Source organism: Acidaminobacter sp. QWL-03 (assembly GCF_058683855.1).
On the sequence record NZ_CM178752.1, the window covers coordinates 1672474 to 1730144 of the forward strand.

The following is a 57671-nucleotide window of genomic DNA, read 5'->3' on the forward strand; positions in this document are numbered from 1 at the left end:
GGCATTCAGTGCCAGAATGTTGGTTTGGAAGGCAATGTCATCAATGACTTTGATCACCTTTGAAATTCTCTTGGACGACTCGTTGATGTCTTCCATGGAGACCAGCATGTCACTCATACGCTGATTGCCCAGAAGGGCATCTTTCATGGCTTGATTGGTGATGCTGCTGGCACTCACCGCATTATTGGCATTATGTGTGGTCTGAGCTGAGAGCTGCTCCAGTGAGGCTGTAATTTGCTCCACGGCACTGGCTTGTTCTGTTGCCCCTTGAGAAAGCAGCTGGCTTGAATCCGCCATTTGATGGGCACCCGCAGACACTTGCTCAGCAGCCATATTAATATCGCTCAGAACGCGGTTTACCTTGTCTGCCATATGAGAAAACGCACTGGCGAGCTGACCTATTTCATCTTTGGTGGTGGACTGGATGTGGACGTTGAGGTCGCCATCGGCAATCTTCTCTGAAGCCTGAAGCAAAGTTTGGAGCGGCTGTTTAATAGCTCTGCTGATGATCAGGCCCAGGAAAATCGACACCGCCACGCCCGCCAGAGTAAAGAGCAGCATCCAAAGCACCGACTTAGCTACACCTGCGGAAACCGCCTTTTGATTAACTTCGACCATGGCATCTATCAATTCAATGGCCTTATCAAAATTGACATTGTTGACTTCCAGTGCCTGTTTCAACATTTCTTCCTGCACGGAGAACGCGGTGCCCACGGAGCGTTCCATTCTCACCAAAACATCAAGTGTGATCTTCATATTTGGAATCGCGACGTCATTATATATTTTCCAAGCTTCAGCCTCCCAACCGGGGCCGCGCTCCAGCATCAATTGATTAATATGCGCCCCCGCCTCATGGACCTTCGAGTGGGGCTCATCAATGCTGATCATTAACTGGCGCAGCTGAGGACTGCGAGTCTCATAGTGGTCCAGCCATCCACCAAGCGCACAGAGATTGGGATCCAGCTGCCCCACAAAGGTCTGCCCTTTGGTGAGACTGTCAGACAGCGACCAGATCCAGCTGTAGTGGTCCTTTTGACGCAGCGCGATCTCGTATTGGATCTTGGCGGGATCATCGACGCCAATATTGTCGAGTTCTATGGACTTGGCAATAAACTTGTCATGGCCAGTCCACCAAGCGTTGATAAATGGCTCTGCTTCAGTCCAAAGCTTTCTGACCTCACCGGACATGGGGAGCTTGACAAAACGCGCCCATTCCCTGGAGAGAGTTTCAGTATGCCCCTGAATATCTTTATAGATTGCCTGCCGCTGCTCAAAATCCAGTTTTGGCGACATCAAGAGATTATCAAGTCCTGAGATCATAGCCATTTCAACATTAATTTGAAGCAGCGACTCAACACTCGGCATTTTGTTCCTGCTGATATCGTTTATGCCTAAAAATCCGGCGAAGCCCACCAAACCCGCAATCAGTGCCACTGCTACAAATCCCGCAATCAGTTTGGTTCCAATTTTCAACTTTCTCAAAAAAGCCACAGGCACACCTCCGTTTCATTTCCAACTCAATTTCTGTTTCAGCTTCCATTTCAACCTCTTTGACTGCCATTCCAACACAAATATTGCTTTCAGCGCCCGCCGCGTACAGCATTGCGCTTCAAGCCTGCCTTCAAACGACAATTCGCTGATACTGAATCGTCATGGAATCCGCCGCGATGTCCATGATCACCGTCCGGCTGACCGTACCCCTGATTTCATCGCAGTTAAACTTCAATCCATGTGCTCTGAGGATCTCCTGAACCTTGACAATATTTCTTTCCCCAATTTTGAACGTATCGCGTCCGTGAACCGAAAGGGCGCCGCCAATCATATGGATGTTCATGGTCTCCGGCCTGCAGCCGTATCGCTGTCTCAGGATTTTTATAAGCATGGGCAGCCCCGTCGTCGCGTAATAGCCCGGTTTTGGAAGCACCACCAAGTCTTCGGGGTGCTCCGGCAGGGCAATATGAATCATTGCCGCTACTTTGGGCGCTTCGCTGAAAAAGGTCACCGCCACGCAGGATGCCAGCGCGTGCGTAATCAGCCGGTCGCCGGGCTGGTCAATGATATCAAACTCGCCTATGCCAATAATTTTGTCCAAAGCCCTTCACCCTTTCGTCGACGTCTTGAACTGATCTCCATCCACCACCGAAACGCCATTATCTTAACAGCCTGCACACCGCTGAAGGCATTTGCGACAGCGGCAGCTGCCGCTCGACGGCCCCTACTTCAAACGCCGCTTTGGGCATCCCATAGACCACGCTGGAGGCTTCGTCCTGGCCGATGGTTCTGGCACCCCTCCGCCTCATGCCAAGGAGCCCCTTTGCGCCATCATACCCCATCCCCGTGAGGATGATCCCCAGTGCCTGATCCCCACAGCTTTTCGCCACGGAATCAAATAGGACATCCACGGAAGGACAATGACCGTTGACCTTATCTCCTTGATAAACTTCTACTTTGAAGCGATCCCCAAACCGCTTGACGATCATATGGTGGTCCCCCGGCGCAATAATTACTTTCCCCGGCTCCACCAGATCGCCAGACCTGCCCTCCGCCACTTTGAAGGGCGTTTGAGCATCCAGCCTTTCCGCAAAGAGTTTGGAAAAATTGGGCGGGATGTGCTGGACTATAACAATACCAGGCATTTGGGTTGGCAGCATCTTCAGCAACTGGTAGATCGACTCGGTCCCGCCTGTGGAAGCGCCTATGGCGACCAGTTGCATTTGACTCGAAAAGGCCTCCGCTGAAGCGGCCATCCCCGCAGTTGCAGAGTGCGGCTTCATTTCCAAGGTCGCTTTGACAATATTGGCACCGGAAACCGTCTTGACCTTTTGGATGAGCGCCTGCAAAAAAACGTCCATCCCCTGTCCCGCAGTCAGACTGGGCTTAGTCAGAAAATCCACCGCCCCGGCACTCATGGCGTCAAAAACAGCACGTCCCACCGAGCTGACCACAATGATGGGCACCGGATGCTGAGGCAGCAGCTGCCTGATGAACTCTATGCCATCCATTTTTGGCATTTCAACATCACACGTGATCACGTCCGGCTGGAAAGCCTCAATTTTATCAATCGCATCAAAGGGATTTTCCGCCCGTGCAACGACTTGAAGCTCCGGATCCGCGGAAAGACCCCTGGTCAAGACTTCCCTGAATACCGCGCTGTCATCAATCACCAGGACTTTAATTTTTCTATTCATGATGTCTTCTCCCGCTCTATGGCAATTTGCGGTAAACTGCCGGCTTTATATATTTGAACCTCGTCGCATCCCGGTTCAAGGATTCCGAATGTCCTATAAACAGATAACCACCGTCTTCTAGAAGATCATAAAGTTTCTCCACGAGGCGGTCTTTGGTCTTCTGATCAAAGTAAATCATAACGTTGCGGCAGAAAATCACGTGCATTTTCTGCCGGAATGGAAACACCTCTTCCATGAGATTAAATCTTCGAAAGATGACTTCACTCTTGAGCAGCTCGTTTGCCACCGAGGATTGAGCGTCCACTCTGTTAAAATATTTGAGTGCCCAGGACGTTGGCAGCGGCGCGATCCGTTCCTGACTGTACAGCCCCGCCTTCGCAATATCCAGCGCCGCTTGCGAGATGTCCGTCGCCAGCACCTTGGTATCCCAAGGCGGCTGCTCTCCGCCAAAATAGTCTCTCAGAATCATGGCCAGGGTATAAGGCTCTTCCCCGGTCGAGCTGGCCGCGCACCAGACGCGAAGATCTCTGCTCTTCACTGTTACTCTGAAAAAAGGAAGCACCGATTCCCTGAAGTAATCGAAATGATCCGCTTCACGCATAAAAAACGTATGATTAGTCGATATTTTATCTATAAGTACCGCCACAGCCTTGCCGGTTGTATCCTTCATCAGATAGTCATAATACTCGGAAAAAGACTGCAGACCGAGATCACTCAGCAATTTATGAAGACGTCCCGTCAGCAGCGTGTGCTTTTCCTTCTTAAGCTGGATGCCATAATTTTGGTGTATGAAACCCGCCAATTTGTTGAACTCTTGCTCCGTAATGTTTATCACAAGTGATCACCCTTACTTGCAAAAAGAGGAGGAGAGTTTACTCCCCCTCCGCTTGCCTACTTAGATCAAAAAGCATTTATTAGCCGATGGTCTGCGTCCCATATTTTCTCGACAGCCCCATCTCTTCGCCGCCAGTCACAATTAAGAATATTTTCCAAATTCCTTTTCGCTTAATACAATTTTCTTAGCGGTCGGAACCTCTGACGCCTGATGCTCTCTGGACTGAATCGCCTGTCTGTTCTGCACCTTCATAGATTCAATCATTTTGATCATCTCCGGGCTCATTACTTCTTTTTCTGAAACTGGTCTGACATGAGCACGATTTCTGAGTTTGAATTTCGAGACTTGCTCTTTCAGCATCTCTGCCTGGCTGGAAAGCTCTTCGCTGGCAGCAGCCGTCTCCTCAGAGGTTGCCGATGTCGTCTGAACCACACTGGCGATTTGGGAAACACCCTGATTGACTTGCTCCACACCCGTCGCCTGCTCATTGGAAGCAACTGCAATGTTGCCTACGAGATCTGAAACTTTTTCAATGCTTTCAACAATCTGAGCCAGAGCGGAAGCAGTTTCATTGGCAATTTTTGTGCCGCCGGCTACCTTATGGATGGAGCCTTCGATCAGTGTCGTCGTTTCTTTCGCTGCATTGGCAGAGCGCGCCGCCAGGTTTCTCACCTCTTCAGCGACAACTGCAAAGCCTTTGCCGTGCTGACCCGCTCTTGCCGCTTCCACGGCCGCGTTCAGGGCAAGGATGTTGGTTTGGAAAGCAATTTCATCAATGACTTTGATAATCTTGGAAATATTATTGGAAGCTTCATTGATTTCGTCCATGGACTTCAGCATGGACTTCATCTGATCGTTGCCTTGGATGGCGCTGACTTTTGTCAGATCAGCGAGTTCATTCGCCTGATTCGCGTTTTGCGCGTTGAGTCTCGTTTGAGCCGCAATTTCTTCGATGGACGCCGTCAGCTGCTCAATGGAGCTGGCTTGCTCAGTAGCGCCTTGAGACAGGGACATGCTGGATTCAGAGACCTGTCTGGAACCGGAAGCCACCTGTTCTGAGGCCTCCTGAATATTGGACATGATTTCGTTCAGGTTGTCGGAGACCTCGTTGAAGGAAGAAGCCAGCTGTCCAATACTGTCTTTGGTGTAGACAGTCAAAGAGAAGTCGAGGTCACCGTCTGCCAGTTTCTTTGCGGTTTTTGCCATAGTATTGATGGATCTCTGGATGGTGACAAAGATATACGCGCCAACCGCAGCCGCGGCAAGAACACCCGAGGCAAGGATGATGATCATGGTCACTGTCGTCGCTTTCGCAGAAGCAGAATTAGCCGCTGCAGTTTCATTGGCAATATCGACTTTCATAGTTGTCAGTTTTTGGACGTTCGCTTCGAGTTCTTTTCTGATGTTGTCGCCTTCGCCGCGGTTCAGGCTTAGAGCTTCACTGGTATTTCCGGCTTTTGCCAAGGCAATAATGCGTTTGGTAACTTCATCATAATTCGTTTTTTCTTTACGGATCTCATCAACTATTTTATGTCCTTCCTCCGTCATCAGCGTTTCTTCCACCAAGGCTAAGTTGGTATTAAATTCCTGATTACGTTGATCAATTATAAGCTCATACTGGGAAATTTCTGCTGCCGAACTCGAGAGCAAAATGTCTTTAACGTTGCCCCTCATGCGCTGGAACGCGTCGACAAACTCCACCAGCTGACCCAGTGGTACAGTTGCTTTAATGTGCATTTCTGAATTTTGACCATTTATTTTGTATATATTGAAAATACCCACACCGCCAATAGCTACAGCAACAAGAACTATCAATAGATAACCGACTATCAGTCTGGTTCCGAGCTTCCGTCTGGAAAACCAACTCATAAAAAACATCCTCCATTTATCCTATAGTTGAGATTAATTCTGATTCGTGATGACTGAGCAGCGCGTCGCAGTCCAACAGCATCTTGACCTCGCCGCCGACTTTGCCAATACTCTTGATGTAGCGATTCGACGTGCCTGAGCTGAGCATTGGCTGATCGACAATGTCTTCATCGGCAATATTAGTGACCTCTGAGACTCTGTCCACAATCAAGCCCACTGAATTCTCGCCAATTTCGACGACAATGATGCAGGTGCGCTCGTCATAGTCCACAAATTCTTTTCTGAACCGCAGTCTCATATCCATGACGGGAATGATCCGGCCGCGCAGATTCATAATGCCCTTGATGTAGACCGGCAGCTCCGGAACCACAGTGATAGGCAGCATTCCAATGATCTCAATAACGTACTCAATGCCTATGCCATAGGATTCGCTTCCTAGATTAAAGGTCAGATACTTTCCCTTTTGGGTATCTTCCTCAAGTTCCATTTCAGTGATTGCTTTTGCCATGTGAGCGACCCTCCTGTTTTACTATCTGACTCTTAGACCGGCTAATCCGCTGACGTCGAGAATCAGGCTGATGCTGCCGTCGCCCAGCAGTGTACAGCCCGCCAGCCCCAAGATTTTCTTCATGGATTTGATATAGTGCGGCAGCGCCTTGACGACGACCTGCTGCTGACCCAGTAATTCATCTGCGAACAGACATATTTCCTTGTCCTCATCCTCGACCATGATTAAGATCCCATCGGCAAGCACAGTCTCTGTCTTCTGAATGTTGAAATGCTGATGCATGCGCAGGATGGGGTAACTCTTACCCCTGACCATGACCATTTCGTTGAGGTCTGGGTCCTTGTGGCAATCCTTCGCAGCGGGCTTAAAGGATTCCTTGATGCTTGTAATAGGAATGGTGAACCGCGAGCTGCCCACCCGGATGTTCATGCCTTCTATGATGGCAAGGGTCAGCGGAATTTTCAGGGTCATGGTCGTGCCTTGACCGTAGGCGCTTTCGATATGAACCGCGCCGCCAACCTCTTCCAGGTTTTTGGCGACCACATCCATACCCACACCACGGCCCGAGAACTCCGTGACCTGCTCCTTCGTTGAGAAACCAGGGAGCAAAATGAGGTTGTAAATTTCGCGGTCTGACATTTCGTGCTCAGGCTTGATTAAGAGCCCGTTAGCTCGTGCTTTTGCCAGTATTTTTTCCTTGCTGAGGCCGCGGCCGTCATCCCTGAGGATGATCAGGACATCACTGCCGGCGTTCTTTGCCTCCAGACTGATGCGTCCGATCTTATCCTTGCCCTTTTCCAGGCGCTCCGCCTCGTCTTCTATGCCATGATCTATGGCATTTCTGATCAGGTGCATCAATGGGTCAGAGATCCGCTCAATGATATTTTTATCCACTTCGGTCTCTTCTCCGGCCATGTCCAGGACGACTTGCTTATTCAGTTTTTTGGACATGTCCCGGACAATGCGGTGCATTTTGATAAACGTCGTGGACAGCGGCACCATGCGTATGGACATAACCATGTCCTGCAGATCCGTCGTGATTTTATGAAGCTGCCTTGAAGCCTTTTGAAACTGATCCGACTCCAGTGCCAGAACCTCCGGATTCTGAGTCACCATAGCCTCTGCTATGACGAGCTCGCCCACGAGGTTCATCAGACCGTCGAGTTTTTCAACATTGACACTGATCATGGACTGGCCGCCCGGGACCTGATCTTTGACAGCAGGTTGTAACTGGGTGTCTGACACCGAGTTTCCCGGCACCGCGTTTTCCCGCGCCTCCGATTCCGTCACAGCCGTGACCCAGTGAATATCATCCTGGTGCATGCAGTGGGGCTCAAACTCCGGCTGATCCGCATGTCCCAAAATCAATTGCTCCAGAAAAACCGTTTTCTCAATGCGCGCCTGCAGCTCTTCCATGGTGGCTGTCGTTCTAATGAACAGCTCAAAGCCCTGATTTCGGATCGTCTCTGCTGTGCCATCCTCTTCCAGGATATTCTGAGGACAGTAAAACATCTCCTCCGCAAGCTCGGTCAAATCATGGACGACCCCATAAGCCCTGAGATGCTCCATTTCACAGCCATCCTGGAAATAGAGTTTGGCTTTATAGGACTGGACAGATTTTTTCTTCTTTGAGTCTTTTCGGGGCTTCAGAGGTGGTTTCGGAGCGCCTTCGCCACCGCTCTCAAGGACAGTGGCCGATGGTTGAACCTCCAGCCCCTCACGCTCACAAACCGAGTCCTTCACTGACACGATTTCTGGCTTACGTGCTTTATCTTCGTCAGTGTTCACGGTTGTCAGTATCTCGTCCAGATAAGACTTGAGGCGCAACACGAGGTCTTCTGGATTACCATCGGGCGCATCGTGATTCTTTATTTTATTGACTTCGACCTTCATGAAATCCACCCCGTCCAGAACCAGGTCTGACAGGATTGAATAATCCATAATACGAGGCTTTTTTTCTCTCAAAAAGAAAAAGATGTCCTCCATGGTATGGGCTATAGTCGTAATATTGTGGAACATCATCATAGCTGAAGAGCCCTTGATCGTATGCATGAACCTAAAGATTTCGTTCACTGCCTCTTCCCCAAAGGTTCCCTCCCGCTCACTTTTCATGATGATCTGCTCCATTTGATCCAGTGACTGTGAGGCTTCAAAAATATAAATTTCGAGCATAGATTCATTTTCGTAAGTAACGGGCAACAAGTTCACCTCATTTTTCGGTGTTTGGAACTGATCTTACTTCCGCTTAAGCATCAGCCCTTGATTTACAGGCCTAGCACCTTGTTCAGAGTCTGAAGGACGTGATCCTCTTTGAAAGGTTTGACAATAAACGACTTTGCGCCATTGATGATGGAGTCCTTCACCATGCTTTCCTGCCCCATGGCGGACACCATGACAACGTTGGCATTACTGTCGAGTTTCCTGATTTGCTTCAGTGCATCCAGACCCGTCATTTCCGGCATGGTTATATCCATGGTCACCAGATCCGGCTGAAGCTCCAAATATTTTTTAACGCCGACGAGACCATTCTCCGCCTCGCCTACCACCTCAAAATTATTTTTTTGAAGGATATTTTTGATGGCCATTCTCATGAAGGCAGCGTCATCTACGATCAGTACTCTTTTCATGTCTTCGGTTTCTCCTTTCCAAAATACCTTTACTGCACTGCTAATTCACTTCTTCAGCCGCCACATTTATGGAGAATATCCCTAGTCCTTCCATTTCAAGAGGTACGACAATAGTTGAAATCTTGTTGGACAACTCAATCTTTTCTCCCGTCAACAAGGAAGGCGGTGTGATGTCAATGTTGACAGATTGATTCGCAAACAACGTGCTTGTATTGCCCATGATCATGTTGCCCATCTCAGAAACCGCACTCCTGCTGATCTCGTCAAATTCTTCCACCGGCATGCCGCCCATCATGACAGAGGCAATGTTCTTGGCCGTGTCCACAGACAGCTCAAACCAAACCTGTCCTTTAATTTTGCCAATAACGCCAATCATGATAATGACCTGATTGACCGCATAAGGTGAATTTCTAAGGTGCACTTTTCCCAGTTTCGCTTCCACCCCGCACACCATACTCATGACGGACTGGGCGGCTTCAATAAACGTATTGATATATTCGGCTTTCATTGCTGACCTCCCCATAATGACGCTTCTTTAAAAAAACTGGTCTCATCATCCTCCCTGGTGTTTTTGCAGGACGCATAGTTCAGGCCATTAGATAGGGATGAAGCATATAAAAGGCCTCCTGAATTTCAGGCGGCCAAAGAACGCTGTCTTCATGACCTTCAAGTGGCAGCCCAACCATCATCGCAAGTAAACTTGCCTTAGACTTGTGGCTTTGCGTCTCCACCTTTCGGTGGGTTTGCCTTTTTCATTTTTCAGGTATTTCATAATCTTGCTTTTCACAATTCACGACTTACATCTGATGCATTCTCTATAGGTATCGTCTAACTTAATGAAGTGTTAATACTTTAAATGAAAAAAAATGGGTGAAATCCGGAGAATCGACGCCAATCGTCGACACCCGCTTTCACCCAGCGGTTGAATTGAAAAAGACAGGGACCTCGTCGAGCCCTGCCTTTAGTCAATGTCGTTTCAGTTAACTGATTTCAACTATTTCAACCCTTCTACGCGCTGTTCCCTGCTTAAAATCTGAGTGATCCGGATGCCAAAGTTCTCACCTATAACCACGACCTCGCCATGTGCGACCAGTTTTCCATTAACATGGATCTCAAGGGGCTCATCCGCAAGCTTATTCAGCTCAACCACCGAGCCGGTCCCAAGCGACAGGATATCTTTGATGGTCCGTTTCGTCTTGCCCAGCACAACACTGAGTTCCAGCGGCACATCCATAATCAGGTCCAGGTTTTTCTGATGGCTTGATTTACTGGTGTCCTTAATTGGTGCAAACATAGGTTTCTGAACCTCCACTTCCGGCAGTAGCGCTGCGGGAGGCGCCTTCGGAACAGGCTTTGTCTCCGGCTCAGGCGCCGCTGTATGGTCCTTACTGGTTTGAGCAGTCACTACGCTCGAACCAGGTACAACGCCACGGTCAGCAGTCTCATAGTCCGTCTCCATAGCTTCAGGATTGTATTTTTTATGGAGTCCCGCCACAATATCCTCAGCGTGTTCACCCGCGTAAATATGCCATAATTCGCCTGTCACAAGATCGCCTATACTTATGTTCGACTCAAGACAACACACCGGCCGATCCGTGAAATGCTTCGAAAGCTGCTTCCGTGCATCGCCTTCCCAAAGCGCAGTCTCGGCCGTAAAGGGCTCCACTTCGAGGTCCGTCATCTCCGAAAGCGCTTGATATAAATAGCCTGCGACGAAATTAATGCCTTCAGACAACGCCTTCTTTTCGTCGACAGACAGAACCATTTTCGTCTCAGGTACCGGTACGCCTGAGATCAAACCGGCAATCACAGCGCCAACACCGGGTTCGACGGCAAGCAGTGTGTCGCCAATCATATCCCCTCTAATTTTAACTGCTGCGACGGCCATAGGCTCAGAAAAACGTGCCACGGCCTTCTCAGAGGAGAGCGCCGCCACCCTGGGTGCTGAAATGGTGACCTTTTGCTTTAGATACTTTGTTAGAGCGTCAGAGGCAGCGGACATTGTCACATTGCCAACTTCAGAAAGGATATCCAGATCTTCAGATGACATGTTGGGCTCGTCTGCCCCATTCAAATCGCCATTTTTTCGCAGGAGTGAATCCAGTTCAGCTTGAGAAATAAAATTGTCCATCATCATTCAACGTCCTCTTCCACATAGTCTAAAATCTGTACGCCCAGTTTGCCATCCAGATCTCCAGGCTGAACCAAATAATGGAGTCGATCCTCCACGAACATTTTCAGCGGTGCATTGGTTTTAGCACCCAGAAGCACAACGTCTCCCGTATCAAGATGAATAAAATCATCCACTGTAATCATAGTTCTGCCAAGTTCCACGGTCATGTCCACCCCCGCTGTCATAAGACGGTCGGAGATTTGAGCTTTGAACAAAGTATTGTCAATGCCTTTATCAACCTCAAACCAGCTGCGTATGCTGAGTTTGTCCGTAATCTGTTCAAATGAGGTGTATGGGATGCACAAATTGATCTGGCTCTTGACAGAGAACATCTCCACGCTGAAGCTGACGAGTACTACGGGTTCATTCGGCGTGATGGACTGTACCATTTGGGGATTGGTCTCGAGGGATTCCAGTTCTGTTTCAATCTCAACAATATCATCCCAAGCTGTTTGAAAGGGTCTGAGCAGGTTAAGCACCAGATCCTCCAGAATACCCAGCTCAATATCCGTAAATTTGTCTTTCCTCGTTATACTTTTGCCCTTCGTGGTCGCCCCGCCGCAAACGCGTTCGATCACTTGCGTGGCAAACTGCGGGTTGATTTCGAGAATCTGCGTCCCGTTGAGAGGTCTTGAGCGATAAACGCCAATCAACGTGGGATTAGGGATAGAATTTATAAATTCCTCATAACTGATTTGTTCGATCATCTCCACTGTCATCAGAACCGTGGTGTTGACCAGCGAGCTCAGCTGGTTCGACGCGAGCTTCGCGAAGTTCTCGAAAACCATATAGAGTGTATTGATATATTCTTTCGAAAGTTTGATAGGACGTCGAAAGTCATAGGCCTTGACTTTACTCCGCTCATCATCCTCGCCAGCCATGCTGGCATCAATTTCGCCTGTTTTCAGCGCATCCAGCAGCGCATCGATTTCCTCCTGCGACAATATCTCTTTCAATCTATCCCCTCAAATCCTTGAAAATCTAACTTCATATAGAGCAAAAAACTCGCGGGACCTTATTCTACATAGACTTCTGTCGCGCTGACCTGTACCGGGTAACTTTCTCTGATGGCCGGCAAAATCACCACTTTGACTTTGGTCCCTGGCGTCAACGCTTCAAACGACAGAGAATTGCCTTGTCGGTCCAGTATTTTGGCGCCTGGCATAAAATCCACCCAAGCTATGTCGAAAAGATCATAATCTATGGTTTCAATCAAGAGTCGGTTCCCTTCAACGGATTCAATAATGCCGTCAAACTCAAGGGTCATGTCAGATTCCAGAACAGTAAGCAACGCCTCTCTCACGAGCTGCTGCTGGGCTTCTTCAGAAATCTCCGCCGTCAGGTCATCTTTCTGAGGACCATAGCTTCCAAACTGGGCATGGTTTCCGCCCGTTACCATAACCACTTTCGCTTGCGCTGGCAACAGTGCCTGCCACTTTGAAATTTCATTGCTGTTGACCAGACCGTCTCTGGTGGCGAAGAAGGCGAGCACCTCGCCACTAAAATCATTTAATGGTTTGCTGTCTTGAGGATAAGCCGCCATCAAAATCAGCACAGAAATCAGATCCGGATGTTCATAGACAAAATCTGCCGCCATGGCGCCTCCGAGAGAATGCCCCCCAAGCCACCACGTAGTGATTTCGGGATGCGCGTTGATAATATCAAGCGCGGCATCCGGGTTAAAGACCGCCAGATTGAACGGCATGTCGGGCAGAAACAGGCTGATGCCATGATCCAGCAGGGGCAGAATTAAAGGTCCGTAAGCCTCCGCCTGTACCTTGCCGCCCTGGTAGAAGATCAGGCCAACACCGGTTGGAGAGGCGGGCTGCCAGTAGGAGTAACCATCGGCAGACTGCTTTTGATTGTCGTAAACCGCGTTGATCCCCAGAGCTTCGGGTGTTGGCCTAGAGCTACCAGAAAGGTACAGGCCAGCCGCAGCCACCGCGACCACGAGAAGCGCCGCCAGGACCAATAGTAAACGTCTTCCGGTTCGAGCACGTCCCATAGGATCCTTCCTTTCAGATTACATCATTCGGATGGCAAAATGCGGGCAGGCTGAGATGCAGTAACCGCACTGGATGCATTTTTCGGGATCAATCCACGCCTTGCCGTCCTCTTCGAAGGAAATTGCGTCGCTGTGGCAGGCGTCAATGCAGGTGCCGCAGGCCTTACACACAAGTCCGAAGACAAAGATTTTTTTCTCCTGGAGTTCCAGCGGTACGTCTTTGTAGGCGGGATCATTTTTGAAAAATTTGAGATTGTAATTGACCTCGTCCATCCGGATCATGCCCAGAGCGACCGGATAGTCTCCAAGACTGCGGGCGTAGGCCATGCTTTTTTCATAGTCTTTGGACAGGGTGCCGCCGCCGAGGACTTTCATCAGGTACACGCCTTTTCCGTGGCTGTTGCAAAGCGCGATTGCCGCTTCCATTTCCGGAAGCGTGCCGTTGTGAATGCCGCGGCCTGCAGCGTTGATCAGGGCGAAGACCACGTCAATGTCGTCTCTTAGTGCCGCTTCGGCGACCACCTTAGGATTATGGGTGGAGATGCCGGCCGCGCGGATCACACCCTTTTTCTTATAGTCTTTCAGGCACTCCAGAGCACCGCTTCTGAGCTCAAAGACGTCCGTCTCAACCTTTGCGGCATGAATATGAAAGATGTCGATTTTGTCGACGCCCATGGCTTCCAGGGCTTCGAGGATAGCCGTTTCCATAGCTTCATAAGTGGCAGCCGCTGATTTTGAAGCGATCACCGGCAGGGTGTCCACTTTTTCCAGGGCTCGTTTAATGTGAGGATAGGTGCCGTACATCTGGGCTGTATCAATGAAGTCCACCCCTTGTCTGAGAGCTTCCGCAATGATCTCGGACGCCTCTTCCACGGGTACGTTTTTCTGCAGTGGTCCAATAGGCAGAATACCGAGGCACAGCTCACCGACTTCGATGCCGCTGTCGCCTAGGGCCATCCGTTTGATCTGCATAGGTTAAACGCCTCCTCAACTAGTCTATCGTCTAAAAATGTCAATTGTTTAGTTTTTATTTTTTGCTGATTTGTTTGTTAGCCACGACATTTTTTGAGCTCTTGTGTGCACTTCGCCGCGAACAAAGCGCTGTCGAGGGAAATGGCCACATATTTGAAGCCCTGCTCAATGCGCTGTCTTGCAATATCACCGTTGCTGGCGATAGTCCCGCACAATTTGCCATGTCGCTTCGTAATTTCAAGCGCCTTCTGAACCGCTGCTTCAACGCGCTCGTGGTTTACCTGTCCGGTGAGACCCAGGGATTGAGACATGTCGTAAGGTCCCACAAAGATAACGTCAATGTCCGGGTTCTGGCAAATCTCGTCCAGATTATCGAGGCATTCAATATTCTCACAGTGGGTGACAATGAGGGTTTCCTCGTTTGCTCTGGCGAAATATTGGTCCGGCTCTGTCATCCCGTAGTTGGAAGACCTCATAAACGCCACACCGCGCCGCCCCACCGGGAAGTACTTGGCGTTCCTGACAACGGTCGCGGCTGTCTCCGCAGTGTTGACCTGCGGTACCTGGATGCCATGTGCGCCTATGTCCAGGAAATGAATGATGGTGCTTTCCATAGTGTTGGGCACCCTGACAATAGGCGTCAGGCCCCTGCGCTCAGCTGCCCGGATCAGGGTCAGGGCGCTTTCCGGCCCCATGGGACCATGTTCACAGTCTATGATGGCAAAATCAAAACCCGCCAGTCCTAATATTTCAATGACATCCGGCGAATTCATGACGGCGAAGATCCCGACCGCCGCTTCTCCTGCCTTGAGTCGTGCCTTGAGTGTGTTGTGGAACATGTCTTGACATCCTCCTCTGACGCATGCTTTAAGGGACGCGTCCGGGCTAATTGTCCGGCAGCGATGATGTAGGGCATTGGATGACTGCTGCTTCAAGTTCAGTAATATGTTTTTGGTTTTAGGTATTAGGTTTCAGATCTAGGCCTCAGCCATGCCGAGACCAATCTCCTCAGCCACGGTTTTCATGCCTTCCAGCGTGTGCAGGATCACATCGTCCAGCGTCCAGTTCATCATGACAGCGCCTTTTTCGATGACGTCTCTGGAGACGCCTGCCGCAAAGCTTGGCGTCTTATATTTCTTCTTGATGGATTTGACCTCCATGTCCAGGACGCTCTTGGACGGGCGCATGAGGGCCGTGGCGTGGATCAAGCCTGTAAGCTCATCAATAGTGAACAGTACTTTTTCCATAGGATGCTCCGGTGCTATGTCGACACACTGGCCGTAACCATGGCTGGCAGTGGCGCGAATCAGCCGCTCGTCGAAGCCGCGCTCTCTCATGATCTCCTGAGATTTGACACAGTGGGCTTCAGGATATTTTTCAAAATCCAGGTCGTGCAGCAGTCCTACAACGCCCCAAAATTCAATGTCTTCTTCATTCAAGTGCTTCGCAAAATAACGCATAACCCCCTCCACTGCCATAGCATGTTTCTGGAGATAGGTGTCCTGATTATATTCTGTAAGTAGTGCCCAGGCTTCTTCCCGGGTTGGCATATGAGACATTTTGGTTTCCTCCTGTGGATCAACTTTTTAATTATTAGTGTGGCGTCTTAACATCATAGCATTACATTCTCAAAAAAATCCGACTCATGAGAAATCTCAAACCGGATCTTTGAGTTTTCCTGAATCGCGTCCGTAAACACGGAAATTAATTGAACCCCGTAGGCCTCAAGACTTTGGTACAGCGCCTCACTGTGGATCAGGCGAATGTTGAGCGGACCACTCCAAGTACTGAGCAGGTCCCAAAGCGCATCCAGATTATTGCCGTAATAGTCAGGAAAGTCGAATTGATGCTTGAGATGCGCATGCGCCGCTTCTCTCGACGTCATCTGCGCACCATCCAAAACCACATATTGAACCTCATTTTCAGCATACATCCGGCAAACACCGCTCCTCTCAATAGAACTGAGTGAAAGTCTCGTAATGGTCATCCGTGTAAAAAATCAAGCCGTCGCTTGAAAATACAAGTCGCTCAGCGCCGCGATAGCCGCCTTCGTAGTTGACATCGCACTCGTACCAGCGGCGGCCATCTTTGTCAGGCAAGCGCCCCTCGCGGTTGCCAAAGTTATCCCCGCCTATACTCATCTCATCCGTGACGTCCCAAAGATTGCCCTTGTTGCTTTCCCAGCCAAGGTCAGTCGCTTTGCGCTTGGTGATGAAGTTTTCCGGCAGCTCATTAAAAAGGTGCAGATAGGCTGCGACTTCCTCCGGCGCGGTATATCTGCCGCCTTTCTCGACGTAGCTTTCTGCTTCTGCCAGGAGTGCCTCAAGTTCCGTCAGAGGTACCGATGCTTCTTCGACTGCTTCACTTTCGCCTTCAACCTCAGATTCCACCGGCTGTTCTACTGCTTCAGGCGCTTCAGTCTCAGGTTCGGCAGCCGCCGGTGCCCCGCCACAGCCCGAAAGGGCCAGCATAAATATGAGCAGCCAAATGGCCAGCCAAGTCCGTTTCTTGCCGCGACGCTTGTTCAATTGTTCACTCAGAATAGTCACCTCATTTCAAGACTTTAGAACCACTGATCCGCCGCAAGCCTAGAACCCAAGCTCTTCTCCAACAATCAGCACCGTCATGTCTGTCAGCGACGGCCTCTTATTCAGAATGGTTGTCACGTTGCAGATCCTGGTCGGGCTGCTGCAATCGGTACATACTCCCGTCTTAACGCACGGATTCGGACGGTTCAGCCTTTTGTTGTTCAGCGGTGCCGCAATGGTCTTGATTCTGACTTCAGCCGCGTCGAGGTTCTCCACCAGCTTGTTCACCCCAGCCACAATAATGACCTGCTTTGGACCAAAGATCATTGCGGCAACGCGATTGCCCACCCCATCACGGTTGACAATTTCGCCCTTCATGGTAACGGCATTGGCACTGGTCAGAAACACATCACAAGACAGCTGGCCATGTCTGTAAGCCGCGCTTTGCTCCGGTGTCAAGCCCGGCTCATTGTGCCACAACACTGTATTGCCCCTGTCTTTCAACAGTTCTGAAAGTCCAAGGGATTCAATGGTTTTAGAACCGCCAATGCCCACCACCGCATCCTCCGGGATCATGCTTAGAATCTGGCGTACTGCTTCATGGCCGCCCGGTACATAAGCCGCTTCAAAGCGATTGGATTTCAGCGCTTCAACCGCCGCCTCACCCATTTCCTCTGGTGTTTTCGCAATCATTTCAATCATGTCATTCGCCTCCTCACGGTTCTGATGACTATATGAAGTCTTTCACATTGCACCTGTCCCGGATCACGCCGCGGATCAATGGTTTTTTGCTGGTCATCAGAATCATTATACCCGGCCCATGTCCCATTTTAACACAGTCGCTGTGAACGACGACCCCAATGCTGACAGCGCCCTTTAAATAAGCCCGGCCAAAGGTATTGTCACAGTCCTGCAGCATCACAAAGTCTCCAAACCGGAGGGTGTCAATGCCAAGTGTCCGGATGACCTCTTCATCCTGGGTCATGATGTCATAATCCCCGGTAAAGGCGTGAGCAGAGCCTATGCCGGAGCCCATCAGGTGTGCCGGCACAATAGCCGCCACCGGAAACTCAATGAGGCCGCCCTCGGTTTTGAGATCCATGCGCTCGAGGAGCTCCGGATCCATGTTCATGACGGTGACTTCAGGAAAGTCCAGCAGCTTAAGTCCCTGACCGCAGCCTTTGATCTGAATTTTATCATCAATAGTCAGCTTCTCCATGGTCTCTTCTGAAAACTCCACAATGACGTGTTCAATGCCGCCGTGGGCTCCCAGGACATAACCCGTCTCGCCTTTCGCGTCCCCGGTCACGACCTTGGCCTGATTCCCCAGGCAAGACAGCACCATGAGGGCATCGTTTTCCGCGGTGATCTCATTGCGAATGGAAACGCTGGGCTCAATGTGATCCCCCGCCAGCCCAAAGGCCGGGTCCCCCACATGAATGCCATAAGTAATAGACCCGGTCGATGGCAAAATCATAGCCTCACCATTTTGAGTCACTCTAAAGGTCTTCGTGTTGATGGGATGATGGATCTTCCCCATTACGGCCTGTGCGACAACACTTTTTTTATTGGTTTTAAGCATGCAGATCCTCCCTGATTCGTCAGTTTGCCTGTGTCGGTATTGGATTCTGATTCCATTTTAAACAAAATTATCGTGAAAAAGAATAGGGCGTGGTGAAATAGTTTCAAACTAAGAGGCATTAATCAGGCAGTTAGTCAAATTGGGAAGAAAGTAAACCTGCACACGCAGAGGTCAGCGAAGAATCACAGCTGTTGTCATCAGGTTGTCAATGGACTGCCGGGGTATAAATGAAATAGGCATGTTGCTTCACTCGATCATTGGCTACTTCATTTCAGGAGTGTGAATGTCATGACAAAAGTTTTTGCTGTCAACGGAAGTCCAACCATGGAAAAAGGCGATACAGCTCTGCTGCTGAATGCGTTCCTCCAGGGAATGACAGACGCGGGAGCGGAGGTTGAGCTCTATTATACCAGCCGTTTAGAGCTTAAGCCATGTTCCTGTGGGCAAATGTACTGTTGGTATCAAAGTCCCGGCGAATGCTGCGTCCGGGACGAGATGCATCAGCTGTATCCCAGCATTAAAGCCGCAGATATTTTGGTGCTTGCGACGCCCGTCTACATACCGCTTCCCGGGCGGATGCAGGATTTTATGAACAGGCTTTGCCCTCTGATCAAACCACAGCTTGATTTTAGAGACGGCCGGACCCGGGCTGAACGGCATCCTTCCTTCAGCACCGAAAAAATTGTCTTACTTGCAGTGGGCGGCTGGTGGGAGCTCGAGAACTTTGACACCGTGGTCCGGATTGTCCGAGACTTTTCGGAGACGGCCGGGGTAGAGTTTTCCGGGCCCGTTTTGCGGCCGCACTCCTTTTTAATGTATGACAAAGAGGGCATGACGGATGCAGGTACAGCTGTTCTCGAGAATGCGAGAAATGCCGGGAGACAGTTGGTTGAGGCGGGCCGGATAGCACCCGAAACCTTGGTTGCGATCAGCAAGCCCCTCGTCCCGGAAGCCGAGCTCAGAGAGCGGTATAATAAGATGATTGAACGTTTTCAGGTGTGAAGTGACGAAAATGACCATCGGCAGAGCAAAGGCTCTTAAAAAGCCTTCAAATCTTTGCCGATGGTCACTGATCCATCCGAAAATCCTAACCGAGTATCATTTCACTTTCATCTGATCTCCGGCTGTGAGGGATTGAATTTCCTTCTTGGAAAATCTCCATTCCCTCCCAATCTTCTGCGCTTTTAATCTGCCATCTCTGATCATGTTATAGATGGTTTGATTGCTGACTCTGAGCATCTCTGCAACCTCTGACAAATTCAATTGGTCTGGCTTCTCTGACATATCACTTTCTGAAAAGCTTTTGCTCAGTCTTTGAAGCATCTGAGCATCTTTGCCTTCGATTGTGATCTCCCCACAAATCGGGCACACATAGGTTTGAACGCCTTCTACCGTAAGCTTGTATTCACCCCAGCCTGTATTAATCGTCGTTTTTCTTTTTTCCATTTCCACGTCGCAAATATGGCACTTTTTAGTCATCGACGATGCGCCTCTCTTCTTTTTAGAATGTCATCGATCCAAACCCACACTTCTTCTTTTGTTTTACACACAGTAATAATTAAAGGTGTGTCCAATGCAGCAACTACTGTATAGATTCCAGCCTTCCCATCGCTACTCTCTTGAAAAAGCACCTTCAAGTCCTGAGTCTTTCGATCTTTTTGAAATTCGATAACCTTTCCATCCAAGATACATTCCAGCACTCTTTCAATTTCGATTTCACGTTCAGTCATTCTTTCCAGGGCATGCTTCGTAAAATCGAAATTGCCCTCTCGGACTTTTTTTCGGATTATCATTTCAACAAAGACTTCAATCATGAAGATCCCTCTTTTTCTTATTATAATACTATTTTGATATTTTATATCTTTTGTTATAAATTATTATAAATTAATTACAACTTCTTGAATTTGATTTATATATTATTATGTAATATTTGTTATTTATTGTAAATATATATTGAATATTAGGGGTAAAATTCCTTTGAACTACACGAATTATATATTTTCTATCGCAACATACATTCTGCCGTTTGATACAAATGACTATCGGCTTCTGAGCTTTTAGCATTGCCACTGATGACTGATCACTTCAATGTGCCAAAAATAAAACAGGGATCAGCCCTCGTGTTGGTGAGGATTGATCCCTATTTTTGCATCCTGAATTGTAAATCAATTTCACAACTTCTCTATCCCGTACCTGCGGCTGGCGCCTATCGCCCCCATCTGTGAAGATGTTGAAGTTGTTTTTTACGCAATCAAAGTATTTGCAGACTTTTCAAATTTATTTGACGTCACCATCCCGAAAGACGTTCCAGGTACAGAGGCGACTTTATCACGGAACATCTTTTGCCGGCACATACAGCTCATTTGCCAGCTCATGGAGCATGTCCCCGGTCGCGCCGTTCTCCACAGCAATTGAGTACATCAGACCCGGCACCGTGTCATACCACAGGCAGATGCCCTGCTCGCCTTCGATAAATCGCACCTCGCCGCTGCAGTAGCTCACTTCAACAGGCGTTACTGTCTTCCAGTCGTAATACATGCCCGAAATATCTTCAAACTGGGCCAATGGACGAATTCTATATGTCACTTCCGTCACACCTTGTGTAAACACCGCTTCAGCGACCGGACTCCCCTCTTCCATGTCGATGATATGGTACGCCACCTCCTCCGCGTCACTCGGGAGATTAAACGTGATGCCCAGCGTCTCGAGGATCTCCTCCGACGTCGACTCCTTGACAGGATTCGGAAGTTCCGGCTCCTGCTCAGCTTCCCTGACGCACCCGGGCGCCAGACAGGCCATTGTGAGCAGCAAAAGGATCATTAGACCTCTTTTCATGGCTTCATACCTTCCTTCAGGTTTCTCAAAGCCCGCGATCCTGTTCGAGCTATTATTATTATACCCACTTCGCGCCTGGATAAAAAAGCCGCTTAAGACTAATCTAGGTGACAGTATCCGTCACCATGAGATCAAGTCGCTGAATCTTGGCCTTTAAAGCCTTAAATCTTTGCCGATAGTCATTTTCAATTCAATCTGACACTGCGAGAATCAAATAATTATTCCTGCCTTCTTTCTTCACTTTATACATTGCTTCGTCACTTACCGAAATAAGCTCATCAATGGTACGCCCGTTATCCGGAAAAATACTGATCCCAATACTTGCACCAACTTGACATCTATACTCATTTATCACGATAGGCTCTGATAAGCGTTCAACGAGCCGCTCTGAGATCTCACCAATTTGAACCCGATTGACCTCTTTCAACAACACCAAAAATTCATCCCCGCCAATTCTTGCTGCCAGGTCACTCGATTTGATCTGATTGCTGATTTTGGCGGCAACAATTTTCAACACCTCATCACCAATTTGGTGCCCATATTTATCATTGATGGATTTGAAATAGTCAAGATCAATGAACATAAGTGCAAAAACGGTGTTTTCTGCACTTGCATTATGGATATAGGCTTCCGTTTCATGAATGAATCTGCTTCTATTTGACAAACCTGTAAGAGCGTCGTAGTTGGCAAGTTGATTTAGCTTCATATTTTTCTCTTCCAGCAATTTTGTGTAATTATTGATTTGACCAAGCACGTCAAAGTACTCGTACTTTTCTTTGCTAAAATAACTGTACAAAACGCCTAAACCTATGACTATGTAACTCATCAAAAACAGGTTGTGTGCCAGCCACCAATTTGCACTCCATGGCTTGGAAATCATGAAGATGATGACGGTTTCCATTATGAGACACAGGCCTATGATGAATGAGAGGATCGTAATATTCTGCTTTGCTTTATAGGAATAGTAATATTTCAAGGCATTGATGCCTAAAAACAGCAAAGTGGCCACTTTTGTAAGGATTGCGAAATTTGTGTCTGTCAGGTCATCATTTTTGAATACCGGAAAGATTTCCGGATTCATCAGCCCTTTATAACTCAGCACTGACAATAGAATCAGAAGTATGAGCAACATATAGCCATTAAACCATTTTTTGATTTCTTTCTTCTTCCCAAACAGATGATCCGGCATAAACATCATTGACGCGAGCCAAATTCTGCTCAAGTCTCCAAACAACACAAAGACATTTATATTGATGACCGCACTGGCAAACTCAAACGGCTGCATAATGGTCATTTTGGGCGTAACCAACGCGTGAAAGGTGTAAAATACACCTACGCCAATAAAGCCAATCGACAGGTAAAATATCTTTTCCACCTTGCTTTTCTTATACTCCAGATAAGAGGCAACCCCTACCAGTAACGCGATTCCCGAACTGAAAATCACATAATAAAAGTGCAAATCCGGTTTCATAATAAGTTCAGTGCTAAATTGATTCAAATTATAAATCAAGACTGGTACTAAAATTATCATTAAAGAGAAAAAGTTTAATCTTTTTTTAGTTAACACTGTATGCGCTCCTTGAGAGTTAAAGTGATTAAATGAGTCAAATCTCCGCCGATGGTCACTTTCCAAACCACCAAACACATTTTAAAACAGGGATCAGCCCTCATGTTGATGAAGATTGATCCCTGCTTTTGCATCGTAAATTGTAAATTAATTTCACAACTTCTTCGTCCTGTACCTGCCTCCGTCCGTGAAGAATCTGAAGTTTTTTTGACGAAAACAAGTATTTGCAAACTTTTCAACTTTATTTTTCGTCACCGTTCCGAAAAACGTGCCTGGTACGGGGGAGTCAAATTATGCTTAGCCGAGAAGCTGGAGAACGCCTTGTGGCATTTGATTTGCTTGAGCCAACATCGCTGTTGCAGCCTGGTTAAGAATGTTGTTCTTGGTGAAAGACATCATTTCTTTAGCCATGTCGACGTCTCGAATACGAGATTCAGCGGCAGTTAGATTCTCTGAAGTTGCAGTAAGGTTGTTTATAGTATGGTCAAGGCGATTTTGATAGGCTCCAAGTTTAGCTCTTTCAGTTGATACAGTTGCCGTTGCATTATCAATCAATGAAATTGCGCTTTCAGCGCCACCTTGAGATTCCAAATCCAAGTTATTTATACCCAAGTCTGTTGTGCTCATTGCATTGATACTAATTGTCATTGATTGATTTTTATTAGCACCAATTTGAGTCGTTAATGCACTATTAGTAACAGAAACAGTTCCTTTCGCTCCCGCAACTGCTGATGCCGCGCTGTTAGTTAAAGTTACAGATAATCCTGCAGCGCTCAAATTAGTGCCGCTACCATCTGCAACTAAACCGTTAATTGTACCTTCAACATTTACACCCGAATCCGTTGCATCCGTTGAATTATTTGTTGTTAGGCCCATCGCAGCTGTTAAATCATTGGCTGATATTGTTATTGTTTCTTCCAAACCAAACTCATTTGTTGTTAATGTTAATCCGCTTTCGTCTCCTGTTGCTGTGAGCCCGATTGATGCGTTATTAAGTGCAGTTTTAAAATTTGTGGAAGTAGCGGCAGCATCACCAGTTACAATTGTAAAGTTAATAGTATTTCCATTCACTTCAACAGACCCATTGGTACCTAATCCTGCAGTTACGGCAGCGTCATTAAATGCTGCACCTGTAATAGTTGCTTGTTGAGCTGCTGTTGTAGTAACAACCGCATAATTTCCTGACGCAACATTTTCACCGGTAACTTTTGCTGACGAGACGTTCGCATTACTTGCATAATTAACTTTGTTACCAGCGTCGCCATTAAGTAATTTTTTTGTATTAAATTCAGTTGTAGTTGATATTCTATCAATTTCTGATGTAAGTTGATCAATTTCCTTCTGCATTTGTGATCTATCTGCAGCAGTATTTGTATCATTTGCTGATTGTACAGCAAGCTCTCTCATTCTATTCAGAATTGAATGAGTTTCACTCAGTGCCCCTTCTGCAGTTTGAATTAATGAGATACTATCCTGCGCATTTCTAACCGCCTGATTCAAACCACCAATCTGCCCTCTCATCTTCTCAGAGATTGCAAGACCTGCTGCGTCGTCTCCAGCTTTGTTGATTCTAAGTCCTGACGAAAGTTTCTCGAGCGACTTTGCTTGCGCGCTTTGTGCACTAGACAATCTAGAGTACGTGTTCATTGCTGCGATATTGTGGTTAATCCTCATGTTCCTTTTTCCTCCCTGAAAGTGGTTTTATTAACCCGCGAACATCCATTTTCGCAGATTTTGACTCCAGCCAACCTATGATCATCTCAGTCCGCTGTTTCGGATGCTTTTTTCATCCTCATGTTGTATTAATCGGTTCAATTAGCATTTCGTTAATAGCCTCACTAAACTATTTTTGATTTTTTTTTGCATTTTTCTATTTCTCTTTTCCCTTCATCTTTTTTCAGTTAGCCACTCGACCCTATCCCACAAAAAAAAGACCACACCACGCCAGCAACTCACTGACACAATGTAGCCTCAAAAATTCTTTACCTTCTCGTCACAAACTTTATGCAGCTTACGACTTCCATTGTAAACAACCCAATCCACTTTCTCCAACACACGTCCCTACATCACTTACTAAACCCCTACAACACCCTCCCCACAAAAACCTCCACAACCTCTGGATCAAACTGCGTCCTCGCACACCGCTTCAGCTCCGCCACAGCCTCTTCCTTCGTCTTGGGCTTGTGATACGGCCGCTTCGCCGTCATAGCCTCAAAGGCATCCGCCACGGCAATAATCCTTGAATTCAGCGGGATCTCTTCCCCGACCAAGCCCTCAGGATAGCCCTTCCCATCCATTCGCTCATGATGGTAAAGCACATCCTCGGCCACGCCGGCATACTCATCCACAGACTTCAGAATCTGGTAGCTCGTCTCCGGATGGCGCTTGATGATCTCAAACTCCTCTTCCGTCAATCGCCCAGGCTTGTTTAAAAGCTCAGGCAAAATCATGATCTTTCCAATATCATGCAGCACCCCGGCGGTCTTGATGTCCTGAACGTCCTTCTCACTCAGCGCCATAGCCCGAGCGATGGCCTCACAGTATTGGGACACTCTCTTTGTATGAATCTGCTCCTGATCATATTTCATGTTGATATTCTTCAGGACCGTCTCAATAGTCTGGCTCCGCATCAGCTTGCCAAATTTTAGCTTTTCCTTATACATATTGTTGTCTGCCTGAGTCAAAATATCACTCATATCCTTTTCAGCATCAACTTTGGTCGCCTGGCCAATCGCCACAGAGACTATAACCGAGTCCAGCTTGGTGCCTGCTGCCGCATCCAGAATCCGCTTCTTGATCCGCTCAGCCTGAAGTTCCGTTGTCTTTGGCAGAAGGATCGCGAACTCATCACCGCCCATGCGTCCAACCAGATCATCTTCCCTGCACACGCTTTTAAGCAGCCGTGACACCTGAACCAGCAGCCGGTCCCCCATCTTATGACCGAAGGCATCATTTGTCAGTTTAAGTCCGTTGACATCTATGGTCAAAACAGAAAATGGCAGATTGCGCTCCGTGTCCATGCGCGTTAACGCATCCTCAATGTATCTGCGGTTGTAGAGTCCGGTGAGGTGATCGTGGAAGCTCAAATATTCAATCTCCTGGATCCTTTCTTTTTTATCCGTAAAGTCCCTGAACGCTATGACCACACCGGTAATGAAGCCGTTATCGCTGCGAATTGGTGCAGCGCTGTCTTCAATGGCAACTTCTCTGCCATCCTTCGCAATCAGGATGGTATGGTTCGCCAGCTCAATGATTTCACCGATCTCCAGCACTCGCGCCACCGGATTTTCGCAGCGCTCCCTGGTGAACTCATTGATGATATGGAACACCTCTTCAAAGGGCTTCCCGAAGGCCTCCTCCTGGGTCCAGCCTGTCAGTGCTTCCGCAATGGGATTCATGACCTGAATTCTGCCATGATGATCTGTTGAGATGACGCCGTCACCAACTGACAACAAAGTGGTTTTAAACTGCTCCTTTTCATTGTAAATCATCTGCTGCATTTTCTTTCTCTCGGTGTTGTCCATGAAGGTGACCACGGTGCCGACAACGACGCCCTCAAATATCTGCGGATAGGAATGATACTCCACATCAAAGAAGGTACCGTCTTTTCTCCAAAAAACCTCATCCGTCACGTGGGCGCCTACGCCTTTTGTGGAAGCCTGGTAAATCTTGCATTCTTCGTCCAGTATGATAGAACCATCCCGCATGCTGTGATGGATGGCTTGATGCAAATGTCTGCCCACAAGCTCCGCAGGACTGTCATAACCCAGCATCTGAACCCCACTGTCATTGATAAACGTACAGCGCCCCTGGGTATCGAGTCCGCAGATCGCTTCCACAGTAGAGTCTAGGATCAGTTTGAGCCGGTCTTTATGCTCCTCAAGGGCTGCGTTGCGCTCGCGAAGGTCTTCTGTTCGCGCAGCGACCTCACGCTCCAAACCATAAACTTGAGAATTAATAATCTCCGCCATTTTATTGAATGAGGCGGCAAGTTTTCCCACCTCGTCATTTCTGAAAATAGGTGCTCTTTGGGTTAAATCGCCCGCTGAAAACCTTTCCTGGGTCTCCAGCAAAGAGGTAATAGGTCCGAATAATTTTTGTGAGAGCTTTAAAAAGAATAGTACAAACATCAAGAGGATGAGAAGGCTAAGTAAGATCGACGCCTCAAAGCTCTTTTGGTAGCCTGCCGCGAGAACCCCCTCCGGTACAGAGGTAATCACCAGCCAGCGAATGCCGCTTTGCTTAAACTCTGCAATTTCAGTGAAGTGACGCTCACTTTCCTGATCATTGATCATCGACGTTTCCCCGCTGCGCATAAAATGCTCGTAAGCCTGCAGCATCAACGGATTGTCAAAGTCTTTAATCGAAAGTCTTTGAAATTTCCCCTCCGCGTCCAGCGTGTAATTGTTCTTGCCTAAACCATTAGCAACCAAATAGCCAGTATCTTTTTCCACGATCACGGATAACGCGTTTTTTCCGCTAGTAATTTCACGCAGCGCCGCGTTGGTCGACTCCAGTTTCGTGTGTGCCCCCAAGACCCCCTGCAGCTTTCCCGTCTGATCGTAGAGCGGCGCCGCAGCCGAAATCGTCAAATCATTCAGGACAAAATGTTTGTAAATGCCGGAATATGCCAGCGCCCCAGTCTCCGCTGCCGCTATATACCATGCCCGAGTCCTCGCGTCAAACTTTCCAGCCTCCACCATCAGATCCCCTGCCGTTAAGTCGTCGTTGACCGCGTAATACCAGGAATGACCGTCCGTTGAAGCATTATTTCTCATGATCTGAATCGCGCCATCCTCACTTCGTCTGGCACCATAGTAGTCCCCGGTCACCGACCCAAAGCTGAAGCTGTAGACTGCATCTCCTTCATGACTGCCCAATGCATTGACGAAGAACTTTTCTCTGAGAACAGGCTCCTCCATGTCAATGATGCCCTGCTCAAGCAGTCCCAGGTTGACCTCCACCATATGCTTGGGTACCTGAATGAAAGTTTCTATTTCCTCGATAATATCCCTATTGGTTTCATTCGCCATCTCCACAACGGTTGAATCAATGGAACTTTTCCAGTTTGTTAAGATGACCGCCCCGGCTGATAAGATCCCAATCAGAGCGCTGACTGCGTAAGCAAGTATGATGAGTGTTCTTATGGGCATAGTGCGTTTTCGATTGTGGTTTGACTGTAGATCTGCCTGCATGGTATAGCCCCTTTTCCAATTTTTCCATTAAAGTTCAATCAAGTCTTTAAATGTAATAAGTTCAAACGTGAAACAACCCCACTTGAGTGACCATCGGCAAAATCCTTATAGACAGCCACCAAGACGCTATCCAACAAATTCTGCCGCTGTGTCCCAAGCGGGGAAGTCAAAATACAGTACATTTCATTTACTGTTGAGATTATTGTACCAACTCACCCATCCGGCGCTTCAAATAGGTTTGAACACACTTTGGCGACACCGGCCTGCTGAAAAAATACCCCTGACCAAAGTCGCACTTCAGGCCTTGAAGAATAGCCAGCTGAGCCTCCGTCTCAATCCCTTCAGCCACGGTTTTCAGCCCAAAGGAGCGCCCGAGGATCAGGGCAGAGTTGATCATGCCTACGTTCTTCGCGTCGCGGTCCAGCATCATGATAAAGCTCCTGTCAATTTTGATCAGGTCAACCCGAAGCTCTTCAATGCTGCTGAAGGAAGAGTAGCCCGTCCCAAAATCGTCCAGGGAAATCTCAAAGCCGCGGGATTTCAGTTTCGCCAGGTTGCCAAGAACGACCTCCACATCTCCGAGACTGACGCTTTCAGTGATTTCGAGTTTGATCAGGCTCGATTCTACGCCGCTGTCCTGAACGATCCTGGCGATCCGGTCCGCAAAATCCAGCTGTTCCAGCTGTATGGCCGACACGTTGATGGAAACCGGCACAGGCGTGAAGCCACTGCGGTGCCACGCTTTGAGCTGACTGCACACTTCCTCTGCGACCCAAAGTCCAATCTCAATGATCAAGCCAGTCTGCTCTGCGATTGGGATAAACTTGACAGGCGACAGAAGGCCAAGCTTTGGATGCCGCCACCTGATCAAGGCTTCCAGGCCGATGGTCTCCTTCGTCCCAAGATGCACAATAGGCTGATACTCCAAAAAGAGCTCCTCTCTGCTGGCGGCCAGCACCAGATCGTTCGTCATGGAGAACCGCTCATGAATTTCAGTCGCCATACTTTCTGTAAAGCAGACACACCCGTGATATTTCGACGCCAGTTTCGCCTTGTGCATGGCGAGATCTGCATTTCTGATCAAGGTTTCACCGTCTGTGCCATGCTCCGGGTAAAGGGCTATCCCAAGGCGAGAGGAAACGTAGAGCTGAAGATTTTGGATTTTCAAAGGTTCATCTACGGCAGTCTTAATTGAGCTGCAGACATGATCCAAGGCCTCTTTATCGCGAAAATTCTCGAGAAGTAGAACAAACTGTTCTTCGTAGAATCTGGAAAACAGTGCCCGTTCTCCCAGCACCTGCTTGATGCGGTCAGTAGTTTGCACGAGGATCTCGTCACCTATGTCCCTGCCAAGGGAATCATTGATTTCCTTGAACCGGTTGAGGTGCATGTAAGCAATGGCAAATCGATTCTGATCTCCACTGCTCTTTGAAATCAGGGACTCTACAAATTTCAAAAAATAACGCTGATTGTAAAGACCCGTCAATAGGTCCTTCTGTTCAAGGTCTGCAATGAACTGATCCTGCTTGACCTTCTCTGACATATCTCTGAAAGCGCCTACATAATGGGCGATCTCACCGCTATGATCCAGAAGATGTTCCACTCTGAGCCATTCCGGATAAACGTCCCCATGCTTGTTCTTGTTCCAAATTTCACCCGTCCACTTTCCGCCATGATTGAGCGCTTCCCAAAATATTTCGTAGAAGGCAGCATCATGGACTTCAGATCGACGAAAATTTATTTTTTGATTTCGAACCTCATCGAACCCATAACCGGTAATATTGCTGAAGGCGGTATTGCACCACTGAATGCGGGTCTGAGGATCCGTGATGACAAAGCCCTCAGAGCTGGATTCCAGCACTTTTTTGAAGACTTTCAGCTGTCGCTCCTGGTTTTTTCTCTCTGAGATATCAATATAAATTAAATAAGCACCAATGACACTTTTATGGCTCAGGATGGGATAGCAGAAGATTTCCACATCAATGAGAGTGCCATCCTTCCTTCGTCTCGTACCTTCTGTTTTGATAATGTTGCCGTTGAAGACGTGATTGATATGCTCTTCAATTTGTCCTTTTTTACCATCCGGTGACAATAACGCCTCTGCTGAAGCGCGAATGACCTCTTCCGGCGAATACTGAAACATCTCACAAAAGCTTCTGTTCGTGTTCAAAAACAACTTGTCTTTACCTAAGATGACCACTGCATAGGGAGAGTCGTTGAACAAGGTATCGAACATTAAGCGCTGCTCGACTTTTTCGGAAATATCGTGGACTATGGAAAAGAGAAGCTTGCCATTTTCAGTCGCGATAGGAAAACTATGAACTTCAACCTCTTTTAACGCACCGCTTGCCAGCTTATGCGTAAAAAGAAAATAATTGCGCTTTTCAGACTTGGCTTTGCTCATTTCCTCCTTGATTTCGAGATCACTCAAAATGTTGATATTTTGTATATACAGGTTAGAAAGCTCTTGATCACCATACCCATAAAAACTGCTGGCCGCGGCGTTGGATTCCAGAATCTTGCCTGTTTCCGGGTCTATGATCAGCATGGCGCTGTTGTGGTTTTCAAACATGAGGCGGTACATGTCGTCCTTGTACTTGATCTGTTTTTTCAGATGATCAATTTCATGGAGATCGGTGATCACCGCAAACAGGATGCCTTTGATGTTATACAAATTTATGGAAGAGAGAAAATCTTCATTATTTTTACGCCTGTGGATCCAGTGGAAGGAGCTGTGCCCGCTGCTGAGTAGAGCATTTTCAACCAGTCGCTTTCCTAACGTGACAGAGGGTGATCCGTCATGTTGAAGCTCAGGTGACAGCTCGTAGGGTTTCTTTCCGAGGATCTCCGATTTGTCGCTGAAGCCGAACATCTCGAGGGCGGTTTGGTTGCAGTCTATGATGACTTCATCCCTGATGACGTAGAGGCCGCTCGGAAATAAATCAATGAGTTCGCAAAAACCAATATGGTAATCATACTGTGTTGTTGAAGACTGTTCCACGCAGGTCACCTCAGTTCGTTATTGGAAAGCTTTTATTATGGTTATTATATAAAAATATTTTTATATTTTTATAGTTTTGATAATACTGTTCACACTTTGTCGAAGTTTGTCTATCACTAGATTAGCCTTACTAGTGTTATATCGAAGTAAAATTGGAAATGTTAAGTAGATCAATAAAGAAAATGACCAGACATAGCCGCGCCGCGACTATGTCTGGTCATTTTTTGATCTTCCCGGCTATCCCCCAAGCTTCGAAATAACCCCTTCCACAAACTTCTTGATGCTGACCTTCCCCCGCTCCTTGGTCAGTCCATCGAGATATTTCATTTCCTGTCTGACCTGAGGGAAATCAAAGAGAAGGGTGCCATATTCCGTAAACTTGGCATTGTAAGGATCCTCCTGACCCAGCGCCGCCAAATTGGCCAAGGCCTTCTGAATGGTCCTGCGAATCCGCTGCTCTACTGCCCGGGTGTTGACTGCGCTGCCCTCAAGACCCGTTCCCAACTCCGCTTCCGCAATCTCTTTATAGACTTCCTGAAGCTGATAGGTTCCAGCCGCCGAGGACTGGCTGATCCGCAGGATCAGCCGGGTCAAGTCCTTGCAGCCGCTGTCCCCTACAATGCCGAGGTCTGAATAAATGGCGGTAAGCCTCGCATTCGCATCCTGTGGCTGCGCAGCTACCTGAGGCTGGGTGCGCCCCACAAACTGAAGGGCATTCTGAATCAGCGACATGGAGCGCTCGAGCTCGAGGTTGTGAGCCACGCCCCGGATGACGTTGATCACCTCGATCCGGTTGACAGGTTTGCCTATGAAGAACACTATGCCGGCGGTGTAGGCTTTTGAAACCATCGGCTCATCTTCCACTTGAGAAATCATTATGAACTTGCCCTTATAGCCCTGCCGCAGCGCGGCCTCCATCACGGCGACACCATCCACACCCGGGAGCAGATAGTCGATCAGGACCATGTCCGGGTGATAGAAGGCAATCTCCTCCGCGGCGTGGGTGCCGGAGGACAGGTCCGCCACGACCCTGCCCAGCTGGTTTTTTTCGATGATCTGCCGCAGCATCACCCGAACGCTGGGATCGTCGTCAATGATCATAAAGGTATGAGGCGCCTGGTTCTGAGCGCCCATCCCTGAAAACATCTCGTTTTTCGAATGCGACATGACTTATTCCTCCAGTGCCTGACGTGGGATCGTCAGAGTGAATGCGGTGCCCTTGCCCACTTCTGTTTCAATGTCAATGCGCCCGCCCAGGGCATCCAGCAAATTTTTCACATGGGAAAGCCCAATGCCCGTAGAGGCCGCCCCAGTCTCTTCGTTATATTTCGTCGTGAAACCCGGCGTAAAAAGCACCGGCAGCAAGTAGTCCTCAATGCCCTCACCGGTGTCCCTCACGACAAAACGCGCCACCTCAGCTTCAGCGTCGACGTCCAGGGTCACCATGATGTCACCTTCCTTGCCGCAGGCATCCATGGCGTTCACGATCAGGTTGTTGAGGATGGTGAACACACTGTGGTAGGGCTTAACCTGGATTGAGTTCCCCACCTCAAGCCTGAAGGTGATGGCACTCCCCATCTCCTCCAGAATCCGCTGGGCGTTGATCTCAATAATGGACGCAATGTCCTTCAGACTCATGGCCCCGTCCTTCTCAAAATTCTTGACAAGGCTCTCAAAGCCCTTCAGCACGCGGTAATAATCCTTCTTGATCTCGTGCACGTCCCGGGCAATGGTCAGCGCTTCGTCCCTCACGTCGGGATTGTCCTTGTGGGCCTCGTACAAGCCGTGACTGCGGCTCATGACGCTTTCGATCTCTCCCATAGACTTCTTCAGATAGAACAACTCCGCCTGAATGTTGGCCATGACCGCGTTCAGCTGAGCGTAACGCTTCTGGTGCTCCCGCTTCATGATCAGCAGCTCCTGGCTTCGGTACAGAAAATAGACAAAATAAGCCAAAATACTGCGTGCTATGCCGATGGTCACGATCAGCACACTCAGATTCAAAAAATTCGTTCCGCCAAGCATGGATTCTATGAGATTACAGGTAATGTCCACCACAGCCAGGGTTGCCATTGTCACAAACGGCTGCTCTTTTCTGGACCTCAGGCGGAGTACCTTTGCCAAAACGCCAAAAGAAAGGTAGTACACCCCCGCCGGCAGGTTTTCTGCGACTAAATCCACTAACGGCAGCTCTGTCAAATATAGCCTTATGGCGGTTCTGAGCACGACAATGGCGCCAGCGGATACAGCCGCTGTGCCTATTTCAGAAATATCCTCACGTATGAGAAGAATCAGACTTAGCGCCAAAACACCCGCAGAAAACCTGAAGGTAGACTGAAACGGGTAGAAATAGATTTGGCCAAAGAGGGCAACGACCGCCATTAACAAGAGATAGGTTCTGAGCTTTGGTTTTCGGCTCGGGCTCACGGCAGGTTCCTCCTTTGGCTTTTAATTTTGCTTATGCATTATTCTTCATCTTAGAGGCAGCAGATTTTTCCGTTACTCAGATCTATGACTACTGTTATTTACAAAATACACGAATCCTGAAGGAACTTCAATATTCGCAGGATGACTTGACGGCTGGCTGGACCGTGGAGCAAGACATGGCCGGCTGGTTCGAAATATTCAAGCGTCACTTCTGGTTTGGGATTTTGGCTGTGAATACCGGTTTTTATCCGTTCTGCACTTTTCCAGTGGACGGTGTCGTCATCCAGACCCTGTAAAATGAGACATGGGCAACTCAGCTGACCGAACCTGGATTTCGTCCGGATTTGAATGCGCTTAAATTCAAACAGGGCTCTCAACGGGAATTTGACGGCGCTTTTCATATAATAGCGCAAATGGTCAGCGCGTTTGTGTTTAAAGTCTTCCGCCAAATTGGTCATCACCCGCTTCAGATCCCAATGTCTCACGGGGACGCTCATGAAAATAAGTGCTGCTGGTTGATATTTCAAAGCGAGATGCACCGCGATCAGCCCTCCCGTGGAAAAACCCGCCAGGACAATGTTGTCTGTTTGTCTTCTTAGAGCCTTGTAGGCTTGCTCTGCGGCATGGATCCAATCCTCATGGGAGTGATGTCCCATCTCTCTTCGACTGCTTCCGGATAAACCGCGTAGGGTCGGCACTGCAGCCAGACCGCCTTTTGCTCTGAGAGCTTCCGCCAAGGGTTCAACTTCCCAGGGGCCGCCGCCAAAGCCGTGAAGGAGTAGGAAGGCCGGCGCGTTGTGAGGTGATGCACTTTTGTATGTCATACCGTACCGCTCCTTTTGTTTTGTTCAGCTGTTACCATCTTACCACATTCCCTTCGAAATTCATCATGACAGAATCTGCAGATCAGAAATTGACATAGTGATATTGCCGAATTGAAGTCGGTGTCTGACACCAGCTTCCGTTTTGGAAGTCGGTGTCAGACACCAGCTTCCGTTTATCATTTTTTCAGATTGCCTCGTCAACTGATTACAATTTGGCTATGCCACTTGATTCAGCCCGCAGATGTGCTAGAATCTTGAAGGGAATTCAATCGACAGGAGACAACTAAAATGGACCGTTCTTGGATTGCACTTATATTATTTTCACCTTTTACAGCCTGGATCCCGGCCATTGGCGCGGCCATGGCTGCTTACCGGAAGAAAATGACGATTTGGCTGACGCCTATGACCATCGGCATAATTCTTCTCTTTAACTGGGCGCTGCTGACTGGGATCTACAACCATTCCCTCAGGGAAATTCTGGTGTCCTTCGGCATCTTGATTTACCTGGGTTGGACCATTTTTCTGCAGAACACCGTGACACGTACCCATCAGGTTGAAGCGCTGCTGGAAAAAGTATGGCGGCTGGGATTGATCGCGGCGGGCCTCGGACTGGCGGAGAAGTTTCTGTCCTTTTTCATGGACTTGACTTTTATTTCTGAAATTTTTTGGAGCCCAACCTATATACCGACGCGAACCGCCTATAGAATCTACAGTACTTTTGGCAATCCAAACGTTGCCGGCGACTGGTTCGCCGCACTGTTCCTGATTGGGCTTTTCTGGATCAGCCATTCCACTGGCGAAAAGAGAAAGACCTACATAACCGGCAGTCTATTGTATCTGCTTGCGACGCTGCTCACCGGCTCAAAAGGCGCTGTACTGGGCCTGGAGCTCGGCCTGATCGCCTACGGCCTCTTCAGCGGCAGCCGGCTGGGGCGTCTCAGTGCCTTGCTTTCCTCTGCGGGCCTTCTGATCCTGGCGCTGATCATGCCCGAAGTCAACCATTTGACCAACTCGAGATCCGCTCTATGGCTTGAAGCTATTAACCTGATACAGTTCAAGCCTGTCTTTGGCTGGGGTCTCCTCGGATTTTTCAGACAGACCGGCGAGATTCACGCCCACAATCTCTGGCTTTCCGTGACGGTGATGCTGGGGGTAGGCGGTTTGATTGTCTCCTCGATCATTCTGTCCCACAGCCTGCATCTGGCTTTCGTCCTGAAAAAAGCCGGCAATCGTCTCGCGCCGCTCCTGACGGGTCTGCTGATGCTTATGCTGGGCCACAGCCTGTTCGACTTTACCATCATGACACCTCAAGGCGGCATGCTGTTCTTCAGTATAGTTGGCATCATGAGTGCCCTGGCCCTTGAGCATGAATTCTATTACAGTGTGGATCCGGAATCCATGGCCAATCTGAAAGAAGACCTCAGATGGCAAATTGCCGGCCATCCTACCAAATTAATCAAGTGATCCATAGCCAATTGAGTGAGCCAAACAAAAAAAGTGTGGAAGCAGGAATCCAGGGTTACAGCCCTTTGATGCCTGCTTCCACACTTTCTTCAATCATCGTCAAAAAAAGTTGTAGGCAAATCCCTAAATCATTTCTATAATGGTAGAGGATGCTAATACAGCCAATTCTTCTATTAAAGGAGCACGTCAACATGAATTTTCTGGGTGAATCCGCCGCCTTCGCGACGGCCATTTGCTGGACCCTGACCGGTATCAGCTTTGAGCAGGCCGGCAAGCGCGTTGGATCTTTTGCCGTCAATTTACTGAGGTTGATTATCGCCCTGCTGATGATGACGGTCTTCAACTACATAACCCGAGGGACGCTGATCCCGATGGACGCAACACCCACGACCTGGCTTTGGCTCTCCATCTCCGGGCTGATTGGCTTCGTTTTAGGGGACCTGTTCCTCTTCCAATCTTACCTCTTGATTGGCGTACGGGTCGCAATGGTCATTATGGCCAGCTCCCCAATCTTCGCGGCACTGATGGGCTTCGTCATCTTTGGTGAAAAGCTGACGCTTCTGAGCTTTCTGGGCATGCTGATCACCCTTCTGGGGATTGCGCTGGTCGTTTTTTTAAGGAGCAAAGGTCGCGAAGACCAGGAGGCAAAGAAGCTGACTTCACTGCCCCTCAGAGGGCTGCTTTATGCGTTTATAGGGGCTTTTGGACAGGCCTCCGGGCTTATTCTCAGCAAACTGGGCATGGGCGCGGATTACAGTCCCCTTGCCGCAACACAGATTCGTCTGATGGCTGGTCTTGCGGGCTTCCTGGTCCTCTACGCCATTGGCAACCGCTGGTCAGAAGCGAAAGTCGCGCTGAAGAATCCCGGAGCAATGGGCTTCATCACAATGGGCGCGTTCTTTGGGCCTTTCATGGGCGTTTCCTTTTCGTTGATCGCCGTCCAGATGACAAAAGCCGCCATTGCATCTACCATCATGGCGCTGGTGCCCATCATGGTCATTCCGTTTTCCATCTTCCTCTACAAAGAACGCGTCAGCTTCCGTGAAGTCTTCGGTGCTGTGTTGACCGTTACCGGCGTAGCGGTGATGGTGTTTGGGCAGTGACCATATAGAGAGTAATAGCCAGCAGGCAAAATGAGCCTGCTGGCTATTTTTATTTTTGAAAATATTGGCTATTTGGTCTCCAATCCGACTTTGAACTCGCCCGCTTCATAGCTGCAGGGGGTCACGCCCTCATAACCAAACACCTTGCAGAAATAGTCCGCGACCAGTTCTGTCGAGCGCGCGTAATCCTGTGTTTCTCCCGTCAGCATTTCCAGAGAGGTCACGCCTCGGTCCGCAATGCCGCAAGGGACAATCAGCTGAAAATGCGACATGTTGGTATTGACGTTGAAGGCGAAGCCGTGCATGGTGACCCCGCGCTTGACCGCGAGGCCAATCGCCGTAATTTTGCAGCCGTTCACCCAGACACCGGTATGGACAGGATCCTTGCCGGCCGGGATGTCGAACTCTTCTTTTAAGAGCCGGATAAACAGCTGCTCCAGATTCTCAACAAAGGTGCGGATGCCTATGCCGCCGTGCTTGATGTCAAAGATAGGGTAACCGACAATCTGACCCGGACCGTGATAGGTCACGTCTCCGCCGCGCTCGATCTGGTGGACTTCGACACCCTGTTCCCTGAGGTAATCCTCAGCAAAGAGAATATGGCTGTCTTCAGCGGATTTGCCCAGAGTGATGACCGGCGGGTGTTCAACGAGGATCAGCGTGTCGTCAATCTCGCCCTTTTGGCGCCTAGCCACCAGGTCAAGCTGAATCTGATAGGCGCTCAGATAGTCACAGACGCCCAAATTTAAGATTTGCAGTTTTTTCAATGCTCCAACCTCCATTACGCCAGGTTGAGGATCATCAGATCTTTGTCTGTCCTCAATTCGCCCATTTGCGGAACGTACAATTTGAAATGCGGCGCCTGAAAATGGGCTTCAAGATGCGCTTTGCTTTCCCATGTCTCAACGAACACCAGTATATTTGGATTATTCTCATCTTCAAAAAGCGCATAGTCCATGCAGCCTTCTTCTTTGACGGTTTCAACTGTCAGCTTGGCGGCAAGGGCTTTGAAGGCTTCTATATTTTCATTTGGTACATAGTTTTTGGAAACGACTTTGATCATGTGGGTGCCTCCTCTATAGACTCATTTAGGAGATATTATATCATCGAATGGGTTGTTAATGTGTAAACAATCTGGGATCTTCATGATCGACTTAAAAAAGCTCAAAAAAACAAGCTGAAAGCCGCCACTTGATGGTGAGCTTTCAGCTTGTTTTATTTTTGGATCATTTTATTTAGACTGATTATAAACACTTGCTTCAAGCCTTTTTACAATAACCTAAAACGCCGCAAACTCGTGATCCTGAAGATCTGTAATGAACATATAGCCAGGGGCATGGGTCAGCATAATTGGCGGCTTGGACTGCATGGCTACCGCTTGAGGCGTGACGCCGCAAGCCCAAAATACCGGGACTTCGCCGGGCTTGATTTCAACAGCGTCGCCAAAGTCCGGCTTAGAAATGTCCTTAATCCCAATTTGCGCTGGATCACCAATGTGAACAGGGGCGCCGTGAACCGCTGGGAAGCGGGCTGTAATCTGTGCCGCTTTGACGACCTGGTGATAGGGGATAGGCCGCATGCTGACGACCGTTGGTCCGGAAAAAACGCCTGCAGGACGGCACTGTATATTGGTGATGTACATAGGCACGTTACTGCCGGCAGTGATGTGGCGCACTTCAATATTGGACTGCATGAGGGCAGCTTCAAAGCTGAAGCTGCAGCCCAGGAGGAAGGCGACAAAGTCGTCGCGCCAAATGCCGGAGACGTCTTCAAGTTCCTGAACGTAAACGCCGTTTTCGTAAACCCGGTATTTAGGAATATCACGGGCAATGTCGGAGCCTGGCGCAACTATGGCCATCTCCCGGCTGCCTACTTCTGTAACGTCAAGGATTGGGCATGGTTTAGGGTTTCGCTGAGCGAACAGCAGGAAGTCGTAAGCCAAATCCTTGGGCAGGACGACCAGATTGCCTTGTGCGTAACCCGGACAGAGACCAGCAGTCGGTTTGACAAATTCGCCATTTCGGATTGCTTGCCGCATTTCTGCAGGGGCTGCGGATTTAAGCGGTATCAAAATTTAACGCCTCCTTTTCTGGATGAAAATCTGGTGACGCGGACAAAAACCAATTTGGGGACGCGGACGGTAATGATTTAGCAACAATTTCAGCGTTGCACGTTCATTATTCCCGTCCCAAAGCTTTTATTAAACCCTAACCTCTTCAACCTTCACATCATAGACGGCGCCAGCGACATTCAGCCGGAACAGCCTTGTGCTGATGATGTCTTGTGAAATCGGGTTTCGTGCTTCAGCCAGATTTATTGGCATTGCCGCCGTCATCTCTGGAATCTCACCATAAAAATCCTCACGGGCCTTCAGCAGCTCATGAGCTTCCTCCAGGGAGACCCTCTTGAAGCGAATCTGATCACCTGGTTTAGATTGGGCTAAAAGCGGCAAATCCACTGAAATGACGCCAGCAATTTTTGTGTATCCCCCGGTGGTCTGGCGGTCTGCCATCATAATGATGGGTTTGCCGTGACCCGGGACTTGAACAGCGCCGAAGGCTATGCCATCAGATATTATATCGCCGCCTTTGACGTGGTCTATGGAAGGACCCTCCAGCCGGTAGCCCATTCGGTCGCATTCATTGGTGACGGTATAGATATTTTCCAGAAAGGTCTGAAGCCCAGCTTCCGTAAAAGCATCATCCTGTGGGCCCAGGACGACACGAATGGTTTTTGAAACCCCATAAACCGGAATCTGATCCTGTGGAATCGCCAGGGGCACGGTCGCTGTGCCGGTCCCTTCAGCGCCCACAGGCACTTGATCTCCAGCCTTGAGCGCCCTGCCTTCAAACCCGCCCAGCGCTGCTTTCGTGTAGGTCGAGCGGCTATTCATGACCGGAGGCGTGTCAATCCCGCCACGGACGGCCAGATAGCCTCTGAGGCCGGATTTCAAACCGGCAAAGCTTAAAACATCACCCGAGCTTACTGCCAAGGTCTGCCACGCAGCTACAGGTGCGCCATTGATTTTGGGTCCCAAGTCCGCCCCAGTCAAAGCGATTTGGCCATCAAAGTTCAGTTTCAGCTCCGGACCCATCATCATCATTTCAAGGACAGCGTCCGACCTGTCGTTGCCCACGAGAAGGTTCGCCACAGCCGCCGCAAACTGGTCCATGGCGCCCGCTACAGGAACCCCGAATTGTTGGTAGCCATAACGTCCGAGGTCCTGGATGAGCGTCAGCATGCCCGGCTTAATCACTTCAATAAAACGTGCTTCCGACATCCTTACGCCCTCCCTTCTCTCGATTTGTTCTGCGCCTCTCGGCTTATGCGGTCAAAAGTTGCCTGGTCAATCGGAACAAAGCGGATGGACTCTCCCGCTTTCAACAATATGGGTTCGTCGCTGAGGGGATCATATAGGGCCACAGGGGTGCGTCCAATAATCTGCCAGCCACCGGGACTGTCAATAGGATAAATCCCCGTCTGAGCGCCCGCAATGCCCACTGAGCCGCCGGCGATCTTGGTCCGCGGCGTTTCCAGCCGCGGCGTTGCGATGCGTTCATCCATGCCGCCCAAGTAAGGGAATCCCGGGGTAAAGCCGAGCATATAGATTCTGTAGGTCCCCGAAGTGTGAATCTTTATCACCTCGTCTACCGTCAAACCGTTGTGTTTTGCCACAAAGTCCAGGTCGGGACCATAGTCTCCGCCGTAGAGGGTTGGAATTTCAATGACTGTCGGCTCAGGAAGCTCTATGTCATCCAACGCACCCAAGGTATCACGAACCTTCCCGCACAAAGCGTCATACCCAATGCGCAGCGGATCATAGTGAATCATCAAGGAGCAATAAGTGGGTGTCATTTCGACAATCCCGTCCACTTTGACTTTTTCGAGGGCCAGCATCAGACCTCTGACCTTTGTATTCAGCGCCTCGGAAATTTCATTCCCAAAGCTGGCCACCAGGGCAAGATCGCCGGATGGCGCCAGTCGGAGCTCATTTTCCAAAAACCCTCACCTCCATTCATTTAAACAGAAACAACTAACCAAACAGTGCGGTGATGCTCTTCAGTGCTGTAATTCCAGCATACCCTGCTACGACGACAATCACAATACCGAATGCGATCATCCAGGTTGGATGCTTGTAATCGCCAACAATATCTTTACGTCGTGACGCCAAGAGAATGGTGCCGATGGTTATTGGAAGAATCAATCCGTTGAGGGAACCTGCGAGGACGAGCAAGTTGGCCGGTTTGCCGATCGTTGCCATAATCATGGTGGACGCGACGATAAAGGCAATAATGAACTGCTTCTCGTATTTCATGATAAAAGGATTCAACGTCTTGAGGAAGGAAACCGATGTGTAAGCCGCGCCTACGACAGAAGTAATCGCTGCGCACCAGAGGACCACGCCAAAGAATTTGTAGCCAATCATGCCTGCACCGTGCTGGAACGCAGAAGCTGCAGGGTTCGCCGCGTCAAGCTCAAGGCCCTTGCTGACAACGCCGAGGACTGCGAGGAACAGGAAGATCCGCATAATGGAAGCGATGATAATGCCAGTGACAGAGCTGCGAGTGATCTGACCAAGATTCTCAACGCCAGTGACACCGGCATCAATGAGACGGTGACCGCCTGCGAAAGTTATGTAACCACCCACTGTACCGCCGAGGAGTGTGATAATTGGGAAAACCAAACCGCCTGGATTTTCAGGTGTGACGCTTCGGACAATAGCTTCGCCGACCGGAGGCTGAGTCCTGAATGCCACATAGGCCACAATAGCAATCATAAGGCCGCCGAGGATTTTAACGAAGCGGTCAATGACTGATCCAGCATCTTTCGAAAGAAAGATCGCGATGCCTAAAATACCGCTTATAATTGCCGCTACCGTCAAGTCCATGCCGAATAAAACGTTAAGGCCAAGAGCTGCGCCACCGACGTTGCCAATGTTGAACGCCAAACCGCCCAGCGCGACCAAAACAGCGACGAAAATGCCGAGACCAGGCAGTACTTTATTCGCAATATCCTGACCTCTTAAGCCTGAAACGCCAATAATTCTCCATACGTTCATCTGAGCGCCAATATCCAAAATAACAGAAACCAGAATGACGAAAGCAAAGCTGGCACCAAAATCCTGCGTAAATTTCGCGGTTTGCGTCAGAAAGCCGGGACCAATTGCAGAAGTTGCCATGATAAATGCTGCACCCAAAATAGCGCTGGAACTTCCAGATTTAATGACCTTTTTAGTTGTTGCTTTAACATCAGCCATGTGAATCCTCCCTAATTGTCTTATTTGATCTAACGGTCTATCCAATCACGTTTCTTAAAGCAGTCACTGTAACGCCTTCACTTTCCAGCGTCGAACGAATGCGCTTAACAAATTCGACGGCTTCCGGGTTGTCCCCGTGGACGCATATGGAATCTGCTTTCATTTCGACAGTTTCGCCTGTGATTGCAGTCACTTCGCCCTGCTTGACCATGCGCACAACCCTGGCGATGGCTTCCTCAGGATCATGAATGACTGCGCCTGGCTGACTCCTTGGCACTAAGGTGCCGTTTGCCTGATAAGCGCGGTCCGCGAAGACCTCCTGTGCGACTTTGAGTCCGACGGCCTTACCCGCTTTGATCATCTCGCTGTTCGCGAGCCCTAACAGAATGACTTCCGGCGCTGCCTCATACATGGCTTCCGCAATGGCCTGCGCAAGTTTCGCGTCTGTCGCTGCCATATTGTACATGGCGCCATGGGGTTTCAAGTGCTGTAAATTTCCTTTTGCCGCCTTGACAAATGCCTGCAGGGCCCCTAATTGATAGAGGGTATATGCCTTTACCTCGGCCGGTGTAACTGCCAAATTTCTGCGGCCGAAGCCCATTAAGTCCGGGTAACCCGGGTGCGCACCGAGTCCGGCACCGTTTTCCATTGCCGACTTGACCGTCTCCGCCATTACCAGCGGGTCCCCGGCGTGCCAACCACAAGCAATATTAACAGAAGAAACATAAGGAATAATTGCGTGATCCATGCCGATGGTATAACTGCCAAAGCTTTCGCCCAAGTCACTGTTCAAATCCACTTTGAACATTTGCCTCACCTCCTGCCAAATTATAAAGCAATTTTGATGCCAAAAATGCAAACGTCGAATTTTCAACCTTCTCAAGATTGAGTATTCAAAATTGTTAGTCAAATTGTTCGATTTCGCACATATAGAACGAGCGATTTCGCACAAGGTGCGAAATCGCTCGTCATTCATCTCGTCATTACCCTTTTTCCAGCTTCCGCTTCAGCGCAAACCGGCTGATGCCTAAAAGGTCCGCTGCTTTTGAAATTTGTTGATTGCTGAGTGCCAGCGCCACTTCAATATACTGCCGCTCCATGAAACTAACCTCGTCTTCCAGTGAAAAAGCGCCACTGGTCAGTCTTGCAAGCAGGACCTCATATTTATTTGAGGCTGCAGTTTGAATTTCCTCACCTTCCACAAGCCTCAGCTTCGAAATCTCAGGCGGCAAATGGATTGGCTCGAGACGCTGCTGAGGATACAGCAAAATTGTCCTTTCAACGACATTTTTAAGTTCCCGCACGTTCCCCGGCCATCGATAGGTCAGCATGCACCTTTTAGCTTCTTCTGTCAATTCAGGTACCGGGCGCTGATGTTTCTTCGCCTCATTCTCAAAGAAAAATTGAGTCAGCAGAAGTATATCCTCTCCTCTGTGCCTCAGCGGCGGCAATTGAATTGGAAACACATGCAGCCTGTAGTAAAGGTCCTCCCTGAAATACTTCTCCTCAATAGCCTGTTTCAAGTCCCTATTCGTAGCGGCGAGGACACGCACATCCACCTCGAGATCTTCCAGACCGCCAACACGTTTAAATTTATGGTCCTCTAAAAATCTGAGCAGTTTTGACTGAAGCTCAAGGGGGAGCTCACCTATTTCATCCAGAAAGACAGTACCGCCGTCCGCCAGTTCCAACAGCCCTTTCTTTCTCGCGGCAGCACCAGTAAAGGCATTCTTTTCAAATCCAAACAGTTCGCTTTCCATAAGGTTTTGGGGAATAGCCCCACAATTGATCTTCACAAACGGCAGCGCTGATCTGGGTGACAGTCGGTGGATCGCTTCCGCTACCAACTCCTTGCCAGTTCCCGTCTCCCCTTGAATCAAAACAGTAGTCCGCTCACTGGGCGCTACGACCTCTACTCTGTGAATGACCGCCTTCAGGAGTTCATGCTCACCAATCATATATTTTCCGCGGTGCAGCTTTTCATCTTCATAGAGCGTCAGACGATTCATAGCCTTGAGGTGCTCAATCCCCTTTTGTATGAGGATATCCAGTTCGTCAAACTCAAAGGGCTTGTGAAGATAATCAAACGCGCCGGCTTTAATCGCTGCAACCGCTGTTTTGACATCTCCATAAGCCGTCATCATAAAGGCTACCAAATCAGGATCTATTTTCTTAAGTTCCGGCAGCAGCTCAAGTCCGTTGTCCTTGCCGAGTCTGAGGTCTAAAAGCACAATATGAGGCTTAAAGGCGGCCATTTGTTTGACAGCCTCTGCAGCGTTTGCAGCCGACTGTGTCTGATATCCCAAATCTCCCAGTCCTTCACATAATGAATGACTGAGTGACTTTTCGTCATCGACAACTAAAATGCGGTAAATCATCTAACCGCCTCCTTATCTAAGGTGCTGGGAACTTGAGTATCACCGTTGTCCCAGCCCCTTCTTTGCTGACCATTTGAATCTCCCCGCCCAGATCTGTCATGAGCTTTTGAACAACCGACAAGCCCAGGCCCGTACCTGTGGCGTGAGTCGTGAAGAAAGGATCGAACACCTTGTCGAGATCCTCTTCCGCAATGCCTTTTCCTTCATCCTGCACTATGACTTGAACGGATTTTTCAAATTCAGAAGGCCTCGGCTCAATCCTTATGACAATCCGGTCGCTGGAGGAGGAGGCATTGATAGCGTTGGATATGACGTTCAGCAAGATCTGTTCCGTCTGATTTTCATCTGCTTTGATTTCAACCGGCTCAGCCCCCTGTATATAGACGAGATCAATCTGATGTTCTTCCGCCGCTGGTGTGATCAGCGCCAGAGTTCTCTCGAGCACCGCATTCAATTCAATCCTCCGCAGATCCGGAAAATGAGGCTTCGCAAAATCCAGCAGCTCAGATACCAACTTGTTCATCCGGTCAATCTCATGGACGACATTATCAAACAGCGCGCCGTTTCGGTCTTCCTCAGCTGTCACCAAACGCCGCTTCAGCACCTGAATACTGGTTTTCATGCCCGCCAGCGGATTTCTGATTTCGTGAGCGAGACCCGACGCCAGCTGCCCTGTATAAGCCATGCGATTAACCCGCTCCATCCGCATCTCCAGCCGCTTCCTCTCAGTAATATCGTTGAAGCTGAAAATAGCGCCGGTAGTCGTCCCCTGACTGTTGGTCAGCGGTGCAGCTGACGTTGCGAAATAGCGTTTATCATCGCTGGCCGCCTCCTGCAGCACGTACACTTGGTCAATGGTCCGGGATAGCTTAAGCAAGTCTTCCAGCTGTTCTCTTAGGAGTGTCACAAATGTCTTGTCGGTGCCCTGCTCGCTTAGCGAAGGACTCAACAGTCTCTGCGCTGCCTCGTTCTGATTCAGCACCAAGCCCTCCTGATCCATAACCAGAACCCCTGTCGTCAGACTTCTCAGGATATCCTCATTGAATTGCTTGGCTTCCAATAGTTTTTTTGCGTTGTCCTGAAGTCTTCGAATCATCTGATTGAACGACTGCGCCAGGACACCAATCTCATCCTGGCGGTCCATCTCGAGCTGCGTCTCCAGATCTCCCGCAGACATCTGGTTGCACTGCTCGGCCAGGTACCGCACCGGCCGCGACAGGTGGTGAGCGATCAAAATGGTCGCCTGCATGGACAAAATGAGAGAAATGATCGCGACCAGTATGGAATATTTCTGGGCATCTATGAGCTCCCCGGCGAGAATTTTCTTCTCCCCTGCGACGGCCACCGTCCAACCCGACCGCGCATCGCGCGCGTAGGAGATCAACAGCGCGTCGTCTTCGAAAACCCCTTGGTTTAAGTTCGGATCAATGTGGGCTCTGATGACCATCGGCACAAGCTTTTCGGAATCCTCCGGCAAATGGTTGATCAGCGCCTGATCCCCCTCAAAGACATAAAGCCCCTGCCGATGGTACCCCGACAAATACCCCACCGCTTCCCGCACCTCAGCTTCATTGTCAAAGTCGACCCCGCTCAGATGGTACACCACTTCCGACACCGTCTGAGCCTGTTCGTACCGCTGATTGTTGAGAAGCAGGCGGTAGCCATTCCAGTAAGAAATCAGCCCCAGCACCGCAATGGAAAACGCGATCAGCACCATAAAGGGAATCAGGATCTTGTTTTCAATGTCCATTTTGATCATGACGCATCCCCCTTGGAAAACAGGCTAACGCCAAAGAAGAGGAGTGCGGCCACAATGACGCCTGGGAACGCAGGATGGATCAGATGCCCCGGCGTACCATACAGTCCTCGATCCAGCACCGCCGCTACGGTCATGGTCAGCACACCGCCATAAGCAGAAAAAAGAGCCCCTTTGCGATTTGCTTTCTTCCAGAAGAGTCCGCCATAAAACGGAAACAGGAATGCCACTGCGAACAGACCATAGACATACCCTCCAAAATTCAGCAAACTGCTGGGTGGATTAATAGACATAATGAGGGATACCGTACCGGCTGCCAGGACAAAAATTCTATTTTTAGTGATCATTTTTTCGTCATCCAACTTTGTGTCAACGGTATACCCGAAGAGATCGTAGGTGAAACCGCTTGCCAAAATCAAAAATTGAGAGTTTGCCGTGGAGACCGCCGCCGCCGCCATGCCAATCAGCACAATCCCGCTGAGACGGCTGAAGAGCGCGTAATTGATCATGTAGGGAAAGACCTCATCCACCGAGTTGATGCTTTGGATCGTTGGCTGCAGCACCCTGGATCCGAGACCTATGATGATCAGGTAGACATAGAGTATAGTCAAAAAGATCAAAGAATAAGTTATCATTTTGTAAGCCGTTTTTTGGTCCTTAGCCGCCAAAATGCGGATGGCATATTGAGGGTTAGCCGCAAAGCCCAGTCCCCAGCCTACAAATCCTGTCAGGATCATGAGGGTTGGGTAGGCGTCTGCGGAAAAAGAGTTCAGCATAGTCCCCGGCACCGTCTGACCCGCTGTTACAAACGGCGTGGTGCCAATCAGCGCGACTTGTTCGAGGATCTGGCCGAGTCCGCCTGTCGCGTTCAGGACCAGCCCCGCAGAAAAAACTACGCCGAAAAAGATGAGGATGAAATTGAGGCCATCCGTTCTGGCCACTGAAAACAGTCCGCCAAAGGTCGTATAAATAATGAACATGAACACCAGGAGCGTCGCCAATGTATAGTGAATGTCCAGCAGTTCGCTCATGACGACGCCAAAACCGCGGATCTGTATGGTCATGTACAAAGTGAACGCGAAAACTATGACCAGGCCACCCAGCCTTTGCAGCGCAACGCTCTTATAGCGAATTCTAAAATATTCCGGCAAGGTCATGATGTCGTGACGTCTCAGTCTCGGCACCAGGAAGTAAAGAAAAATGGTGCCCAGATACCAGGGGATGACTGAGTACCAGACGCTGGATAATCCGTAGGCAAAGATCGAACCGGTCAAACCCTGCATGGAGGCTGCGCTGAACCAGGTTGCCGTAAAGGTGAAGACAGAGGCCCAGAGACCCAGACTGTTGCCTGCCAGAAAAAAATCTCTCAGATTTCTTGTTTTTTTGATGCCGCTTTTTCCGAACCACAGCAGCAAAACGGTATATAAGGTGAAATAAAGCAGATACTCGACAGATTTATTCAATCAGCAGCCCCCATTCTATTGGTAAACTGGTCTTTTCCATTCAATTCTATGTTAACTTGTTTTGAAACGACTTACAAGAATCAGAAGGTGATCTCATCTCAGTCCTGTATACGAGCTGGCGTCACTGCTGAGCCTCCATGCCCCCCACGAAATTGCTTAAACTTCCAATATTGAGGTATAGATAGACTAAATAATCAGAGGAGGTGAAGCGTATGAAGCACATTCCTAATATTTTGACCGTGATCCGCTTGTTCCTCGTGCCTGTCTTCGCTATCCTTTATTTTTCTGAGGCTCCAAATGCGCATTTTTATGCCCTGGCTATTTTTATCCTCGCTGGCGTGACAGATGTCCTGGATGGCGCGATAGCCCGAAGGTACAACCTCGTTTCTGTGGTCGGTACGGTTCTCGATCCTCTCGCTGACAAGCTCATGCTGCTGACTGCGCTGATCTGCCTTACCTTGGATGGCATCATGCCGTTATGGGCTATGGCCATCATGCTCGTCAAAGAGCTGTTCATGATCACCGGTGGACTCATTATGTACTTCAGAAAGGAAAAGTCGGTCATCCCAGCCAATAAATTTGGGAAGCTGGCCACCATCCTGTTTTCACTGGCGGTATTCCTGATGATTGTTCAGCCCGGAACCTGGTACACCATGGCTGCGCTCGTCGTCGCAATTGCTTCCAAACTGTCTGCCTTCACCTCTTATGCGAGGCATTATTATCATAATGTAAGGCTGAAGAGAGAATAAAAACGGTTCAAAAAAACCCCGTCTGACATGCCAGGCGGGGTTTTTTGTATTTATGAATCTGGGGTTTGAAGAAACTCGGGGTCGATAGGCGCAAGCCGCTGACACCGAGTTTCTCTCCCTCACTTCACCATCTTCAACCGCGGGATCCCAAAATTTGAAATCAACAGTCCTGCTATTATAACCAAGCACCCCACCCATTGAACGGAAGTCAGCTTTTCCCCCAGGACTGCCTGGGCGGTGAAAAGACCGGTCACCGGTACAAGCAGGGACAAAGGCGCCACCTTACCCGTTGGATATTTGTCAAACAGCATGGTCCAAACACCATAACCAAACAAAGTTGCCAGAAACGCCAGGTAAAGCGCAGAAAACACCGAGATCCCTTTGAGGTTCGACAGCGCGAACAAGATCTCTTGAGGTGAATCCACAAGGAAGGCAAGCGCCATCAGAGGAATGGGCGGTACAAGGCTGGACCAGACCACCAGTCCCAACATGTCGATCTTTTCACCATGTTTCTGGGCATCTCTGGTCGCAAATCGAAGCACTATGTTGGAAATCGACCAAAACAAAGCCGCTGAAATGGTGAGAATAAACGGTACCATAGGCACGGAGGAAAGCCCCCCGGCCTTATAGGCACCACTGATGAGGATCAGGCCCGCTGCCATGATGAACAGTCCGACGACCTGCTGACGCTTAACCGCCTCCCCTAAGAGTACCGCCGCCAGGAGCACTGTAAAGAAAGGCTGCGTTTGAAGAACTATGGAGGCTATGCCTGCGGGCATTCCAATTTCTATGGCATAAAACAAAAGTCCAAACTGCCCTACACCCAGCGTTAAACCATATGCAATTATATATCCCCACTGGAGCTTAGGTTTTTTTACAAAAAATATTGCGGTCGCTGAAACAATAAAGAATCTGGATGCCGCCAGAACCAGCGAAGGTACTCCTGTCAGTCCCAGCTTAATCACGGTAAAATTAGCGCCCCAAACAACGACTAACAGCACAGCCAAAAATAGATCTCTTTTGCTCATAGTGTCACCGACCTTTATAGAATGTAGCTTCAATGAGAGCCACTGCGAATATCTCCGTTTATCTTATTCACTATGTTAGCATGTTTTCCAAATACATACAAAATTTTTTCAAGTTCACGACTTTCCGTAGTTATGCAAGTTTTAAATGAATTTAATTCACGTTCGACTTGCATCACTTCTGAGCTATGACGATTTTTAGAAATTGTATATATATCCATACAAAGATAAAATAAATATCGACATTCTCAATTTTTTGTTTAACATAAAATATTATATAAAATCTCATAACCTATATATAAAGCCATTTGCATGGTTTTTGCATTGTCAAAGAAAACCAATTCTTGTTCATAAATAAAAACAGTATATTTATCTATTTTCACTGTTGACAACGCCCCTCTTCAATCGTATAATCGTATACAATAAAGCAGAAAAGGAGTGACAATTGCAGTGAAAAAAATATATTCTTGCAAAAAGATCAGCAACACCAATTTAAAGGGCGTCTACTCCCCCAATCAGAATTCCAACTTGCAGTGTCACCCCGAATCACTGCTCACCGACCTCAATGCGAACGTCGGCTTAAACCTTAATTTGACCGTCAGCCTGGTCTCTGATGACAGTTTCAACTTCGACCCACACTTTTACCAAAGAGCGTCCTACCTACGTACCAGCGTGGTGGTTGCTGGCAGTCAATGCGGCGCTTCAGAAAACGCTGCGGGAACATTACTTTCTGACAATTGTAAGGGCGTTAAAGCGGTGATCGCGAAATCCTACAACACGTCGTTCAGACAACAATTACTTAATGCTGGCATTCTGCCGCTGGAATTCACCAACACTGACGACTTCGACAAAATTTCGCTTTACGACACGTTATATCTGGAGCAGCTCGAAGCAGCATTAAAGCCTAACGCCTGGATGATTTACAATCGCTCGACTGAAGAATTTTACGAAGCCGCCATGTACTTTGATGCAGGCTGTCACAAAACTTCGGCCAGGATTGGCTTTGAAACTGCATTGACCATCGGCTAAGCCCTAATACTATGAAGAACCCATATACAGAACGGAGGTGCACCATGTGTCTGGCCACTGATTTCACAGAATACTTCGACCACCTGACCCAAATGGCGTACGACAACAATGTGACTGCCGGTGAGGTCTACGAACAATATGACGTTAAGCGCGGTCTCAGAAATGCCAACGGCACAGGGGTCCTCGTCGGTTTGACCCGAATTGCGGATGTCTACGGATACAAGCTTGTAGACGGCGTCAAAATACCGGATGAAGGCCGACTTTCCTACCGCGGCATCGACATTCGCGACTTGGTAGAGGGATTCCAGCAGGAAAAACGCAGAGGCTTTGAAGAATCCGTCTTTCTGCTGTTGTTCGGAAAACTTCCAACCCAGAGCGAGCTGGCAGACTTCAACGCACTGCTTGATGACTACAGAGCGTTACCGCCCGGCTACACCGAGAGCATGATCCTGAAGATCCCAAGCAAGGACATCATGAACAAACTGATGCGCAGCGTCCTGGTTCTCTATTCTCACGACGACGATCCTGACAACACGAGCATTGAGAACGTCCTGAGACAAAGCATCCAGATGATCGCCCGCTTCCCGACCATCATCTCCTATGGTTATCAGGCGAAAGCACATTACATTGACGGTAAATCCCTGTTTATCCACGCGCCACGCAGAGGTGTCGGCACGGCGGAAAACGTCCTTCACATGATTCGCAGCGACAACCGCTATTCCAGAACCGAAGCCGAAACTCTCGACCTGCTCCTCGCACTGCATGCGGATCACGGCGGCGGCAACAACTCGGCTTTCGCGACGCACGTGGTATCCTCTTCCGGCACGGATACTTATTCGGCTCTGGCAGCGGCTATTGGTTCTCTAAAAGGACCTAAACACGGCGGTGCCAACAAAATGGTCATCGAAATGGTTGCAGACATTAAAGCGAACGTCGAGGACTGGAGTGACGTCGATCAACTCAAGACTTACCTGAAAAAAATCCTGAAAAAGCAAGCTTTTGATGGCCAAGGCCTGATCTACGGCATGGGCCACGCGGTTTACACCCTGTCGGATCCAAGAGCAGTCTTATTAAAGAAGAAAGCCTTCGAACTGGCTCTCGAAAAAAATGCCATGAAAGAATTTGAGCTTTTCTCCAATATTGAAGCGCTGACTAAAGACCTCTTTAAAGAAATGAAGGGACAGGATGTCGCAATCGCGGCGAATGTCGATCTTTATTCTGGCTTTGTCTATGAAATGCTGAATATTCCAGCAGATCTCTACACGCCGCTGTTCGCCGTAGCAAGGGTTGCTGGATGGTGCGCACACCGCATTGAGCAAATCGTCAGCGACACCAAAATCATTCGTCCGGCTTACAAGAACATTCTTGAGCCACAGCCTTATATTCGACTTAAAAATCGTTAAGCTGACTATTTCCACCCCGCCATCATTTATAATTTAAATACCGGGAGAAGGATCTGCCTAAAGCGTCATGTCGACGCTGCTTGCAGATCCTTCCCCTTTTCTGTTTTGAAATAAATTTCAAAATATTTAGAAATTTATTTCATTATGCGTCTGATACACCTCACAAAACACTTGAAAATGCCCATTCCTTTAGTTGGCACGACACTTGCTTATTAGTATAGTATCGAATCTAAAGGAGGACTAAAATGAAAGCCAGAATGCCTTATCTTTACGAAGCCATAATTACCTTTGCTCTGCTGATCGCCACAATGGGGATCGGAATCGCGGTCTATGGCGCAAACCCGCACATCCCAATGCTGATTGGCGTCGCCTTCGCGACACTGATGGCACTTCGGATCGGACACAAATGGAGCGATATTGAGCAGTACATGTTTGACGGTATCCGCCAGGCACTTCAAGCGATCATAATTCTCGCAATCATAGGCGTTCTCATTGGCGTCTGGCTCCTTTCCGGCGTTGTGCCGACCATGATTTATTACGGACTCGGCATCCTGTCTCCAAAGATCTTCCTTGTCGCGACACTTCTTATAGCGTCTGTGACTTCCCTGGCGACTGGTACGAGTTGGGGTACGGCAGGCACCATCGGCATAGCACTTATGGGCATTTCTACAGGCCTTGGCATTCCGGCCCCAATCGCGGCTGGCGCGGTCATCTCCGGCGCCTACTTTGGCGATAAGATGTCGCCGCTTTCCGACACGACCAACCTCGCGCCCGCCATGGCCGGCACGGATGTCTTCACCCACATCAAGTTCATGCTGAAGCCAACGATTATCGCGTATGCCATTTCACTCATTTTCTTCGCAGTACTCGGCTTGCGCTACGGTGGTGCCGATGTCGACCTCACCGCCATCAGCGCCATGAGAGACGGCCTCGCAGCATCCTTCACCATTTCACCGGTACTTTTGATCCCGCCGCTCGCCGTTATTGTTTTGATCGCTAAAAAAATGCCGGCAATTCCAGGCATCTTCGTGGGGATCATCCTCGGCGCTATCCTCGCGCCAATCTTCCAGGGCTCCAGCTTTGGCGACATACTGAATGTGGCATACAGCGGCTTCGAGTCCAACACCGGCGTCGCTGCAATCGACGACCTTCTCTCCTCCGGCGGCCTGAGCAACATGATGTACTCCATCTCCCTCACCATCATTGCCATGATGTTCGGCGGCATTATGGAAAAGACAGGCCAACTCGAAGTCATTGTCAACAAGCTCCTCATGCGCGTCAAAACGCCGCAGGGTTTGGTCGCATTAACCGAAGCCACCTGCCTCGGTTCCAATATGACCATGCCTGAGCAGTACATCTCCATAGTCGTTCCGGGCCGCATGTACGCAAAAGCATACAAGGATATGGGACTTCATCCTAAAACCTTGTCCAATGCTCTCGAATCCACAGGCACACTGACTTCAGCGCTGATTCCTTGGAATACCTGCGGTGTCTTCCTCTTCGGGGTCCTCGGCGTCACCACTATGGAATATCTGCCGTACGCCATCTTCAACTACACTATGCCACTTGTGGTCATCGCTTTGAGCTTCGTCGGTATCACAATCGCCAAGCTCACGCCTGAAGAACTCGCTGAACAGGAAATCGAAGATAAATTGTCAGCTTAGTGCCACGCCGGGCAGTCCAAGGCTTTGTTTTATAAAGCAGCCTTCGAAAAGACAGTTTCATTTGCATTGTAATTTCATTAACGATACACTAGACGCTGGGAGGAAACGGGGATTACCCTTTCTCCCGGGGTCTTTTTTTTCGGGACTTGAATCCGGGGAGGCTGATAGGCGCCAGCCGCTGAGGCGGAAGAAGGTGTCTGACACCGCCTTCCACATTGACGATCCCCTCATTCATTTATATAGGAGGTGTGCCATGCGAAAACTCGCCCTAATCATCTTCACCGCGACACTGCTGTTAATCGTCAATTATATCAACGAGGTCGTCAGAATTGATTACGACCTGAATCTCGTGGAGTACTTCGAATATTCGAGAGAATTTACAGCGGACGAGCGGCGGCTTCTGGACAACTATGGCATGCTGATCTTTGGCGGCAATATCAACGACCCGCCCCTGGGTCGATACTATGAAGAAACTGAGCAGCACCTGGGTTTGACCGTGGATATTGTCAACGCTCTGGCTATTGAGCTTCAGACCAACATTGCCACCAAAGCCATGGTTTGGAGCGACGCGGTTGAAGCCCTCAAAAACGAAGACACCAACATGATCGATATGGTGCCCTCTGATGCCCGTGCCGTAGACTTCGCGTTTTCAAATCCCATCTACCGCCTCAGCGGTGCCGTTCTCACACCCGGAAAAAACTCGGACATCGAAACGCTCCGCGACCTGAACGGACGCGTCGTCGCCGTACAGCGCGCAGACGTCGTCATAGACAAGCTTTGGGAGCAGAATATTTTTCCTGAATTCGTTTACGCGGACCATCTCTACGAAGCCATGCGGCTGCTGGAATCCGGACAGGTCGAAGCCCTGGCTGGCGATGAGCCGGTGATTCGCATGATCCTGAGCGAGCTGCGGCCTACCGGAAGCTTCAGGATTCTCGAAGAAAAAGTCTATAATGCTCATACGGCTCTGGCCGTTCCAAAATCCCAGAAAGAGCTGATCCCGGTGCTCAACAAGGGCATCCTTCGCCTTCGCAAATCCGGCGTCATGACCAATATTGAAGAAAAATGGCTGGGGATGGGCGCTGCAGAGGTCCAGCGCCGGTCATACGAAAAGATGAAGCATTTGTGGCTGCCGCTTCTCGGGACCATCGGCATGCTCTTTTATTTGATTTATCTCTGGAACCTCCGGCTGAAAACTCTGGTCGCACGGCGCACCGAAGAGCTCACGGTCATCACCGACGAGCTTGAGAGCGTGTTTGACTCGATCCAGTCAGGGATTGTTCTCGTGGATCGTCAAGGTGTGCTCAAGAAGGTCAACGCCGTCTTCACAAACTGGTCCGGTCTAACTGAGGGGGATATGCTGGACGCCAGTCGATTCGGAAAACCCTTTGCCGAACTTCTGAAGGAAGCAGATTTTCAAGACTCTGAAGCCGCTATTCCGGTCAACGCCGGGAATTTCGAAATGCCGCCCTACCAGGACGATTCGTCTCAAACACCTGACAGCACTTTCCACGCCGCCCTCGAACTTCGCAAAGAGCTCCGGCTGCAGAACAAAATTTTTGACTGCCGCCTCTCCACAATTCAGACCATGGAAGGGCTTTTTCTGATGAATATTGAAGACGTCACCCTCGAAAAACTGCAGTCAGAAAAACTTGTGCACAGCAATAAAATGGAAGCGATAGGCCGGCTTGCCGCCGGCATAGCCCATGAGCTCAGAAATCCGCTGGGCACCATTCGAAATTCCAGTTATCTCCTGGGCTCCATAGAGGCCGCGGATGCAGATACCCTGGCCGCGACCGCCGCCATCAACCGGGCAGTAACCAGGGCCGGGAAAATCATTGACAACCTGCTTAACTATTCCAGGCTGAGCACAGATGAAATTACGGACTTTTCAGTGACAGACCTCGTATGCGAAACGCTGTCTTTTTACAAGAAAGCCATGTCTGAAAACGGCATCTCCTCTGATTATCAGTACGACGGGCCACCCTTGGCCGCGTCCAACCCCAGTGCCCTGCGCCACGTGCTCATGAATCTGATTCACAACGCCATCGACTCAATGCCTGCAGGCGGTTCGATTAAGCTTCGCTCAGTAAATTCCCCAGATACCCTGACCTTCAGCGTTTCAGATACCGGGACAGGCATCGCACCCGAGCGCCTGGGCAAAATTTTCGAGCCCTTCTACACCGAAAAACCCGTTGGACAAGGTACCGGCCTCGGCCTCTATATCGTTTACACCGAAATTGAGAACTTAGGCGGCGACATTCAGGTCCAGAGCTCCCAAACACGAGCTGACGCCGCCTCCAGCGGAACGACCTTCACCTTTCGCGTGCCCAACCACACGGCCGCGCCATCTTCAAAGGAGGCATAAGACATGCGTAGACTCAAACTGCTCCTGATCGACGACGAGGCGGATTTCCTCGAACTCCTGAGAATGATCCTGACCCGAAAAGGCTATGACGTCCTAACCGCCAGGAATGGTGCCGATGGTCTCGGGACACTCCACACCACTGGCGACGTCGACGTGGTTCTCACCGACCTCTTGATGGAAGGCATGTCCGGCCTCGAAGTCCTCGCTCAAGTTAAAGCAGAATTCCCGGACACCGAAGTCCTTATCATGACGGCTTACGGCAGCATTGAAACCGCGGTGGACGCCATGAAGCAAGGCGCGTTTTCTTACTACATTAAAAGTAATGACCCTGAAGAGATCTTGATGTCACTGGAAAAAATCCATAAAATCCGTCAGCTCGAATCCAGGAACGCCGCACTGAGCGCTTCCGCAGAAAGCGAAAGCGGCGCTATGCTCACCAGCCGGAGCCCTTCATTCAAGCGCGCCCTCGATCACGCTCTCAAAGCCGCTGGTACGGATGTCAACGTCCTGCTCCTCGGTGAGTCCGGTGTCGGCAAAGAAGTCTTCGCCAGATTCATCCACGAAAACAGCGCCCGCCGCCAGGAAATTTTCCTTCCTGTGAATAGTTATGCTTTTTCAGACAGCATGCTCGAATCCGAGCTCTACGGTCACGAAAAAGGCGCGTTCACCGGGTCATTGGGTCAGCGCGTCGGCCGTTTTGAAGCGGCAGATAAAGGCACGTTGTTTCTCGATGAGATTGGCGACCTGCCGCTCTCGACCCAGGTCAAGATCCTGCGGACCATAGAAACCCGGGAAATCTCAAGAATTGGCAGCAATACGGCAATCCCTACGGATTTCAGGCTGCTCAGCGCCACTAATCGAAATCTTACGGAGGCGATCCGGGATAAGACTTTTCGGGAGGATCTTTATTACCGCATCAGCACCATGGTTATAGAAATCCCACCACTCCGGGAACGGCCCGAGGATATTCCTCTGCTGTTTGAGCATTTCCTTGCCAAGGCCCAGCGTGAAATTAAGAAGACGATTACCAAAGTGGACGAAGAATTAAAGGCGCGCTTATTTCAATATACTTTTCCAGGCAACGTGAGAGAACTAAAAAACACAGTCGAGCGACTGGTGGTTCTGTCAGAAAATGGTGTGCTCAAAGATCAGGGGCTCTTTGAGAAGGCAGTTGCTGCCGGTATGACACTGCCGCGTTCACCGGCCGATCAGACCCTGCGGCAGGTCCGTCAGAGGGCCGAGCGCCAGCATATTCTCGCCGTCCTGGAGCACCATAACGGTGATTTGCCGATGGTCGCTGCAACGCTCGACATCAGTCTCCGTCAGCTTTACAATAAGTTGAACGAGTATGGGATTGAGAAGTGATAAAGGATTGGACTCGATGTGAACTTTGTGTTGTGAACTCGGTGGAACTCGGTGTCAGATGTGAACTCGGTGGAACTCGGTGTCAGACACCGAGTTCATTTTTTGTAGGGGATACTATGCACTATTATGTCAAATCAGGGTATATAAAAAAGACAATCATCTAAATGACATAGATCAAGAAAGGGTGATTCCTTTGAATCAACCTACGCCTCCAGATTGCTGCAAGTCGTTATTCGAAAATGCTTACGACGCTATATTTATTGTCGATGAACTCGGACGAATCCATTATGCAAATCCATCCGCATGCCAGTTGTTGAAAAAGTCTGCTGACACACTGATCCAAGCCTCCTTTCACGACCTCTTTGCTCGCGACGAGGTCTATCAGACTGCGCTTTTTTTCAGTTTGATCAAAGAGGTCAATTCCCGAAGTCTCATGCACTTTAAGGCATCAGAAGGTGAGGAAATCGATGGGGAATGGACAAGCTCAAGGTTTACGGACGACTCTGGCGCG

Annotated in this window: 50 protein-coding genes and 1 riboswitch (2 of these 51 only partly in view); of the genes, 10 read left to right on the forward strand and 40 right to left on the reverse strand. The window is 49.2% G+C overall.

Going from position 1 to position 57671, the window contains the following annotated elements; all coding sequences use genetic code 11:
• The 19 genes from AC4PHM_RS07710 to AC4PHM_RS07800 all read right to left on the reverse strand — a co-directional run.
• A protein-coding gene (locus tag AC4PHM_RS07710; protein WP_291405935.1) for a methyl-accepting chemotaxis protein crosses the window boundary here: on the reverse strand, nt 1-1491 show its 5' portion. 585 nt of this gene lie to the left of the window's left edge; only the first 1491 of its 2076 coding nucleotides appear in the window; the start codon lies at nt 1489-1491; its stop codon lies beyond the left edge, outside the window.
• 130 nt (nt 1492-1621) lie between these two features.
• Nucleotides 1622-2092 (reverse strand): chemotaxis protein CheD, encoded by a 471-nt coding sequence (locus tag AC4PHM_RS07715; RefSeq protein WP_291405936.1) that lies wholly within the window; start codon nt 2090-2092, stop codon nt 1622-1624.
• 58 nt (nt 2093-2150) lie between these two features.
• Entirely contained in the window at nt 2151-3188 is a 1038-nt protein-coding gene (locus tag AC4PHM_RS07720; protein WP_492020303.1) for a protein-glutamate methylesterase/protein-glutamine glutaminase, read from the reverse strand.
• Nucleotides 3189-3204: 16 nt separating this feature from the next.
• Nucleotides 3205-4023, reverse strand: a complete 819-nt coding sequence (locus AC4PHM_RS07725) for a CheR family methyltransferase (RefSeq protein ID WP_492020304.1) — start codon at nt 4021-4023, stop codon at nt 3205-3207.
• Nucleotides 4024-4164: 141 nt separating this feature from the next.
• The gene (locus tag AC4PHM_RS07730) at nt 4165-5892 is read right to left on the reverse strand and encodes a methyl-accepting chemotaxis protein (RefSeq protein WP_492020305.1); all 1728 of its coding nucleotides are present in this window, start codon (nt 5890-5892) and stop codon (nt 4165-4167) included.
• A gap of 16 nt (nt 5893-5908) precedes the next feature.
• Nucleotides 5909-6400, reverse strand: a complete 492-nt coding sequence (locus AC4PHM_RS07735) for a chemotaxis protein CheW (protein ID WP_492020306.1) — start codon at nt 6398-6400, stop codon at nt 5909-5911.
• A gap of 21 nt (nt 6401-6421) precedes the next feature.
• Nucleotides 6422-8602: a chemotaxis protein CheW gene (locus tag AC4PHM_RS07740; protein WP_492020307.1), complete on the reverse strand. Its 2181-nt coding sequence runs from the start codon at nt 8600-8602 to the stop codon at nt 6422-6424.
• 62 nt (nt 8603-8664) lie between these two features.
• On the reverse strand, nt 8665-9027 hold the full coding sequence (locus AC4PHM_RS07745) for a response regulator (RefSeq protein WP_291405946.1): 363 nt from the start codon (nt 9025-9027) through the stop codon (nt 8665-8667).
• Nucleotides 9028-9067: 40 nt separating this feature from the next.
• Nucleotides 9068-9535, reverse strand: a complete 468-nt coding sequence (locus AC4PHM_RS07750) for a chemotaxis protein CheX (protein WP_291405948.1) — start codon at nt 9533-9535, stop codon at nt 9068-9070.
• A gap of 161 nt (nt 9536-9696) precedes the next feature.
• Nucleotides 9697-9785: riboswitch (cyclic di-GMP riboswitch) on the reverse strand.
• Between the two features lie 236 nt (nt 9786-10021).
• A complete protein-coding gene (gene fliY, locus AC4PHM_RS07755; protein WP_492020308.1) occupies nt 10022-11164 on the reverse strand; it encodes a flagellar motor switch phosphatase FliY in 1143 nt (380 codons plus the stop codon).
• Nucleotides 11161-12156, reverse strand: coding sequence for a flagellar motor switch protein FliM (gene fliM, locus AC4PHM_RS07760; protein WP_291405952.1), 996 nt, complete (start codon nt 12154-12156; stop codon nt 11161-11163). Before fliM ends, fliY begins: the two co-directional genes overlap by 4 nt.
• Nucleotides 12157-12215: 59 nt before the next feature.
• Nucleotides 12216-13205, reverse strand: a complete 990-nt coding sequence (locus AC4PHM_RS07765; RefSeq protein ID WP_492020309.1) for an alpha/beta hydrolase — start codon at nt 13203-13205, stop codon at nt 12216-12218.
• A gap of 18 nt (nt 13206-13223) precedes the next feature.
• A complete protein-coding gene (locus AC4PHM_RS07770; protein WP_492020311.1) occupies nt 13224-14177 on the reverse strand; it encodes an aldo/keto reductase in 954 nt (317 codons plus the stop codon).
• A gap of 77 nt (nt 14178-14254) precedes the next feature.
• Nucleotides 14255-15016 (reverse strand): HpcH/HpaI aldolase family protein, encoded by a 762-nt coding sequence (locus AC4PHM_RS07775; protein ID WP_492020312.1) that lies wholly within the window; start codon nt 15014-15016, stop codon nt 14255-14257.
• A gap of 138 nt (nt 15017-15154) precedes the next feature.
• On the reverse strand, nt 15155-15736 hold the full coding sequence (locus AC4PHM_RS07780) for a hydrolase (RefSeq protein WP_492020313.1): 582 nt from the start codon (nt 15734-15736) through the stop codon (nt 15155-15157).
• Nucleotides 15737-15789: 53 nt separating this feature from the next.
• Nucleotides 15790-16110, reverse strand: coding sequence for a barstar family protein (locus AC4PHM_RS07785; RefSeq protein WP_492020315.1), 321 nt, complete (start codon nt 16108-16110; stop codon nt 15790-15792).
• 19 nt (nt 16111-16129) lie between these two features.
• Nucleotides 16130-16705, reverse strand: coding sequence for a ribonuclease domain-containing protein (locus AC4PHM_RS07790; RefSeq protein ID WP_492020316.1), 576 nt, complete (start codon nt 16703-16705; stop codon nt 16130-16132).
• A gap of 60 nt (nt 16706-16765) precedes the next feature.
• Nucleotides 16766-17407 (reverse strand): lactate utilization protein, encoded by a 642-nt coding sequence (locus tag AC4PHM_RS07795; protein ID WP_492020317.1) that lies wholly within the window; start codon nt 17405-17407, stop codon nt 16766-16768.
• A 28-nt stretch (nt 17408-17435) separates the two neighbouring features.
• Nucleotides 17436-18287: a DUF4438 domain-containing protein gene (locus AC4PHM_RS07800; RefSeq protein ID WP_492020318.1), complete on the reverse strand. Its 852-nt coding sequence runs from the start codon at nt 18285-18287 to the stop codon at nt 17436-17438.
• 288 nt (nt 18288-18575) lie between these two features.
• On the opposite strand from AC4PHM_RS07800, the gene AC4PHM_RS07805 reads away from it, so the two are divergent.
• Entirely contained in the window at nt 18576-19289 is a 714-nt protein-coding gene (locus AC4PHM_RS07805) for a flavodoxin family protein (RefSeq protein WP_492020319.1), read from the forward strand.
• Nucleotides 19290-19385: 96 nt separating this feature from the next.
• On the opposite strand, the gene AC4PHM_RS07810 is transcribed toward AC4PHM_RS07805, so the two are convergent.
• The 10 genes from AC4PHM_RS07810 to AC4PHM_RS07855 form a co-directional block, all read right to left on the reverse strand.
• On the reverse strand, nt 19386-19766 hold the full coding sequence (locus AC4PHM_RS07810) for a helix-turn-helix domain-containing protein (protein ID WP_492020320.1): 381 nt from the start codon (nt 19764-19766) through the stop codon (nt 19386-19388).
• The gene (locus AC4PHM_RS07815; RefSeq protein WP_492020321.1) at nt 19763-20101 is read right to left on the reverse strand and encodes a DUF4258 domain-containing protein; all 339 of its coding nucleotides are present in this window, start codon (nt 20099-20101) and stop codon (nt 19763-19765) included. The genes AC4PHM_RS07810 and AC4PHM_RS07815 overlap by 4 nt, the downstream gene beginning before the upstream one ends.
• Before the next feature lie 514 nt (nt 20102-20615).
• Nucleotides 20616-21122, reverse strand: a complete 507-nt coding sequence (locus tag AC4PHM_RS07820; protein WP_492020322.1) for a hypothetical protein — start codon at nt 21120-21122, stop codon at nt 20616-20618.
• Nucleotides 21123-21312: 190 nt separating this feature from the next.
• Nucleotides 21313-22755 (reverse strand): diguanylate cyclase domain-containing protein, encoded by a 1443-nt coding sequence (locus AC4PHM_RS07825; protein ID WP_492020323.1) that lies wholly within the window; start codon nt 22753-22755, stop codon nt 21313-21315.
• Between the two features lie 231 nt (nt 22756-22986).
• Nucleotides 22987-24363, reverse strand: a complete 1377-nt coding sequence (locus AC4PHM_RS07830) for a flagellin N-terminal helical domain-containing protein (protein WP_492020324.1) — start codon at nt 24361-24363, stop codon at nt 22987-22989.
• A 407-nt stretch (nt 24364-24770) separates the two neighbouring features.
• Nucleotides 24771-27884, reverse strand: a complete 3114-nt coding sequence (locus AC4PHM_RS07835) for an HD domain-containing phosphohydrolase (RefSeq protein ID WP_492020325.1) — start codon at nt 27882-27884, stop codon at nt 24771-24773.
• A gap of 199 nt (nt 27885-28083) precedes the next feature.
• On the reverse strand, nt 28084-30885 hold the full coding sequence (locus tag AC4PHM_RS07840) for a sensor domain-containing protein (RefSeq protein ID WP_492020326.1): 2802 nt from the start codon (nt 30883-30885) through the stop codon (nt 28084-28086).
• 237 nt (nt 30886-31122) lie between these two features.
• Entirely contained in the window at nt 31123-32052 is a 930-nt protein-coding gene (locus tag AC4PHM_RS07845; protein ID WP_492020327.1) for a response regulator, read from the reverse strand.
• A gap of 3 nt (nt 32053-32055) precedes the next feature.
• Nucleotides 32056-33312, reverse strand: a complete 1257-nt coding sequence (locus AC4PHM_RS07850; protein ID WP_492020328.1) for an ATP-binding protein — start codon at nt 33310-33312, stop codon at nt 32056-32058.
• A 98-nt stretch (nt 33313-33410) separates the two neighbouring features.
• Nucleotides 33411-34136, reverse strand: a complete 726-nt coding sequence (locus AC4PHM_RS07855) for an alpha/beta hydrolase (protein ID WP_492020329.1) — start codon at nt 34134-34136, stop codon at nt 33411-33413.
• Nucleotides 34137-34424: 288 nt separating this feature from the next.
• Here AC4PHM_RS07855 and AC4PHM_RS07860 point away from each other — a divergent pair, with 288 nt between their 5' ends.
• Together AC4PHM_RS07860 and AC4PHM_RS07865 are read left to right on the forward strand one after the other, a co-directional pair.
• Nucleotides 34425-35600, forward strand: a complete 1176-nt coding sequence (locus AC4PHM_RS07860; protein WP_492020330.1) for an O-antigen ligase family protein — start codon at nt 34425-34427, stop codon at nt 35598-35600.
• A 191-nt stretch (nt 35601-35791) separates the two neighbouring features.
• Nucleotides 35792-36703 carry a DMT family transporter gene (locus tag AC4PHM_RS07865; RefSeq protein ID WP_492020331.1) on the forward strand — a complete coding sequence of 304 codons (912 nt, stop codon included), beginning with the start codon at nt 35792-35794 and terminating at the stop codon, nt 36701-36703.
• 68 nt (nt 36704-36771) lie between these two features.
• Here the strand turns inward: AC4PHM_RS07865 and lipB are convergent, their stop codons facing one another.
• The 10 genes from lipB to AC4PHM_RS07915 form a co-directional block, all read right to left on the reverse strand.
• Nucleotides 36772-37470 carry a lipoyl(octanoyl) transferase LipB gene (lipB, locus tag AC4PHM_RS07870; RefSeq protein ID WP_492020332.1) on the reverse strand — a complete coding sequence of 233 codons (699 nt, stop codon included), beginning with the start codon at nt 37468-37470 and terminating at the stop codon, nt 36772-36774.
• 14 nt (nt 37471-37484) lie between these two features.
• Entirely contained in the window at nt 37485-37766 is a 282-nt protein-coding gene (locus tag AC4PHM_RS07875; protein WP_492020333.1) for a putative quinol monooxygenase, read from the reverse strand.
• A gap of 216 nt (nt 37767-37982) precedes the next feature.
• Complete coding sequence (locus AC4PHM_RS07880) at nt 37983-38774, reverse strand: putative hydro-lyase (protein WP_492020334.1); 792 nt, start codon at nt 38772-38774, stop codon at nt 37983-37985.
• 129 nt (nt 38775-38903) lie between these two features.
• Nucleotides 38904-39983, reverse strand: a complete 1080-nt coding sequence (locus AC4PHM_RS07885; RefSeq protein ID WP_492020335.1) for a 5-oxoprolinase subunit C family protein — start codon at nt 39981-39983, stop codon at nt 38904-38906.
• A gap of 2 nt (nt 39984-39985) precedes the next feature.
• Complete coding sequence (gene pxpB / locus AC4PHM_RS07890; RefSeq protein ID WP_492020336.1) at nt 39986-40702, reverse strand: 5-oxoprolinase subunit PxpB; 717 nt, start codon at nt 40700-40702, stop codon at nt 39986-39988.
• Between the two features lie 34 nt (nt 40703-40736).
• Entirely contained in the window at nt 40737-41960 is a 1224-nt protein-coding gene (locus AC4PHM_RS07895) for an NRAMP family divalent metal transporter (protein ID WP_492020337.1), read from the reverse strand.
• Nucleotides 41961-41997: 37 nt separating this feature from the next.
• Nucleotides 41998-42768 carry a LamB/YcsF family protein gene (locus AC4PHM_RS07900; RefSeq protein WP_492020338.1) on the reverse strand — a complete coding sequence of 257 codons (771 nt, stop codon included), beginning with the start codon at nt 42766-42768 and terminating at the stop codon, nt 41998-42000.
• A gap of 175 nt (nt 42769-42943) precedes the next feature.
• On the reverse strand, nt 42944-44338 hold the full coding sequence (locus tag AC4PHM_RS07905; protein ID WP_492020339.1) for a sigma-54-dependent transcriptional regulator: 1395 nt from the start codon (nt 44336-44338) through the stop codon (nt 42944-42946).
• A 16-nt stretch (nt 44339-44354) separates the two neighbouring features.
• Nucleotides 44355-46097: a sensor histidine kinase gene (locus AC4PHM_RS07910; protein WP_492020340.1), complete on the reverse strand. Its 1743-nt coding sequence runs from the start codon at nt 46095-46097 to the stop codon at nt 44355-44357.
• Entirely contained in the window at nt 46094-47557 is a 1464-nt protein-coding gene (locus AC4PHM_RS07915; RefSeq protein ID WP_492020341.1) for a sodium:solute symporter family protein, read from the reverse strand. The genes AC4PHM_RS07910 and AC4PHM_RS07915 overlap by 4 nt, the downstream gene beginning before the upstream one ends.
• Nucleotides 47558-47769: 212 nt before the next feature.
• On the opposite strand from AC4PHM_RS07915, the gene pgsA reads away from it, so the two are divergent.
• Nucleotides 47770-48306, forward strand: coding sequence for a CDP-diacylglycerol--glycerol-3-phosphate 3-phosphatidyltransferase (pgsA, locus tag AC4PHM_RS07920; RefSeq protein WP_492020342.1), 537 nt, complete (start codon nt 47770-47772; stop codon nt 48304-48306).
• 119 nt (nt 48307-48425) lie between these two features.
• Here the strand turns inward: pgsA and AC4PHM_RS07925 are convergent, their stop codons facing one another.
• Nucleotides 48426-49334, reverse strand: a complete 909-nt coding sequence (locus AC4PHM_RS07925; protein WP_492020343.1) for an EamA family transporter — start codon at nt 49332-49334, stop codon at nt 48426-48428.
• Between the two features lie 447 nt (nt 49335-49781).
• Here AC4PHM_RS07925 and AC4PHM_RS07930 point away from each other — a divergent pair, with 447 nt between their 5' ends.
• The 6 genes from AC4PHM_RS07930 to AC4PHM_RS07955 form a co-directional block, all read left to right on the forward strand.
• On the forward strand, nt 49782-50360 hold the full coding sequence (locus tag AC4PHM_RS07930; protein ID WP_492020344.1) for a hypothetical protein: 579 nt from the start codon (nt 49782-49784) through the stop codon (nt 50358-50360).
• A 44-nt stretch (nt 50361-50404) separates the two neighbouring features.
• Entirely contained in the window at nt 50405-51763 is a 1359-nt protein-coding gene (locus AC4PHM_RS07935) for a citrate/2-methylcitrate synthase (RefSeq protein WP_492020345.1), read from the forward strand.
• Nucleotides 51764-52008: 245 nt separating this feature from the next.
• Nucleotides 52009-53427, forward strand: a complete 1419-nt coding sequence (nhaC, locus tag AC4PHM_RS07940) for a Na+/H+ antiporter NhaC (protein WP_492020346.1) — start codon at nt 52009-52011, stop codon at nt 53425-53427.
• A gap of 253 nt (nt 53428-53680) precedes the next feature.
• Complete coding sequence (locus tag AC4PHM_RS07945; RefSeq protein WP_492020347.1) at nt 53681-55795, forward strand: ATP-binding protein; 2115 nt, start codon at nt 53681-53683, stop codon at nt 55793-55795.
• Between the two features lie 3 nt (nt 55796-55798).
• Complete coding sequence (locus AC4PHM_RS07950) at nt 55799-57160, forward strand: sigma-54-dependent transcriptional regulator (RefSeq protein ID WP_492020348.1); 1362 nt, start codon at nt 55799-55801, stop codon at nt 57158-57160.
• A 193-nt stretch (nt 57161-57353) separates the two neighbouring features.
• A protein-coding gene (locus AC4PHM_RS07955) for a sensor domain-containing diguanylate cyclase (RefSeq protein ID WP_492020349.1) crosses the window boundary here: on the forward strand, nt 57354-57671 show its start. The gene runs 603 nt beyond the window's last position; only the first 318 of its 921 coding nucleotides appear in the window; its start codon is at nt 57354-57356; the stop codon falls past the right edge of the window.

Excerpts from the sequence above, each read along its gene's own strand:
- AC4PHM_RS07720 (WP_492020303.1), bottom strand. The coding sequence starts at position 3,188 with ATGAATAGAAAAATTAAAGTCCTGGTGATTGATGACAGCGCGGTATTC.
- AC4PHM_RS07730 (WP_492020305.1), bottom strand. The coding sequence starts at position 5,892 with ATGAGTTGGTTTTCCAGACGGAAGCTCGGAACCAGACTGATAGTCGGT.
- AC4PHM_RS07735 (WP_492020306.1), bottom strand. The coding sequence starts at position 6,400 with ATGGCAAAAGCAATCACTGAAATGGAACTTGAGGAAGATACCCAAAAG.
- AC4PHM_RS07745 (WP_291405946.1), bottom strand. The coding sequence starts at position 9,027 with ATGAAAAGAGTACTGATCGTAGATGACGCTGCCTTCATGAGAATGGCC.
- AC4PHM_RS07750 (WP_291405948.1), bottom strand. The coding sequence starts at position 9,535 with ATGAAAGCCGAATATATCAATACGTTTATTGAAGCCGCCCAGTCCGTC.
- fliY (WP_492020308.1), bottom strand. The coding sequence starts at position 11,164 with ATGATGATGGACAATTTTATTTCTCAAGCTGAACTGGATTCACTCCTG.
- AC4PHM_RS07765 (WP_492020309.1), bottom strand. The coding sequence starts at position 13,205 with ATGGGACGTGCTCGAACCGGAAGACGTTTACTATTGGTCCTGGCGGCG.
- AC4PHM_RS07770 (WP_492020311.1), bottom strand. The coding sequence starts at position 14,177 with ATGCAGATCAAACGGATGGCCCTAGGCGACAGCGGCATCGAAGTCGGT.
- AC4PHM_RS07775 (WP_492020312.1), bottom strand. The coding sequence starts at position 15,016 with ATGTTCCACAACACACTCAAGGCACGACTCAAGGCAGGAGAAGCGGCG.
- AC4PHM_RS07780 (WP_492020313.1), bottom strand. The coding sequence starts at position 15,736 with ATGTCTCATATGCCAACCCGGGAAGAAGCCTGGGCACTACTTACAGAA.
- AC4PHM_RS07785 (WP_492020315.1), bottom strand. The coding sequence starts at position 16,110 with ATGTATGCTGAAAATGAGGTTCAATATGTGGTTTTGGATGGTGCGCAG.
- AC4PHM_RS07795 (WP_492020317.1), bottom strand. The coding sequence starts at position 17,407 with ATGATTGAAATGATTGCGAAAACACCAGAGGAAATGGGTGAGGCGGCG.
- AC4PHM_RS07800 (WP_492020318.1), bottom strand. The coding sequence starts at position 18,287 with ATGCTTAAAACCAATAAAAAAAGTGTTGTCGCACAGGCCGTAATGGGG.
- AC4PHM_RS07805 (WP_492020319.1), top strand. The coding sequence starts at position 18,576 with ATGACAAAAGTTTTTGCTGTCAACGGAAGTCCAACCATGGAAAAAGGC.
- AC4PHM_RS07810 (WP_492020320.1), bottom strand. The coding sequence starts at position 19,766 with ATGACTAAAAAGTGCCATATTTGCGACGTGGAAATGGAAAAAAGAAAA.
- AC4PHM_RS07815 (WP_492020321.1), bottom strand. The coding sequence starts at position 20,101 with ATGATTGAAGTCTTTGTTGAAATGATAATCCGAAAAAAAGTCCGAGAG.
- AC4PHM_RS07820 (WP_492020322.1), bottom strand. The coding sequence starts at position 21,122 with ATGAAAAGAGGTCTAATGATCCTTTTGCTGCTCACAATGGCCTGTCTG.
- AC4PHM_RS07830 (WP_492020324.1), bottom strand. The coding sequence starts at position 24,363 with ATGAGGATTAACCACAATATCGCAGCAATGAACACGTACTCTAGATTG.
- AC4PHM_RS07835 (WP_492020325.1), bottom strand. The coding sequence starts at position 27,884 with ATGCAGGCAGATCTACAGTCAAACCACAATCGAAAACGCACTATGCCC.
- AC4PHM_RS07845 (WP_492020327.1), bottom strand. The coding sequence starts at position 32,052 with ATGTCGCATTCGAAAAACGAGATGTTTTCAGGGATGGGCGCTCAGAAC.
- AC4PHM_RS07855 (WP_492020329.1), bottom strand. The coding sequence starts at position 34,136 with ATGACATACAAAAGTGCATCACCTCACAACGCGCCGGCCTTCCTACTC.
- AC4PHM_RS07860 (WP_492020330.1), top strand. The coding sequence starts at position 34,425 with ATGGACCGTTCTTGGATTGCACTTATATTATTTTCACCTTTTACAGCC.
- AC4PHM_RS07865 (WP_492020331.1), top strand. The coding sequence starts at position 35,792 with ATGAATTTTCTGGGTGAATCCGCCGCCTTCGCGACGGCCATTTGCTGG.
- AC4PHM_RS07875 (WP_492020333.1), bottom strand. The coding sequence starts at position 37,766 with ATGATCAAAGTCGTTTCCAAAAACTATGTACCAAATGAAAATATAGAA.
- AC4PHM_RS07885 (WP_492020335.1), bottom strand. The coding sequence starts at position 39,983 with ATGTCGGAAGCACGTTTTATTGAAGTGATTAAGCCGGGCATGCTGACG.
- AC4PHM_RS07895 (WP_492020337.1), bottom strand. The coding sequence starts at position 41,960 with ATGGCTGATGTTAAAGCAACAACTAAAAAGGTCATTAAATCTGGAAGT.
- AC4PHM_RS07900 (WP_492020338.1), bottom strand. The coding sequence starts at position 42,768 with ATGTTCAAAGTGGATTTGAACAGTGACTTGGGCGAAAGCTTTGGCAGT.
- AC4PHM_RS07905 (WP_492020339.1), bottom strand. The coding sequence starts at position 44,338 with ATGATTTACCGCATTTTAGTTGTCGATGACGAAAAGTCACTCAGTCAT.
- AC4PHM_RS07910 (WP_492020340.1), bottom strand. The coding sequence starts at position 46,097 with ATGATCAAAATGGACATTGAAAACAAGATCCTGATTCCCTTTATGGTG.
- pgsA (WP_492020342.1), top strand. The coding sequence starts at position 47,770 with ATGAAGCACATTCCTAATATTTTGACCGTGATCCGCTTGTTCCTCGTG.
- AC4PHM_RS07925 (WP_492020343.1), bottom strand. The coding sequence starts at position 49,334 with ATGAGCAAAAGAGATCTATTTTTGGCTGTGCTGTTAGTCGTTGTTTGG.
- AC4PHM_RS07935 (WP_492020345.1), top strand. The coding sequence starts at position 50,405 with ATGTGTCTGGCCACTGATTTCACAGAATACTTCGACCACCTGACCCAA.
- nhaC (WP_492020346.1), top strand. The coding sequence starts at position 52,009 with ATGAAAGCCAGAATGCCTTATCTTTACGAAGCCATAATTACCTTTGCT.
- AC4PHM_RS07945 (WP_492020347.1), top strand. The coding sequence starts at position 53,681 with ATGCGAAAACTCGCCCTAATCATCTTCACCGCGACACTGCTGTTAATC.
- AC4PHM_RS07950 (WP_492020348.1), top strand. The coding sequence starts at position 55,799 with ATGCGTAGACTCAAACTGCTCCTGATCGACGACGAGGCGGATTTCCTC.